At 68.8% G+C, this 56,009-nt stretch carries 53 protein-coding genes and 1 pseudogene (2 of these 54 running past the window's edge); 39 read left to right on the forward strand and 15 right to left on the reverse strand.

Translation table 11 applies throughout. From position 1 onward, the window contains the following. From bcsG to HWX55_RS04490, 4 genes are all read left to right on the forward strand, one after another. A protein-coding gene (bcsG, locus tag HWX55_RS04475) for a cellulose biosynthesis protein BcsG (RefSeq protein ID WP_050018049.1) crosses the window boundary here: on the forward strand, positions 1–1,417 show its 3' portion. Its footprint begins 140 nt before the window's first position; 1,417 of the gene's 1,557 nt are visible here — the last part of the coding sequence; its start codon lies beyond the left edge, outside the window; it ends in the stop codon at positions 1,415–1,417. Next, positions 1,399–1,596: a hypothetical protein gene (locus HWX55_RS04480; protein ID WP_050018050.1), complete on the forward strand. Its 198-nt coding sequence runs from the start codon at positions 1,399–1,401 to the stop codon at positions 1,594–1,596. Before bcsG ends, HWX55_RS04480 begins: the two co-directional genes overlap by 19 nt. A 196-nt stretch (positions 1,597–1,792) precedes the next feature. Then, the gene (locus HWX55_RS04485; RefSeq protein ID WP_050018051.1) at positions 1,793–2,113 is read left to right on the forward strand and encodes a hypothetical protein; all 321 of its coding nucleotides are present in this window, start codon (positions 1,793–1,795) and stop codon (positions 2,111–2,113) included. Positions 2,114–2,294: 181 nt separating this feature from the next. After that, positions 2,295–2,999, forward strand: coding sequence for a hypothetical protein (locus HWX55_RS04490; RefSeq protein WP_244140486.1), 705 nt, complete (start codon positions 2,295–2,297; stop codon positions 2,997–2,999). Positions 3,000–3,042: 43 nt separating this feature from the next. On the opposite strand, the gene HWX55_RS04495 is transcribed toward HWX55_RS04490, so the two are convergent. The 4 genes and pseudogenes from HWX55_RS04495 to HWX55_RS04510 all read right to left on the reverse strand — a co-directional run bounded on the left by HWX55_RS04495 (position 3,043) and on the right by HWX55_RS04510 (position 6,263). Then, the gene (locus tag HWX55_RS04495; protein WP_175974306.1) at positions 3,043–3,924 is read right to left on the reverse strand and encodes a pirin family protein; all 882 of its coding nucleotides are present in this window, start codon (positions 3,922–3,924) and stop codon (positions 3,043–3,045) included. 31 nt (positions 3,925–3,955) lie between these two features. After that, positions 3,956–4,348, reverse strand: a pseudogene (locus HWX55_RS04500) (OsmC family protein). 48 nt (positions 4,349–4,396) lie between these two features. After that, complete coding sequence (locus HWX55_RS04505; protein WP_175974307.1) at positions 4,397–5,977, reverse strand: sodium:proton antiporter; 1,581 nt, start codon at positions 5,975–5,977, stop codon at positions 4,397–4,399. A 25-nt stretch (positions 5,978–6,002) separates the two neighbouring features. After that, a complete protein-coding gene (locus HWX55_RS04510; protein WP_175974309.1) occupies positions 6,003–6,263 on the reverse strand; it encodes a XapX domain-containing protein in 261 nt (86 codons plus the stop codon). 284 nt (positions 6,264–6,547) lie between these two features. Between HWX55_RS04510 and HWX55_RS04515 the strand changes: the two genes are divergently transcribed. Beyond that, complete coding sequence (locus tag HWX55_RS04515; RefSeq protein WP_175974311.1) at positions 6,548–7,234, forward strand: hydrolase; 687 nt, start codon at positions 6,548–6,550, stop codon at positions 7,232–7,234. Between the two features lie 63 nt (positions 7,235–7,297). On the opposite strand, the gene HWX55_RS04520 is transcribed toward HWX55_RS04515, so the two are convergent. After that, positions 7,298–8,221, reverse strand: coding sequence for a LysR family transcriptional regulator (locus HWX55_RS04520; RefSeq protein ID WP_175974313.1), 924 nt, complete (start codon positions 8,219–8,221; stop codon positions 7,298–7,300). A 99-nt stretch (positions 8,222–8,320) separates the two neighbouring features. Here HWX55_RS04520 and HWX55_RS04525 point away from each other — a divergent pair, with 99 nt between their 5' ends. From HWX55_RS04525 to HWX55_RS04550, 6 genes are read left to right on the forward strand one after another with little or no spacing between them, the layout of a single operon-like run. Next, a complete protein-coding gene (locus HWX55_RS04525; protein WP_124482527.1) occupies positions 8,321–8,488 on the forward strand; it encodes a DUF1427 family protein in 168 nt (55 codons plus the stop codon). A gap of 19 nt (positions 8,489–8,507) precedes the next feature. Beyond that, on the forward strand, positions 8,508–10,397 hold the full coding sequence (locus HWX55_RS04530) for an amidohydrolase (RefSeq protein WP_175974316.1): 1,890 nt from the start codon (positions 8,508–8,510) through the stop codon (positions 10,395–10,397). A 1-nt stretch (position 10,398) separates the two neighbouring features. Then, positions 10,399–10,851, forward strand: coding sequence for a DoxX family protein (locus tag HWX55_RS04535; protein ID WP_175974318.1), 453 nt, complete (start codon positions 10,399–10,401; stop codon positions 10,849–10,851). Between the two features lie 26 nt (positions 10,852–10,877). Continuing rightward, positions 10,878–11,792 carry a glyoxalase gene (locus HWX55_RS04540; RefSeq protein ID WP_175974320.1) on the forward strand — a complete coding sequence of 305 codons (915 nt, stop codon included), beginning with the start codon at positions 10,878–10,880 and terminating at the stop codon, positions 11,790–11,792. Beyond that, entirely contained in the window at positions 11,789–12,487 is a 699-nt protein-coding gene (locus tag HWX55_RS04545; protein ID WP_175974322.1) for a YoaK family protein, read from the forward strand. Before HWX55_RS04540 ends, HWX55_RS04545 begins: the two co-directional genes overlap by 4 nt. Further along, positions 12,484–13,992, forward strand: coding sequence for an alginate export family protein (locus tag HWX55_RS04550; RefSeq protein WP_175974324.1), 1,509 nt, complete (start codon positions 12,484–12,486; stop codon positions 13,990–13,992). Before HWX55_RS04545 ends, HWX55_RS04550 begins: the two co-directional genes overlap by 4 nt. Positions 13,993–14,113: 121 nt before the next feature. On the opposite strand, the gene HWX55_RS04555 is transcribed toward HWX55_RS04550, so the two are convergent. Beyond that, the gene (locus HWX55_RS04555; protein ID WP_050017611.1) at positions 14,114–15,700 is read right to left on the reverse strand and encodes an acid phosphatase; all 1,587 of its coding nucleotides are present in this window, start codon (positions 15,698–15,700) and stop codon (positions 14,114–14,116) included. Positions 15,701–15,922: 222 nt separating this feature from the next. Here HWX55_RS04555 and HWX55_RS04560 point away from each other — a divergent pair, with 222 nt between their 5' ends. From HWX55_RS04560 to HWX55_RS04570, 3 genes are all read left to right on the forward strand, one after another. Continuing rightward, positions 15,923–17,272, forward strand: coding sequence for a cytochrome c peroxidase (locus HWX55_RS04560; RefSeq protein WP_175974326.1), 1,350 nt, complete (start codon positions 15,923–15,925; stop codon positions 17,270–17,272). 124 nt (positions 17,273–17,396) lie between these two features. Beyond that, on the forward strand, positions 17,397–17,783 hold the full coding sequence (locus tag HWX55_RS04565) for a hypothetical protein (RefSeq protein WP_175974328.1): 387 nt from the start codon (positions 17,397–17,399) through the stop codon (positions 17,781–17,783). A gap of 8 nt (positions 17,784–17,791) precedes the next feature. Further along, complete coding sequence (locus HWX55_RS04570) at positions 17,792–18,265, forward strand: NUDIX hydrolase (RefSeq protein ID WP_175974737.1); 474 nt, start codon at positions 17,792–17,794, stop codon at positions 18,263–18,265. 133 nt (positions 18,266–18,398) lie between these two features. Here HWX55_RS04570 and HWX55_RS04575 read toward each other — a convergent pair whose 3' ends face one another. Further along, on the reverse strand, positions 18,399–20,108 hold the full coding sequence (locus HWX55_RS04575; RefSeq protein ID WP_050017607.1) for a glutamine--tRNA ligase/YqeY domain fusion protein: 1,710 nt from the start codon (positions 20,106–20,108) through the stop codon (positions 18,399–18,401). A 253-nt stretch (positions 20,109–20,361) separates the two neighbouring features. Here HWX55_RS04575 and HWX55_RS04580 point away from each other — a divergent pair, with 253 nt between their 5' ends. Both HWX55_RS04580 and HWX55_RS04585 read left to right on the forward strand, forming a co-directional pair. Beyond that, on the forward strand, positions 20,362–20,571 hold the full coding sequence (locus HWX55_RS04580; protein WP_006497729.1) for an ornithine acetyltransferase: 210 nt from the start codon (positions 20,362–20,364) through the stop codon (positions 20,569–20,571). Between the two features lie 195 nt (positions 20,572–20,766). Continuing rightward, positions 20,767–21,315, forward strand: coding sequence for an alpha/beta hydrolase (locus HWX55_RS04585; RefSeq protein WP_175974330.1), 549 nt, complete (start codon positions 20,767–20,769; stop codon positions 21,313–21,315). Positions 21,316–21,441: 126 nt separating this feature from the next. Here HWX55_RS04585 and HWX55_RS04590 read toward each other — a convergent pair whose 3' ends face one another. Continuing rightward, a complete protein-coding gene (locus HWX55_RS04590) occupies positions 21,442–22,662 on the reverse strand; it encodes a CaiB/BaiF CoA-transferase family protein (RefSeq protein WP_175974332.1) in 1,221 nt (406 codons plus the stop codon). 254 nt (positions 22,663–22,916) lie between these two features. On the opposite strand from HWX55_RS04590, the gene alaS reads away from it, so the two are divergent. Further along, positions 22,917–25,541 carry an alanine--tRNA ligase gene (gene alaS / locus HWX55_RS04595; RefSeq protein WP_175974334.1) on the forward strand — a complete coding sequence of 875 codons (2,625 nt, stop codon included), beginning with the start codon at positions 22,917–22,919 and terminating at the stop codon, positions 25,539–25,541. A gap of 149 nt (positions 25,542–25,690) precedes the next feature. On the opposite strand, the gene HWX55_RS04600 is transcribed toward alaS, so the two are convergent. Continuing rightward, positions 25,691–26,605: a LysR family transcriptional regulator gene (locus HWX55_RS04600; protein WP_175974336.1), complete on the reverse strand. Its 915-nt coding sequence runs from the start codon at positions 26,603–26,605 to the stop codon at positions 25,691–25,693. A 125-nt stretch (positions 26,606–26,730) separates the two neighbouring features. Between HWX55_RS04600 and HWX55_RS04605 the strand changes: the two genes are divergently transcribed. From HWX55_RS04605 to HWX55_RS04690, 18 genes are all read left to right on the forward strand, one after another. Beyond that, a complete protein-coding gene (locus HWX55_RS04605; RefSeq protein ID WP_175974338.1) occupies positions 26,731–28,005 on the forward strand; it encodes a YbfB/YjiJ family MFS transporter in 1,275 nt (424 codons plus the stop codon). Positions 28,006–28,127: 122 nt separating this feature from the next. Then, entirely contained in the window at positions 28,128–28,664 is a 537-nt protein-coding gene (locus tag HWX55_RS04610; RefSeq protein WP_175974340.1) for an NUDIX domain-containing protein, read from the forward strand. A 160-nt stretch (positions 28,665–28,824) separates the two neighbouring features. Then, a complete protein-coding gene (locus tag HWX55_RS04615) occupies positions 28,825–29,262 on the forward strand; it encodes a thioesterase family protein (RefSeq protein WP_175974343.1) in 438 nt (145 codons plus the stop codon). A gap of 9 nt (positions 29,263–29,271) precedes the next feature. Then, positions 29,272–30,207: a branched-chain amino acid ABC transporter permease gene (locus HWX55_RS04620; protein ID WP_175974345.1), complete on the forward strand. Its 936-nt coding sequence runs from the start codon at positions 29,272–29,274 to the stop codon at positions 30,205–30,207. Continuing rightward, positions 30,200–31,429: a branched-chain amino acid ABC transporter permease gene (locus HWX55_RS04625; protein ID WP_175974347.1), complete on the forward strand. Its 1,230-nt coding sequence runs from the start codon at positions 30,200–30,202 to the stop codon at positions 31,427–31,429. The genes HWX55_RS04620 and HWX55_RS04625 overlap by 8 nt, the downstream gene beginning before the upstream one ends. Next, entirely contained in the window at positions 31,426–32,178 is a 753-nt protein-coding gene (locus HWX55_RS04630) for an ABC transporter ATP-binding protein (protein WP_175974349.1), read from the forward strand. The genes HWX55_RS04625 and HWX55_RS04630 overlap by 4 nt, the downstream gene beginning before the upstream one ends. Beyond that, positions 32,175–32,879 carry an ABC transporter ATP-binding protein gene (locus HWX55_RS04635; protein WP_175974351.1) on the forward strand — a complete coding sequence of 235 codons (705 nt, stop codon included), beginning with the start codon at positions 32,175–32,177 and terminating at the stop codon, positions 32,877–32,879. The genes HWX55_RS04630 and HWX55_RS04635 overlap by 4 nt, the downstream gene beginning before the upstream one ends. Before the next feature lie 166 nt (positions 32,880–33,045). Next, entirely contained in the window at positions 33,046–33,792 is a 747-nt protein-coding gene (locus HWX55_RS04640) for a glucose 1-dehydrogenase (protein WP_050017591.1), read from the forward strand. Positions 33,793–34,063: 271 nt separating this feature from the next. Beyond that, entirely contained in the window at positions 34,064–35,290 is a 1,227-nt protein-coding gene (locus HWX55_RS04645) for a beta-ketoacyl synthase N-terminal-like domain-containing protein (RefSeq protein ID WP_175974353.1), read from the forward strand. A 53-nt stretch (positions 35,291–35,343) separates the two neighbouring features. Continuing rightward, on the forward strand, positions 35,344–35,751 hold the full coding sequence (locus tag HWX55_RS04650) for a YbgC/FadM family acyl-CoA thioesterase (protein WP_175974355.1): 408 nt from the start codon (positions 35,344–35,346) through the stop codon (positions 35,749–35,751). 413 nt (positions 35,752–36,164) lie between these two features. Then, on the forward strand, positions 36,165–37,664 hold the full coding sequence (locus tag HWX55_RS04655) for an MFS transporter (RefSeq protein WP_175974357.1): 1,500 nt from the start codon (positions 36,165–36,167) through the stop codon (positions 37,662–37,664). Between the two features lie 9 nt (positions 37,665–37,673). Then, complete coding sequence (locus HWX55_RS04660; RefSeq protein ID WP_175974359.1) at positions 37,674–38,261, forward strand: hydrolase; 588 nt, start codon at positions 37,674–37,676, stop codon at positions 38,259–38,261. A gap of 58 nt (positions 38,262–38,319) precedes the next feature. After that, the gene (locus HWX55_RS04665; protein WP_175974361.1) at positions 38,320–39,483 is read left to right on the forward strand and encodes a zinc-binding alcohol dehydrogenase family protein; all 1,164 of its coding nucleotides are present in this window, start codon (positions 38,320–38,322) and stop codon (positions 39,481–39,483) included. Positions 39,484–39,585: 102 nt separating this feature from the next. Further along, positions 39,586–40,824, forward strand: a complete 1,239-nt coding sequence (locus HWX55_RS04670; RefSeq protein WP_175974363.1) for a CoA transferase — start codon at positions 39,586–39,588, stop codon at positions 40,822–40,824. Then, entirely contained in the window at positions 40,821–41,684 is an 864-nt protein-coding gene (locus HWX55_RS04675) for a CoA ester lyase (RefSeq protein WP_175974365.1), read from the forward strand. The genes HWX55_RS04670 and HWX55_RS04675 overlap by 4 nt, the downstream gene beginning before the upstream one ends. Beyond that, on the forward strand, positions 41,681–43,168 hold the full coding sequence (locus tag HWX55_RS04680; RefSeq protein WP_175974367.1) for an MmgE/PrpD family protein: 1,488 nt from the start codon (positions 41,681–41,683) through the stop codon (positions 43,166–43,168). The genes HWX55_RS04675 and HWX55_RS04680 overlap by 4 nt, the downstream gene beginning before the upstream one ends. After that, positions 43,165–44,184 carry a cyclase family protein gene (locus HWX55_RS04685; protein ID WP_175974369.1) on the forward strand — a complete coding sequence of 340 codons (1,020 nt, stop codon included), beginning with the start codon at positions 43,165–43,167 and terminating at the stop codon, positions 44,182–44,184. The genes HWX55_RS04680 and HWX55_RS04685 overlap by 4 nt, the downstream gene beginning before the upstream one ends. Positions 44,185–44,458: 274 nt before the next feature. After that, positions 44,459–45,397, forward strand: coding sequence for a LysR family transcriptional regulator (locus tag HWX55_RS04690; protein WP_175974371.1), 939 nt, complete (start codon positions 44,459–44,461; stop codon positions 45,395–45,397). Positions 45,398–45,430: 33 nt separating this feature from the next. Here the strand turns inward: HWX55_RS04690 and HWX55_RS04695 are convergent, their stop codons facing one another. The 3 genes from HWX55_RS04695 to HWX55_RS04705 form a co-directional block, all read right to left on the reverse strand. After that, positions 45,431–46,906, reverse strand: a complete 1,476-nt coding sequence (locus HWX55_RS04695; protein WP_175974372.1) for an MmgE/PrpD family protein — start codon at positions 46,904–46,906, stop codon at positions 45,431–45,433. A gap of 45 nt (positions 46,907–46,951) precedes the next feature. Beyond that, positions 46,952–48,034 (reverse strand): porin, encoded by a 1,083-nt coding sequence (locus HWX55_RS04700; protein WP_175974374.1) that lies wholly within the window; start codon positions 48,032–48,034, stop codon positions 46,952–46,954. 197 nt (positions 48,035–48,231) lie between these two features. Beyond that, complete coding sequence (locus tag HWX55_RS04705) at positions 48,232–49,122, reverse strand: CoA ester lyase (RefSeq protein WP_175974376.1); 891 nt, start codon at positions 49,120–49,122, stop codon at positions 48,232–48,234. Between the two features lie 229 nt (positions 49,123–49,351). Here HWX55_RS04705 and HWX55_RS04710 point away from each other — a divergent pair, with 229 nt between their 5' ends. The 4 genes from HWX55_RS04710 to HWX55_RS04725 all read left to right on the forward strand — a co-directional run bounded on the left by HWX55_RS04710 (position 49,352) and on the right by HWX55_RS04725 (position 54,048). Next, positions 49,352–50,116, forward strand: coding sequence for an IclR family transcriptional regulator (locus HWX55_RS04710; protein WP_175974379.1), 765 nt, complete (start codon positions 49,352–49,354; stop codon positions 50,114–50,116). A 47-nt stretch (positions 50,117–50,163) separates the two neighbouring features. Then, complete coding sequence (locus tag HWX55_RS04715) at positions 50,164–51,444, forward strand: CoA transferase (protein ID WP_175974381.1); 1,281 nt, start codon at positions 50,164–50,166, stop codon at positions 51,442–51,444. A gap of 56 nt (positions 51,445–51,500) precedes the next feature. Continuing rightward, entirely contained in the window at positions 51,501–52,520 is a 1,020-nt protein-coding gene (locus tag HWX55_RS04720) for a cyclase family protein (protein ID WP_175974383.1), read from the forward strand. Positions 52,521–52,596: 76 nt separating this feature from the next. After that, positions 52,597–54,048, forward strand: coding sequence for an MFS transporter (locus HWX55_RS04725; RefSeq protein ID WP_175974385.1), 1,452 nt, complete (start codon positions 52,597–52,599; stop codon positions 54,046–54,048). Between the two features lie 28 nt (positions 54,049–54,076). Here the strand turns inward: HWX55_RS04725 and HWX55_RS04730 are convergent, their stop codons facing one another. The 3 genes from HWX55_RS04730 to iolE form a co-directional block, all read right to left on the reverse strand. Continuing rightward, positions 54,077–54,571 (reverse strand): heme-degrading domain-containing protein, encoded by a 495-nt coding sequence (locus tag HWX55_RS04730; protein WP_175974387.1) that lies wholly within the window; start codon positions 54,569–54,571, stop codon positions 54,077–54,079. Between the two features lie 106 nt (positions 54,572–54,677). Continuing rightward, positions 54,678–55,496: a 5-deoxy-glucuronate isomerase gene (iolB, locus tag HWX55_RS04735; RefSeq protein WP_175974389.1), complete on the reverse strand. Its 819-nt coding sequence runs from the start codon at positions 55,494–55,496 to the stop codon at positions 54,678–54,680. 56 nt (positions 55,497–55,552) lie between these two features. Next, positions 55,553–56,009, reverse strand: the final stretch of a protein-coding gene (gene iolE / locus HWX55_RS04740; RefSeq protein WP_175974390.1) for a myo-inosose-2 dehydratase. The gene runs 473 nt beyond the window's last position; only the last 457 of its 930 coding nucleotides appear in the window; its start codon lies off the right edge, out of view; the stop codon is at positions 55,553–55,555.

Here is a 56,009-nt window from a genome sequence, read left to right on the forward strand (position 1 = left end):
CGTCCGGCAGGTCGTGGCGATCGCGATCGCGGTGCCGCTGCTCGCGCGCGAGCTGCATGCGCCGCCGCTCGCCCGTCTCGCCGAGGCCGCGCGCGAGGTCAGCACGTTCCGTCTCGACTACTGGATGGAGCTGTTGCCGCGGCTGCTGCCGCCCGTGCTGGCGCTGACGATCGTCGGCGTGCTGATCGTCTATTTCATCGTCAATCGCTGGCTGCGCGTCGCGACGTTCGTGGTGGCCGTGCTGATCGTGATGCCGCTGTGGCAGGCCGGCAGCGGGCTGATGGCGCGCGTCGCCGCGCCGGCGCAGCCGCAGGCGAACGCGGCGGGCGCCACGCGCGTCGACCAGCCCGAGGACCACAACGCGGCGCTCGCGACGTTCCGCGCGCAGGAGTCGCAGCGGCAGGTCGCGTTCGGCCATCTCGGCAGCGATCCGGCCGCGCAGTTCGACGTGATCGTGCTGCACATCTGCTCGCTGTCGTGGGACGACCTCGATGCGGCGAAGGTGCGCAACCATCCGATGCTGAGCCACTTCGACTACCTGTTCACGAACTTCAGCACGGCCGCGAGCTACAGCGGCCCGGCGGCGATCCGCGTGCTGCGCGCGAGTTGCGGGCAGGAAGCGCACGCGGACCTGTACAAGAGCGCGCCGCAGCAGTGCCATCTGTTCTCGCAACTGGCGGGCGCCGGCTACACGGTGCAGTCGCTGCTGAACCACGACGGCCATTTCGACAATTTCCTGCAGGTGATCCACGACAACATCGGCGTGGCCGATGCGCCGATGATCTCGAACGCGGCTGCGCCGGTCGCGATGCATGCGTTCGACGGCTCGGCGATCAAGGACGACTACTCGACGCTCGCGAACTGGTACGCGCAGCGCGCGGCGGTGCCGGGGCCCGTCGCGCTGTACTACAACACGATCAGCCTGCACGACGGCAACCGGGTGGTCGGCAGCGCGCTGACGAGCATCGACTCGTACCCGCAGCGCGCGACGAAAATGATGACCGACTTCGACCGTCTCGCCGACCTGATCGCGCAATCGGGCCGCCGTGCGGTGATCGTGTTCGTGCCCGAGCACGGCGCCGCGTTGCGCGGCGACAAGAACCAGGTCGCGGGGCTGCGCGAGATTCCGACGCCGCGCATCGTGCACGGGCCGGTCGGCGTGCGGCTCGTCGGCTTCACGGGTAACCACGGCGCGACGACCGTGATCGACCAGCCGACCAGTTTCCTCGCGCTCGCGCAGTTGCTGTCCAATCTCGTGTCGAACAGCCCGTTCAAGCCGGGCGCGACGCTCGCGCAATACGCGGCCGATTTGCCGCGCACGCGGATGATCGGCGAGAACGAGGGCACGGTGACGATGCAGACGGCCGCGGGTTACGCGGTGAAAACTCCGGACGGCGTATGGATCGACGAACAGTGACGATTTCCGGCGAAGGCGACGACGATCGCCTGTCGCAACCGAACGACGTGATCGGCCTCGCGCGGCATCTGCCCGCGCTCGATCCCGAGCGCTACGTCGACGAACAGGCGCGTCGCGCGTTCGACGCGTCGCTCGATCGCTGGCCGACGCTCGCGAAGCTGATGGGATTGAAGGCCTGAAGGAACGGCGGCCGGGCAGGGGATCCCCGATTTTAATCAGGCGTGGTTGACACGAAACTAGACCGGTCTATATCATTTGGCGCAGTCCATCGGGCGTACGTCCCAGGCTGTTGCGGCTATTCCGTTGAATAGCCGCGCGAGCCGCGCGTATGTTTATTCGGTAAATGGGCGATAAAAGTCAAATAATGGAGGGTTTATGCGTTCGGCAAGCGCTATTCTCGTGGGGCTGACGGTATTGCTGGTGTCCGGCTGCGCGGGTATCGCCGGCAGCACCAACATGCTGACCGACGACAAGATCAAGTCCAGTACCGCCGGCACGCTGGGGTACTCGCCCGATGAACTCGTCATCGTCAATCGCCGCACCGAAGGGACGAATACCTACGTCAACCTGAAAGCCAGGGACGGCAAGGAGTTCGCGTGCACGATCAACGGCGGCAATCTGCTGTCTTTCGGCATGACGAACCCGCCGGTTTGCAACCGCAAGGGGCAGCCGCGCCAGGGCGGCCCGTTCTCTTGAACGTAAAGGTCGTACGGTCGGCCCTCTGACCGGCGCCGTCGCCAGGGCGGTCCGGCGATCCGCGTCGCAACTGCCGGTGCCGGTCACCGCAGATTCATTGGGTGTTTGTCTCGTATCGGTTGGGGCTGCCATGTCGTATCACATTCGGATCGCGTTTCGAACGGCAGGGCTGTGCGCGGCCATGGTCGCCGCGCTGTCGGGGTGCGCAGGGATGTTGAACGTATCGTCCGGCCCGCAGCCGGAACGCGTGGCGGCGCAGAAGGAAGACGGCGCACGCTATACCCGGACGCTGACGTCGTTCATCGCGCTGGTGTCGAGCGCCCAGTCCTCCACGCCCGACAGTCGCGCCAGCATACTCGACGCTTACCAGCGCGTCCTGTATCAATACTCGGTGGCTGCCGTGAGCTGGGTGCGGCTCGTCCATCCGGCGCTGCAGCCGCTGCCGCCGTCGCTGCAGCCGCTTCCCGCGCCGACGGGCACGCCGACGACGGCCGAGGTCGATCGCGGCTATGAACACGCGCTCGAGATGCGGGTGGCGATGTGGGATATCGGCGAGGCGGCAATCTGGGGGAAGACCTCGAAGATGTCGATCCCCCGCTACCGCGGCACCGCGCCTGCCGTGCCGGTGCCGCCGCCGCTGCCGCCATTCCAGGACGCGCGCGATCCCCGGTATGCGAGGCTGGTTGCGCTGACGAAGCAGGCGGACGACGCGCAGCGCGCGTCGATCGAGCAACAGCGGCAGGTAGAGTCCAAAGCGTTGGCCAACGCGCTTGCCATGGCGAGGGCCGTGCCGTACTCGCCGCCGCAAGCGCAGGCGCAGCCTCAGCAGGAACAGCGCTGGTGTACGCAGTCGGGTGGCGGAGTCGTGGGCCGCGTGCCGTGCTGAGCGCGCATCGCCGGGCGGCCGCGGCCGCCCGTTGCGCGTGGCGTCATGCCTTGCGTTCCGGCTGGCGCGTCCATTCGTTTTCTTCGCCCGGCACCTTGCCGAACGTCTGATCGGCCCACGCGGCACGCGCCGCATCGATCTTCGCGCGTTCGCTCGACACGAAATTCCATTCGATGAAACGCTCGCCCGGCAGGTGCGCGCCGCCGAGCAGCATCACGCGTGCGCCGTTCGTGCTGGCCAGCGCGACGGTCGCGCCCGGTTCGAGCACGGCCATCGTCGCGGGGGCGAGCGGCGTGCCGTCGATGCCGAGGTCGCCGTCGACGAGATATACGCCGCGTTCGTCGTGCTCCGCATCGAGCGCGAGCTGCCCGCCCGGCGCGAATTCCGCATACGCATAGAGCGTCGGCGAGAACACGGCGACCGGCGACGCGCGCCCGAACGCGGTGCCCGCGATCACGCGCACGGTCACGCCGTCGCGCGTGAACGACGGCAGCGTGTCGGCCGCATGGTGAACGAACGCGGGCGCGGTGTCTTCGTGCTCGACCGGCAGCGCGACCCAGGTCTGGATCCCGTGCACCGGCTGCTCGCGCGGCCGATCCTCGTCGGGCGAGCGCTCCGAATGCACGATGCCGCGGCCGGCCGTCATCCAGTTCACGTCGCCCGGCACGATCTTCTGCCGGAAGCCGAGGCTGTCGTGATGCATCAGCGAGCCGTCGAACAGGTAGGTGACGGTCGCGAGCCCGATGTGCGGATGCGGCAGCACGTCGATGCCGCGGCCGGCCGGCAGCACCGCCGGGCCCATCTCGTCGAAGAAGATGAACGGGCCGACGAGGCGTGCGGCGCGCGCGGGCAGCACGCGGCGCACGACGAGGTTGCCGATGTCGCTTTCGCGCGGCGTGAGCAGGGTCTTGATCGAGGCGGACATGACGGGAATCTCGTGACGGGGGCGGGAATACTTAAGCGATCGCCGTGTCGATCGCGATCGGGTGCGTGAGGATCTTGTGCACCGGGCATGCGTTCGCGATCTGCAGCAGGCGTTCGCGCTGCTCGTCGGTCAGGTCGCCGTCGAGCGTGATGCGGCGCACGATCGTGCTGCCCGCGCTGCCCTATTCGTGCGCGAGCTTCACGTGCACTTCGTCGAGCGGCCAGCCTTTTCGTTGCGCAACCATCTTCAGCGTGATCGCGGTGCACGCGCCGAGACTCGACAGCAGCAGCGCGACGGGCGTCGGCGCCGTATCGCCGCCGCCGAGCGACGCGGGTTCGTCGGCGCGCCACTGGTGGACGCCGTCGGTGAAGTGGACGAGGTAATCGACCGGGCCGATGCTCGCTTCGACGGTGAGTTCGCTCATTGAAATTCCAGGTGGGGAAAGGGGGCGGGCCTGCCGGCAGGCCGGACGTCAGGGTTCGAGCAGGCGCTGCAGCCGCAGCTCCTCGAAATCCAGTTCGGATTCTATGCGGTGCAGCACCGCGTCGTCGACCCGGCCGTCGCGATGCAGGCCGAGCAGCGCGTCGCGCGACACGCCGACGAGTTCGAGCTCGACGCGCAGCATCCGCGCGCGCACGTCCGCGGGCTCCGCGCCGTCGCGGTGCGCGCGTTCGTTGAACGCGACGCGGCTGCGGTATTCGGTCAGCAGCCGGTCGAGCGATGCGCGTTCGAGGCCGGCGCCGCGCTGCTCGCGCGCGTCGAGCTCGGCAAGCGCCGCGCCGAACGTGTGCGCGCGCACCGCGTGTTCGGACATCGTGCGGCGCGCGGCCGGGCGCAGTTTCAGCACGCGGATCAGCGGCGCGAGCGTGCCGCCCTGCACGACGAGCGTCGCGATGATCAAGAGGAACGTGCTGAACAGGATCAGGTCGCGGCCCGGGAAATTGGCCGGCAGCGCGATCGCGGCCGCGAGGCTCACGACGCCGCGCATGCCCGACCAGCCGAGCACGACGGCTTCGCGCCACGACCATGCCGCGTGGCCCGCGCGCCGCGCGCGCAGGCGGCCCGGCAGCCACATCGCGACGAACACCCACACGATGCGCGCGCCGATCGCGGCGGCCGTCGCCGGCAGCGCGACCCGCAGGCCGGCCATCAGCACCGCGCCTTCGTGGTTCACGCCCGCGAGGATCGCGTGCAGCGCGAGGCCGATCAGGATGAACACGAGCGCGTCGAGCACGAACACGATCGCTTCCCACGTCGCCTTCGCCTTGATCCGCATGTCGGCGCCGAACACGCGATGCTGGCGCACGCCGAGCACGAGGCCGCAGGTGACGACCGACAGCACGCCGGAACCGTGGACGGCTTCCGCGATCCCGTAGCTGCCCCATGCCATCGCGAACGTCACGACGATGCCGAGCATCGGCTCGCGCAGGCGTTGCAGCACCCAGCACATCGCATGGCCGCACGCGAGGCCGACCGCGATGCCGATCAGCGTGAGCGAGAAGAACAGGCCGGTCGCGCTCGCCGTCGTGATCGACACGGCGAGCGCGGCCGACACGGCCATCTGGTACAGCAGCAGGCCCGACGCATCGTTGACGAGGCTTTCGCCTTCGAGCACCGCGACGAGCCGCGCGGGCAGCGGGTGGCGCTGCAGGATCGCCTTCGCGGCGACCGCGTCGGGCGGCGACACGATCGCGCCGAGCGTGAAGCATGCGGCCCACGGCAACGATGGATTCGCCGCATGCACGGCGAGCGCGACCGCGACGGTCGTGAACGCCACGGCCCCGAGCGCGAGCGACGCGATCGATGCGAGCTCCTGCCGGAATTCCTTCCACGCGGTGTAGAACCCGCTCGACATCAGCAGCGGCGGCAGCACGGCCGCGAGCAGCAGTGCAGGGTCCATGTCGGGTACGCGCTTGCCGGCGACGGCGACCACGCAGCCGCCGAGCAGCAGCACGACGGCCGGCGGAATCGAGATTCGCTCGGCGAGCCAGGTGAGGGCGCCCGCGCCGCAGATCAACAGCAACAGGTAATGGAACAGCTCGACGTTGGTCATGCGTGGCCGGCGGCGATGGGGTAGATCAAGAAGGTTTGCGGTCGTTCGCGGCGCCGCCCGGCAGCGCGCCGAACATGTGCTGGCTGCACTTCGCTTCGCGCCATGCGGCGTTCAGCCGATGGCCGGACAGCATGCGCCGCGCGACGGGCAGGATCTGTTCGCCGGCCAGCATGCCGAGCAGGCCGACGAGCGCGATGACCGGCGGCGCGGGCGAGTTCACGCCGATCGCGCCGTAGATGACGCCGGCAAGGATGCCGGCGAGCAGCGAGAAGACATGGGCTTTCATGATGGGCGTCTCGTGGTCTCGTGATCGGAAAATTGACGGCGACGCGTGCATCGCCGAGGTCCTGGAAGCGTATCGGGTTTACGTGAGGAAAAAAAGGGCGGATTGCCCTTGGTCGACCATCTATTCTGGAATCCGAGTGATTCCATTTTTTGGATGTTCGCGCCAGAGGATTGCGGTTTTAATCAATCGAGACAGACGACGCGGATTCGGCGTCGTACCGACTCGACGCCTCCCGCGTGCGCGGCGAGGCAAGACTCCCTTTCCGTTCAAAGGATGATCACGCCATGAGCAACCCGAAACTTGAAGTACTGACGCCGCAGAACAGCCAGTTGATCTTCATCGATCAGCAGCCGCAGATGGCGTTCGGCGTACAGTCGATCGATCGGCAGACGCTGAAGAACAACGTCGTCGGGCTCGCGAAGGCCGCGAAGGTCTTCAACATTCCGACCACGATCACGACGGTCGAAAGCGACAGCTTCTCGGGCCACACCTATCCCGAACTGCTCGACGTGTTCCCGAACCAGAAGACGCTCGAACGCACGTCGATGAATTCGTGGGATGACCAGAAGGTGCGCGACGCGCTCGCCGCGAACGGCCGCAAGAAGGTGGTCGTGTCGGGCCTGTGGACCGAGGTGTGCAATACGACGTTCGCGCTCTGCGCGATGCTCGAAGGCGACTACGAGATCTACATGGTTGCCGACGCATCGGGCGGCACGTCGCAGGCCGCGCACGATTTCGCGATGCAGCGGATGGTGCAGGCCGGCGTGGTGCCGGTCACGTGGCAGCAGGTCCTGCTCGAATGGCAGCGCGACTGGGCGCGCCGCGACTCGTACGACGCGGTGATGGCAATCGCGAAAGAGCATTCGGGCGCATACGGGATGGGCGTCGACTACGCGTACACGATGGTCCACAAGGCAGCGCAGCGTACCGCGACGCCGCACGAGTCGATTCCGGCCGTGCCGGCGAAGTAACGGGCTGCCGGCCGCGATCGCCGCGCGGGATGCTGTGATCGCGTGCCATCGGCCGTCGCGCGTTCAGGCGGCGGGCAGCGCCCACGGCGCGCGCGAGAAATGTTCGGCGAGGAATTCGAGCAGCACCGTCACGCGCGCGGCGCGCAGCATGCCGGGCGGCGTGACGAGGTTCACGTTGATGTCCGCGATCTTCCAGTCGCTCATCACTTCCTCGAGTTCGCCGCGCTGCAGTTCGTCCCACACCAGGAACTCGGGCTGAAGCGCGAGGCCGTGCCCCTCGATGAGCGCGGGCACGATCACGTCGGCGTTGTTGGAGCGGATGCGTCCGTGCACGTTCACGCCGAAGTCGTCGCCCGATGCCGGGTGACGAAAGCGCCAGTACTCGGGCGTCGGCAGGTTCGTGTAGGTGAGGCACACGTGCTGTTCGATGTCGCGCGGATGCGCGGGCCGGCCGTGCCGGTCGAGGTACGCGGGCGACGCGACGAGCGGCCGGCGCACCGCGCACAGCCGGCGCGAGCGCAGCGACGAATCGCTCAACTCGGCGATCCGGATCGCGACGTCGAAGCCGCCGGACACGATGTCGACGATGTGGTCGGTGAGCACGAGATCGACGTCGACGCGCGGATAGCGCTCGAGAAACGCGGGCAGTACCGGCGACAGATGGCGCAGCCCGAACGACATCGGCGCGTTCACGCGCACGAGGCCGTGCGGTTCCAGCGCTTGCGCGGTGGCCTCGCTCTCGATCAGTTCCGCATCGGCGAGCAGGCGGATCGCGCGGTCGCGCAGCAGTTCGCCGGTCGGCGTGAGCGACAGCTTGCGCGACGTGCGGTACAGCAGCATCGCGCCGAGACGCTTTTCGAGGCGCGCGATCGCCTTCGACACGGTGGGTTGCGATATGCCGAGCAGGTCGGCCGCTTTCGCGAACGAACCCGTCTCCGCGACGCGCGCGAAGATGGCCCAGGCCTCGAGATCAGGAAGGTATTGCATGGTCGGAGCGGATGGCAGGGAAGCGAAACGGATGCGTTGCGCCGCGCAGGCGGCGTCGCGATGCCGATGATTCTAATCCGGCCGGGAGAAAAAATCGTTATGGAATCTTATCTAATTTCATTGGGCGCCGGCCTGCTGATCGGCGTCGTGTACAGCGTGATCAAGGTCCGCTCGCCCGCGCCGCCGCTGATCGCGCTGATAGGCCTCGCCGGCATGCTGATCGGCGCGCAGGCCATCGGCGCCATCCGCCACTGGCTCGGCTTCTGACCGCATCGAGGAGATGTCAATGAGCGCAACCGATACTCAACCCGATCTGATCCTGCACAACGGGCACATCACGACGCTCGACCGCGCGAACCCGGTCGCGACCGCCGTCGCGATCAAGGACGGCCGCTTCGTCGCCGTCGGCAGCGAAGCGGACGTGATGCCGCTCGCGGGCCGCGCGACGAAGGTGGTCGATCTCGGCGGCCGCGGCGTGCTGCCGGGTCTGATCGACAACCACTGCCACGTGATTCGTGGCGGACTGAACTACAACATGGAACTGCGTTGGGACGGCGTGCCGTCGCTTGCGCTCGCGATGGAGATGCTCAAGCAGCAGGTCGCCGTGACGCCCGCGCCGCAGTGGGTGCGCGTGGTCGGCGGCTTCACCGAACACCAGTTCGTGGAGAAGCGGCTGCCGACGATCGAAGAACTCAATGCGGTCGCGCCGGACACGCCGGTGTTCATCCTGCACCTGTACGATCGCGCGTTGCTGAACGCGGCCGCGCTGCGTGTCGTCGGCTATACGAAGGACACGCCGGAGCCGCCGGGTGGCACGATCCTGCGCGATGCCGCGGGCAACCCGACCGGCCTGCTGCTCGCGAACCCGAACGCGACGATCCTCTACGCGACGCTCGCGAAGGGGCCGAAGCTGCCGTTCGAGTATCAGTACAACTCGACGCGCCATTTCATGCGAGAGCTGAACCGGCTGGGCGTGACGGGCGTGATCGACGCGGGCGGCGGGTCGCAGAATTACCCCGACGATTACGAAGTGATCCGCAAGCTGCACGACGCGGGCGAGATGACGATCCGGATCGCGTACAACCTGTTCACGCAGAAGCCGAACGCGGAGAAGGAAGACTTCGTGAACTGGACGAAGAGCGTCAAGTACCACGACGGCACCGACTACTTCCGCCATAACGGCGCCGGCGAGATGCTGGCGTTTTCCGCGGCCGACTTCGAGGATTTTCGCGTCGCGCGTCCGGACCTGCCCGCGCAGATGGAGGACGATCTCGAAGGCGTCGTGCGCGTGCTCGCGGAAAACCGCTGGCCGTGGCGCATGCACGCGACCTATGACGAAACGATCAGCCGCGCGCTCGACGTGTTCGAGAAGGTCAACGAGGACATTCCGCTCGAAGGGCTGAACTGGTTCTTCGATCACGCGGAAACGATCACCGAGCAATCGATGGACCGGATCGCCGCGCTCGGCGGCGGGATCGCGGTGCAGCACCGGATGGCGTACCAGGGCGAATACTTCGTCGAGCGCTACGGCGCGCAAGCCGCGGAGGCGACGCCGCCGGTCGCGAAGATGCTCGCGAAGGGGCTCAAGGTGTCGGCCGGCACCGACGCGACGCGCGTCGCGTCGTACAACCCGTGGGTGTCGCTTGCGTGGCTCGTGACGGGCAAGACGGTGGGCGGCATGCGCATGTATCCGCAGCGCAACCTGCTCGATCGCGAAACCGCGCTGCGGATGTGGACCGAGTACGTGACGTGGTTCTCGAACGAGGAAGGCAAGAAAGGGCGCATCGCGGTCGGGCAGCTTGCCGACCTGGTGGTCCCGGATCGCGATTTCTTCGGGTGCGCGGAGGACGATATCGCCGCCACGACCGCGTTGCTGACGGTGGTCGACGGGAAGATCGTGTGGGGCGCGGGGCCGTTCGCGTCGCACGACGCGCCGATCCCGCCGGCGATGCCGGACTGGTCGCCGGTGCGCGAGTTCGGCGGCTATGGCGGCTGGGGCGCGACGCAGCGCAACGGCGCGCCGCTGCAACGCGCGGCGGCCGCCGCGATGTGCGCCTGCGCGAACGAATGCAACGTTCACCAGCATGCGCACGCGAGCGCATGGGCCAGCACGTTGCCGACCTCGGATGCGAAGGGCTTCTGGGGCGCGTTCGGCTGTTCGTGCTGGGCGATCTGACATGGCGACGCGCACCGTCTACCGCACCCCCGCGTGGATCCGCGCGCTGCTCGCGCAACCATGGGTCCTGCCGCTCGCGCGCGTCGCGCTGGTGTCCGCCTATCTGCTCGGCGGCGTCGCGAAGGCGCTGGACTTCCCCGCCGCGGTCGCGGAGCAGGCGCATTTCGGCCTGCAGCCGGCCGCGCTGTGGGCGGCGCTCGCGATCGCGGTCGAGATCGCCGGCTCGCTGTGCGTGGTGTTTCGCCGTTTCACGTGGCTGGGCGCCGGCAGTCTCGGTATGCTGACGCTCGTCGCGATGTGCGTGGCGAACGATTTCTGGAACCGTTCGGGCGCCGAACACTTCATCGCGCTCAACAGCTTTTTCGAGCATCTCGGGCTGATCGCGGCACTCGTGCTCGCGACCGTGCTCGACGATGCGCGGCAATCGGCCGATGATGGCCGTTCCATTCGATGACGATGCAACAACCAGGAAACCCTGCGATGAAATTTGTTCGTTCCGTGCTGCTCGCCGCGATGTTCGCGGGCGGCCTCGCCGTCGCGCCCGTGACGTTCGCGAAACCGCCGGCGCCGCCCGCGGTCGTGCCGACGGTGGCGGTCGGTCCGCAGTACGACACGACGCACGTGTGCGTCGCACCGGAAGACTTCGATCGCTTCACCGACAGCTTCGTCGCGACGTTCGGCGGCAAGAAGTCGAAGCAGGGCGTGTTCCAGGTCACGCCCACGCCGAGCCAGACGATGTCGCAACTCGTGCTGACGCCGGTCGGCACGATCTCGGTGTTCGGCTTCAAGACGCCGATCCCGTATCCGTTCTGCGCGGAACGCACCGGCTATCTTGTGACCGACATGGACGTCGCGGTGAAGTCCGCGCGCGAGCACGGCGCCGACGTGATCGTCGACACGTTCCCCGATCCGATCGGTCGCGACGCGATCGTCACATGGCCGGGCGGCGTGAACATGCAGCTGTACTGGCATACGCAGGCGCCGAATTACGACGCGCTGCAGACCATCCCCGAGAATCGCGCGTACGTGTCGCCGCAAAGCGTCCGCAAGTTCGTGCACGACTTCGTCAAGTTCTCGAAAGGCAAGGTGGTGTCCGACAACCTGAAGGCGCCGGGCATCGAGATCGGCCGGCCCGACGATACGTACCGCCGCATTCGGATCGAATCCGGCTTCGGCAAGATGACCGTGCTGGTGACCGACGGCCATCTGCCTTACCCGTTCGGGCGCGAGATGACCGGCTACGAGGTGCCCGATCTCGCCGCGACGCTGAAGCAGGCCGAAGCCGCGGGCGTGACCGTGCTCGTGCCGCCGTTCAAGTCGGACGGCCGCGACGCGGCGCTCGTGCAGTTCCCCGGCGGCTACGTCGCCGAGATCCACGCGAGCGCGGCGCGATGAAGCACGAGGACACGATTCTCGCCGCGGTGGCCGGCTTCGTCGATACGCTGAGCTTCGTCGCGCTGTTCGGGCTGTTCACCGCGCACGTGACCGGCAACTTCGTGCTGATCGGCGCGGGCCTCGCGGGCTTCGGGCAGGGCGTCATACTGAAGCTCAGCGTGTTTCCGGCGTTCGTGTGCGGCGTGATCGCGAGCAGCCTGATCGCGCGGTCGATGGCCGCGCGGCCCGCGTGGCAGGGCACGCGCGTGCTGCACACGGTGCAGGCCGTGCTGCTCCTCGGCTTCTGCGCGGCCGGCGTGTGGGCGACGCCCGTCACGCAGCCCGACAGCGTGGCGGCGCTCGTGGCCGGCATCGTCGGCACGTTCGCGATGGGCGTGCAGAATGCGCATCCGCGCGTGATCGCCCGCGCGGGCGGCGTGCCGAACACGGTGATGACCGGCAACGTCACGCAGGCGATTCTCGACGCGGTCGACATGCTGTCGCCCGGCACGGCGGACAGCGTGCGCGCCACCGCACGCGCACGCTTCGCGAAGATGCTGCCGGCGATCGTCGCGTTCGCGCTCGGCGCGGCGGGCGGTGCGCTCGGGTTCCGCTACGTCGGGTTCCTGGCGCTGCTGGTGCCCGTCGGCGCACTCGCGACGCTTGCGCTGTGCGCCGCGCAAGCGGCCGGTACCCCGACGCAGGAGCGTGCATGATCGAGCGGCGCAGGCGACGCCACGGCCGCCGCTTCGAGCGGGCCGCCCGCGCGTCGATCGTCGCGGGCCTGCTGTGCGCGGGCGCCAACGCGGCGTTCGCGGAAACGGTGGCTGCGTCGACTTCGACCTCGACGTCGACGCAAGAACCGGTACCGGCCTCGACGTCCGCGGCGACCACCGCATCGACGTGCACCGCCAAACGCCCGACCGTCCTGTTCAACCGCTGGCAGGAAGACTGGTCGGTGCTCGCGAGTCCCTGCGTGCCGCACGAGCCGCTCGACGGGCTCAAATACATCCCGCTCGGCCACGATCCGCAATCCTATCTGTCGCTCGGCGTGAACCTGCGCGAGCGGCTCGAGACCAACGACGCGCCGCTGTTCGGCATCGGCGCCGCGCAATCGGATACGTACGTGATCCAGCGTGTCGAAGTGCATGCCGACGCGCATCTCGGCCCGCACTGGCAGTTCTTCGCGCAATTGCAGGACGCACGCGCGTTCGGCAAGAACACGGTGTCTCCGGTCGATAAAAACCCGCTCGATCTCGAACAGGCGTTCGCGACCTACACGGGCGCGCTCGGCGGCGGCACGGTCAAGTTCCGCGTCGGCCGGCAGGAGATGGCGTTCGATTTGCAGCGCTTCATCGCCGCGCGCGACGGCCCGAACGTGCGGCTGGCGTTCGATGCGGTGTGGGCCGATTACGAACACGGCAAGTGGCGCTTCATCGGCTATGCGACGCAGCCGGTGCAGAACCGCAACGCGTCCGATTTCGACGACGTGTCGAATCGCGACCTCACGTTCAGCGGCGTGCGCTTCGAGCGACAGTCGGTCGGGCCGGGCGACCTGTCCGGCTACTGGTCGCGCTACAACCGCAGCAGCGCGCGTTTCCTCGATGCGAGCGGCCCCGAGCATCGCGACGTATGGGACGTTCGCTACACGGGCACGCACGGGCGCTTCGACTGGGATCTCGAGACGATGCTGCAGACCGGCACGGTCGGCAACGCCACGATCGGCGCGTGGGCCGTCGGTTCGATCGCCGGCTACAGGCTCGACGCGCCGTGGTCGCCGCGCATCGCGCTGCAGGTCGACGCGGCGTCGGGCGACCGGCATCCGCACGACGGCCGCGTCGGCACCTTCAATCCGCTGTTTCCGAACGGCTATTACTTCACGCTGGCCGGCTATACGAGCTACGCGAACCTGATTCACGTGAAGCCGTCCGTGACGCTGAAACCGTCGGCGAGCCTGTCGCTGCTCGGCGCACTGGGCTTCCAGTGGCGCGAGACGACCGGCGACGCCGTCTATCAGCAGCCGAGCATCCCGGTGCCGGGCACCGCGGGCAAGGGCGGCCTGTGGACGGGCATGTACGTGCAGTTGCGCGCGGACTGGACGATCGCCGCGAACCTGATCGGCGCGGTGGAGGCCGTGCACTTCCAGGTCGGCGACGCGATCCGGCAGGCGGGCGGGCACAACGCGGATTACGTGGGCGTCGAGCTGAAGTACGGCTGGTGACGGCGGCGCGCGGCCACCCGCGCGCGGCATGAAAAAGGGCAGCCCCGCGAACGGCGGGGCTGCCCTTCGTTCGTCCGGGCCGGCAGCATGGGCCGGCCCGTTCGCGGTGACGGCGATGCCGTTACAGGTTCGGCGACAGCGCGAGCGCGTTCGTCAGGTCGCCCATCGGCTGCGCGCCGTTCGCCTTCAGCGCGTCGTCGCGCTGCTGCAGGCCCGCGAGGCGCGGCAGCGAGAAGCGGCGCGTGATGAAGCGCAGGATCGAGCCCGTGTCGTACTGCGTGTGGTCGACGAAGCCCTTCTTCGCATACGGCGACACGATCAGCGCCGGAATGCGCGTGCCCGGGCCCCAGCGATCGGCATTCGGCGGCGTCGCATGATCCCAGAAGCCGCCGTTTTCGTCGTACGTGACGACCACGACCATGTTCTTCCACTGCGGGCTGGCCTGCAGGTGCGCGATCACGTCGGCGATGTGCTGATCGCCGGACGTGACGTCCGTGTAGCCCGGGTGCTCGTTCAGGTTGCCTTGCGGCTTGTAGAACGTGACCTGCGGCAGCGCGCCCGCATCGATCGCCTTGATGAACTCGGCGCCGTTCGCGCCGCCGTCGAGCAGATGCTGCGCACGGCTCGCGGTGCCCGGCGCCTGGTTCGCGAAGTAGTTGAACGGCTGGTGGTGCGGCTGGAAGTTCGGCGTCGACAGGTCGGCGCCGTAGATCACGTTCGACGTGCCGTTCTGGCTCGCCTGCAGCGCCTGGCCCCACGCGCCGGAATACCACGCCCACGACACGCCCGCGTTGGTCATCAGGTCGCCGATGTTGGTCGCCGTCTGCGGCGGCATCGTCGACGGATTGGCCGGGTCGGCGAGCAGCGGGTCGCCGCCCGCGGCCGCCTTGTTGCCGCTTGGCTGATACGCCGGCTGCATCGTGTTGATGCCGTAGAAGTCGGGCGTCAGCGCGCCGTCGTTGACGAACTTCGGCGGGCCGCTCAGCGCGGAAGCCGGCGAGTTCGTCGCGACCTTCAGCGACTTGCCGTCAGCATTCAGGACTGCGATCTTGCCGGCCGCCGGGCTCTTGTCGGCGTTCGGGTAGTACGGCGCGCACGCGCAGACCAGGTACTGGTGGTTCAGGAACGAACCGCCGAACGCGCCCATGAAGAAGTTGTCGGCGAGCACGTACTGCTGCGCGATCTTCCACAGCGGCAGCTTCGACGGATCGGCCGTGTAGTGACCCATCGTCAGGCCGCCGGCATCGGTCCACGCGGCGTACATGTCGTTCTTGCCGCCGTTGATCTGCATCTGGTCCTGGTAGAAGCGGTGCACGATGTCGCGCGTCGCGATGCTCATCGACTGGTTGAAGCCTTTCGGATCGTCGATCGCGAACGGCGCGTTCGGCAGGTTCGCCGTCATCGCCTCGGTCACCGCCGGCGTGATGCCGGTCGCGGTCAGGCCGCCCCAGATCTTCGGCAGCGTCGCCATCGTCGAGCCGTCGCGGTCCTTCTGCACCGAGTTCGCGGCCGTCGCGTTCTGCAGACCGTTCGCGCCCGGGAAGTTGCCGTACAGGTTGTCGAAGCTGCGGTTTTCCGCGTAGATCACGACGACGTTCTTGACGGCCGACAGGCCCTGCTGCGTGACGTCGTCGCCGCCGCAGGCGGTGAGGCTGAGCGCGGCCGCGAGGGCGATCGGCGTGTAGCGAATCCAGGCGTGCTTCTTCATGCGATGTTCTCTCTCATTCGTCGTTGGTCGCGTGTGGGAACCGGGGTGGCGGGAGGGCCGGCGCACGAACCTCGCGGTACCGCCCGGCTGCGCGCATTATCTGGAACCGATTTGACAGCCGGGTGTAGGGGCGCTTTCAATTGACTGTCGGTGGAACGTCATTGAACGGTCACGGAACTGACATAAGCTCCGGCCGATTGCCCACCGCTACCCGAACAACGAATGCACACCCTGCTGAAATCCTTCGCGTTCGCGCGATCGCTGATCCCTGCCGCGGCGACGCTCGCGGTGGCCGGCGCGCTCGCGGCGCTCGCCGGTTGCGATGCGCAGCCCGGCACGACTGCGTCGGCCGCGTCCGTCGTACCGGCGGCCCAGGCCGCGCCGGTCACCCCGGCGGTCGCGCCGGCCGGCCAGCCGCAGACGCGCGCGCAGGTATTCGAGGGCGTGAAGCAGATGACGGCGCTCGGCAAGCAATTGTTCTTCGATCCGTCGCTGTCCGGGTCCGGCAAGCTCGCTTGCGCGTCGTGCCACAGCGCCGAGCATGCGTTCGGGCCGCCGAACGCGCTGTCGGTGCAGCTCGGCGGCGACGACATGCACCGTACCGGCTTTCGCGCGGTGCCGTCGCTGAAGTACCTGCGCGGCATCCCGCCGTTCAGCGAGCACTTCCACGATTCGCCGGACGAAGGCGACGAAAGCATCGACGCCGGTCCGACCGGCGGGCTGACCTGGGACGGTCGCGTCGATACGCGCGATGCGCAGGCGCGCATTCCGCTCACGTCGCCGTTCGAGATGAGCAGTTCGCCCGCACGGGTCGCGAAGGCGGTTCGCGCCGCGTCGTATGTCGATGCATTCCGCAAGGCGTTCGGCGACACGGTGCTCGGCGACGACCAGGCGACGTTCAATGCGGTGCTGCGCGCGCTCGACGCATTCCAGCAGCAGCCGGCGCTGTTCGATCCGTACACGAGCAAATACGACGCGTATCTGGCCGGCCACGCGCAACTCACGCCCGCGGAGCTGCACGGGCTGCAGCTGTTCAACGACGAGAAGAAGGGCAACTGCGCGAGCTGTCACATCAGCCAGCGCACGCTCGAAGGCGGCCCGCCGCAGTTCAGCGATTTCGGGCTGATCGCGATCGCGGTGCCGCGCAACCGCGCGCTGCCCGTCAATCGCGACCCGCGCTTCCACGATCTCGGCGCATGCGGCCCCGAACGCACCGACCTGAAGGGGCGCGACGAATTCTGCGGGCTGTTCCGCACGCCGTCGCTGCGCAACGTCGCGCTGCGCAAGACGTTCTTCCACAACGGCGTCTATCACTCGCTCGAGGACGTGATGCGCTTCTACGTCGAGCGCGACATCCATCCGGAGAAGTTCTACCCGGTCGTGCACGGCAAGGTGCAGATCTACGACGATTTGCCGAAGCGCTACTGGCCGAACATCAACCGCGAGCCGCCGTTCGACCGCAAGCGCGGCGACCCGCCGGCGCTGAACGCAGCCGAGATCAAGGACGTGATCGCGTTCCTCGGCACGCTGACTGACGGATATCAGCAAACGGGTGCGTTAGCCAAGCCGTAGAAGGCGTTCACTGCAGCACGCATGCTATGCTCGCTCGCTGACGGGCGTGGCGCATGCCGGAGGGCCGGCCCCCGGTTCGCCGGCATGCGCCACGCCGTTCGATCGAACATCCAAGGAGAAAAACATGTCGATGCGTGCATCCCTTTCCGTCGTCACGCGCGTGCTGGCCGGCGCCGCGTGCGCAGCCGCGATGCTGCCTGCCCATGCACAGAACAACCTGAACTTCCTGAACGACACGCCGATCAGCTATTTCAGCAAGACCGATCGCGCGTCGCTGTCCAAGGCGGTCGTGCAGGCGCGCGACGAAGGCAAGGACGGCGAAACCACGGCATGGCAGAGCAGCGGCCGCGGCACGCAGATCGACGCGAAGCTCACGCCGAGCACGACCGAGACGGACGGCAAGACCTGCCGCGAAATCGCGACCGAAATCACCGCGAAGGGCCAGACGATGACGCTCAAGCCCGTCTACTGCAAGACGGCCGCGGGCAAGTGGCAGCTGCAGAAGCGCTGAGCACGCACGTGACGAAGCGGGGCGGCGCGCCGCGCACGGTGTCGTGCGGCGTCGTGATCCTCGATGCGGATGGCCGCGTGTTCCTCGCGCACGCGACGGACACCACGCACTGGGACATCCCGAAGGGGCAGGGCGAACCGGGCGAGACGCCGGCCGACGCCGCGCTGCGCGAACTGCTCGAGGAAACCGGCATCGAGCTCGCGCCGGCGCGCTTGCTCGATCTGGGCCGCTTCGCGTACCGGCACGACAAGGATCTGCACCTGTTCGCGGTGCAGGTGGCCGACGGCGAGATCGATCCCGCGCAGTGCACGTGTACGTCGCTGTTTCCGAGCCGTCGCGACGGCTCGATGATTCCCGAGATGGACGCGTACCGCTGGACCGTGCCGGGCGACGTCGACACCTATGCGAGCCGCAGTCTCGCGCGGCTGTTTCGTACGAAGCTGTCGCTGGTGGAGTTGCATCGGCGATTGTCGGGTGCGTGAACGGGCGCCGCGGCTTCCACGCCTGCCGTCCTTCGGCGCACGCCCATGAAAAAACCGGCCCTGGAGCCGGTTTTTTCATGGGCGGGCAGCGGGGCGGCTTGCGAAGCCGCCCGCCGCCGCGCGGAGCAGGCCGTCAGGCCGGCTTGCCCCAGCTGTCGCGCAGCCCGACGATCCGGTTGAACACCGGCTTGCCCGGCTTCGAATCGACACGGTCTGCAACAAAGTAGCCGTGGCGCTCGAACTGCAGGCGCGTTTCCGGCGCGACATCGCCGTTGCCCGGCTCGACGTACGCCTGCACGATCTTCTTCGAATCGGGGTTCAGCGCCTCGAGGAAGTTCGCGCCGCCCGCGTCCGGGTGCGGCTCCTTGAACAGGCGGTCGTAGATCCGCACTTCGGCCGGCTGCGCGTGCTTCGCGCTGACCCAGTGGATGTTGCCCTTGACCTTGTACGTGTTCGCGCCTTCGGTGCCCGACTTGCTGTCCGGGAAGTAGTTGCAGTGCACGGCCGTCACGTTGCCGTCGGCGTCCTTGTCGAAGCCCGTGCATTCGATCACGTAGCCGTAGCGCAGGCGCACCTTGTTGCCCGGGAACAGCCGGAAATAGCCCTTCGGCGGATTCTCGACGAAATCCTCGCGCTCGATCCACAGCTCGCGCGAGATCGGGAACGTGCGCACGCCGCGGTCCGGATGGTGCGGATGCACGGGCGCCGTGCACGCTTCCTCGAGGTCTTCCGGATAGTTGTCGATCACGAGCTTCAGCGGATCGAGCACCGCGACCGTACGCGCGGCCTTGTCGTCGAGGTCGTCGCGCAGCGCGCCTTCGAAGATGCTCATGTCGATCCACGAATCGATCTTCGTCACGCCGATCCGCTCACAGAACAGGTGGATGCTCTCCGGCGTGAAGCCGCGGCGGCGCACGCCGACGATCGTCGGCATCCGCGGGTCGTCCCAGCCGTCGACGTGGCCTTCGGTGACGAGCTGCAGCAGCTTGCGCTTGCTGGTGATCGCGTACGTGAGATTCAGCCGCGAGAATTCGATCTGTTGCGGCAGCGGACGCGCGAACACGCCGGCTTCCGCGAGTTCGTTCAGCACCCAGTCGTACAGCGGGCGGTGATCCTCGAATTCGAGCGTGCACAGCGAGTGCGTGATGCCTTCGAGCGCATCCGAGATGCAGTGCGTGTAGTCGTACATCGGATACACGCACCAGGCGTCGCCGGTGCGGTAGTGGTGCGCGTAGCGGATCCGGTAGATCACCGGGTCGCGCATGTTCATGTTCGGCGACGCCATGTCGATCTTTGCGCGCAGCACGTGCTCGCCTTCCTTGAACTCGCCGGCCTTCATGCGGCGGAACAGGTCGAGGTTTTCCTCGGGCGAGCGGTCCCGGAACGGCGACGGCTTGCCGCCTTCGGTCAGCGAGCCGCGATTCGCGCGCATTTCGTCGGCGCTCTGGCTGTCGACGTACGCCTTGCCGCGCTGGATCAGCAGCTCGGCGAACTCGTACAGCTTGTCGTAGTAGTCGCTCGCGAAATACTGGTGATCGACCGCGTCCTTGCGCCAGTCGAAACCGAGCCAGCGCACCGCGTCGACGATCGAGTCGACGTATTCGACGCTTTCCTTTTCCGGGTTCGTGTCGTCGAAGCGCAGGTGGCACACGCCGCCGTAGTCGCGCGCGACGCTGAAGTTCAGGCAGATGCTCTTCGCGTGGCCGATGTGCAGATAGCCGTTCGGCTCGGGCGGGAAGCGCGTCTCGACGCGGCCGCCCCATTTGCCGGTGCGGTTGTCGTCGTCGATGATGTTGCGAATGAAATTGGAAGCCGCGGGGGCGTCGTTGCGTTCGGTGCTCATGCGGTTGGCGTCAGGGTTGTGTCGGCGCGTCGCGCCGGTTTAATCCTGTAATTCTACCTGACCGGGGTCCCTCCCGCGCGGGCTGCCGGTCGGGCGTCGTCCGCTCGCGATGTGTATCGCAATATATCGAGTGTGTGTCGGCTGTAACACGACGTAAATCGGATTGCCGCCGCCGTTCGGCTTTTCCTATGATGCCTTCACCGAATCAATGCCGCCATTCGCGATTTTTGCGGGCGGGAGGAAGCCAATAATCATGATGAAGAAGACCACTTTTCTGGTTCGTACCGCGGTGATCGTCGCGGCCCTGTCGCAACTCGGCGCCTGCGCGATGACGCATACGCAGCGTAACGCCGGGATCGGCGCGGCCGCGGGCGGCGCGCTCGGCTACCTGATCACCGGCGGCCCGGTCGGCACGGTGGCCGGCGCGGCGGCAGGCGGCCTGGTCGGCGCCGGCGTACGCTGATTCACGCCGGCGGGGCGCTCGCGACGCGGGCGCATCCGACCGCCGGCCCCGGTCGTGACACTTGCCTCACCGCGTCACGACCCGCTCGAAGGTCACGCACATCCCCCGGATTTTGACAGGCACCATCAGGGAGAGGCGGGTGTGCGACACTGCGTCGACGCTACAACACGATTCCATTCGTCGACGAACCTTTCCATGACCGACCCCGTCGTTTTCGTCTTGCCGGGCTACGCCAATTCGGGCCCGCTTCACTGGCAGAGCCGCTGGGAGCGCACCGATCCGCGTTTCGTGCGGATTGCGATGCCGGACTGGAACCACGCGTTTCGCAACGGCTGGTGTCGCGCGCTCGACCGCGCGGTCGAAGCCGCGCGCGGGCCCGTGCTGATCGCCGGCCACAGCCTCGGTACGCTGACCGCCGCGTGGTGGGCGACGCGCTACGCGCGGCCGGCCGCGCTCGCGAAAGTGCGCGGCGCGCTGCTCGTTGCATTGCCCGATCCGGCCGGGCCGGTGTTTCCGGCTGACGCGCACGGCTTCGGCCCGGTGCCGCACGAGCGGTTGCCGTTTCCGACCTGCGTGGTCGCGAGCAGCGACGATCCGTACGGTTCGCTCGCGTTCGCGCGCGGCTGCGCGCATGCGTGGGGCAGTGCGTTCCGCGACATCGGCCCGCGCGGCCACATCAACGCGGACAGCGGACTCGGCGACTGGCCGCAAGCGCGTGGCTGGCTCGATGCGATGGCGCGCTAACCTGTCGACTCCGTAGATCCCATTGGTTCGAGTGGCGCGTTCGATCGGCGTATCCGTCGCAGGCGATCGCCGGGCATGCCACCGCGTGCGAACGCAGCCATCGCGACGCCGTCACCCGAACCGCGCTCAGATCGCCTGCTTCGCCTTCAACGCGGCGATCCGCACGTCGTCGTAGCCGAGCATGTCGCGCAGCACGGCTTCCGTCTGCGCGCCGAGCAGCGGCGGGGCCGTGCGCGCGTCGGGCGGCGTCGCGCTCATCCGGATCGGGTTGCGCACGAGCTTCACGTCCGCGCCGCACGGATGCGGCAGCGAGACCTGCATCCCGCGCGCGATCACCTGTTCGTTGTCGAACACCTCGTCGAGATCGTTGATCGGCCCGCACGGCACGCCGGCCGCTTCGAGCGCCCCGATCCAGTCGGCCTTGTCGCGCGCCTTCACCATCTCCGCGAGAATCGGCACCAGCGTGTCGCGGTGACGCACGCGCGACGGGTTCGTCGCGAAGCGCTCGTCGTCGGCCAGCCCGGGCCGCCCGCCCGCTTCGACGAACTTGCGGAACTGCCCGTCGTTGCCGACCGCGACGATGATCCAGCCGTCGCGCGTCTGGAACGTCTGGTACGGCACGATGTTCGGGTGCGCGTTGCCCCAGCGCACCGGCGGCTTGCCGCTCGCGAGGAAGTTGGTGTTCATGTTCGCGAGCAGCGCGACCTGCACGTCGAGCAGCGCCATGTCGATGTACTGGCCTTCGCCCGTGCGGTCGCGGTGCGCGAGCGCGGCGAGCACGGCGATCGTCGAATAGAGGCCGGTCGCGAGATCGGCGATCGCGACGCCGGCCTTCTGCGGGCCGCCGCCCGGCTCGCCGTCGCGTTCGCCGGTGATGCTCATGAAGCCGCCGATCCCCTGCACGATGAAGTCGTAGCCCGCGCGATGCGCGTACGGGCCGGTCTGGCCGAAGCCGGTGACCGAGCAGTAGACGAGATCGGCCTTCACCGCCCGCAGCGAGTCGTAATCGAGCCCGTACTTCTTCAATTGCCCGACCTTGTAGTTCTCGAGCACGACGTCGCTTTGCGCGGCAAGCTCGCGCACGATCTGCTGGCCTTCCGGCGTCGCGATATCGACCGTCACCGAGCGTTTGTTGCGGTTCGCCGCGAGGTAGTACGCGGCTTCGGCGGTATCCGCGCCGTCCGCGTCCTTCAGGTACGGCGGCCCCCAGTGGCGCGTGTCGTCGCCGGCGCCCGGGCGCTCGACCTTGATCACATCCGCGCCGAAATCGGCGAGGGTCTGCGCGCACCACGGGCCCGCGAGCACGCGGGTCAGGTCCAGCACGCGGATATGGCTCAGGGCACCCATCGTCGAATCGTCTCCTTTCATGGCGGGCCTGCGTTGACGGGCAAGGCCGATTGGCATGTCGAGCATCTTAAGGCGAATCGGCCGCGCGGGTGGCCCAGGCCCATTGCCCGGAGGGCCGGGCCGCCTTGCCGGCGCTTTGCCCGGAAGCCGGCCCCGATCCCGTATAATCGATCGTTTCCGAATCCATGCCGCCGCGCGCCCCGCCTGGGGCGCCGGCGTTTGAAGCCGTCTTTGCCAGACTGTCCCCGCACGCCATGAAAGCTGCCGAAATCCGCGAGAAATTCCTCAAATTCTTCGAATCGAAGGGCCACACGATCGTCCGCTCGTCGAGCCTCGTGCCCGGTAACGACCCCACGCTGATGTTCACGAACTCGGGCATGGTCCAGTTCAAGGACGTCTTCCTCGGCACGGACCCGCGCCCGTACTCGCGCGCCACGACGGCGCAGCGCAGCGTGCGCGCGGGCGGCAAGCACAACGACCTCGAGAACGTCGGCTACACGGCGCGCCACCACACGTTCTTCGAGATGCTCGGCAACTTCTCGTTCGGCGACTACTTCAAGCACGACGCGATCAAGTTCGCGTGGGAGCTGCTGACCACGGTCTACCAGCTGCCGAAGGACAAGCTGTGGGTCACCGTCTACCAGGAAGACGACGAGGCGTACGACATCTGGGCGAAGGAAGTCGGCGTGCCGACCGAGCGGATCATCCGGATCGGCGACAACAAGGGCGCGCGCTACGCGTCGGACAACTTCTGGACGATGGGCGACACCGGCCCGTGCGGCCCGTGCACCGAAATCTTCTACGACCACGGCCCGGACGTGTGGGGCGGCCCGCCGGGGTCGCCTGAAGAAGACGGCGACCGCTACATCGAGATCTGGAACCTCGTGTTCATGCAGTTCAACCGCGACGCGCAGGGCAACATGACGCGCCTGCCGAAGCAGTCGGTCGACACCGGCATGGGCCTCGAGCGTCTCGCCGCGGTGCTGCAGCACGTGCACAGCAACTACGAGATCGACCTGTTCCAGAACCTGATCAAGGCCGCCGCGCGCGTGACCGACATCAGCGACCTCACGAACAACTCGCTGAAGGTGATCGCCGATCACATCCGCGCGTGCTCGTTCCTGATCGTCGACGGCGTGATCCCCGGCAACGAAGGCCGCGGCTACGTGCTGCGCCGGATCGTGCGCCGCGCGATCCGCCACGGCTACAAGCTTGGCCGCAAGGGCGCGTTCTTCCACAAGCTGGTGGCCGACCTCGTCGCCGAGATGGGCACCGCCTATCCGGAGCTGAAGGAAGCCGAGCAGCGCGTGACCGACGTGCTGCGCCAGGAAGAAGAACGCTTCTTCGAGACGATCGAGCACGGGATGTCGATCCTCGAAGCCGCGCTGGCGGATGTCGAAGCGAAGGGCGGCAAGGTGCTCGACGGCGAACTCGCGTTCAAGCTGCACGATACCTACGGCTTCCCGCTGGACCTGACGGCCGACGTGTGCCGCGAGCGCGGGATGACGGTCGACGAGCCGGCCTTCGACGACGCGATGGCGCGCCAGCGCGAGCAGGCCCGTGCGGCCGGCAAGTTCAAGGCCACGCAGGGCCTCGAATACTCGGGCGCGAAGACCACCTTCCACGGTTACGAGGAAATCGCGTTCGACGACGCGAAGGTCGTCGCGCTGTACGTCGACGGCTCGGCCGTCAACGAAGTGAAGGCTGGCCAGGATGCGGTCGTCGTGCTTGACCACACGCCGTTCTACGCGGAATCGGGCGGCCAGGTCGGCGACCAGGGCGTGCTCGCGAACGCCGCGACGCGCTTCGCGGTGGCCGACACGCTGAAGGTGCAGGCCGACGTGATCGGCCATCACGGCACGCTCGAGCAGGGCACGCTTAAGGTCGGCGACGTGCTGCGCGCGGAAATCGACGCGCATCGCCGTGCGCGCACGCAGCGCAACCACTCGGCCACCCACCTGATGCACAAGGCGCTGCGCGAAGTGCTCGGCGCGCACGTGCAGCAGAAGGGTTCGCTCGTCGACGCGGAAAAGACCCGTTTCGACTTCGCGCACAACGCACCGATGACCGACGACGAAATCCGTCGCGTCGAGCAGATCGTCAACAACGAGATCCTGGCCAACGCGCCGGGCATCGTGCGCGTGATGCCGTACGACGAAGCGGTGAAGGGCGGCGCGATGGCGCTGTTCGGCGAGAAGTATGGCGACGAAGTGCGTGTGCTCGACCTCGGCTTCTCGCGCGAACTCTGCGGCGGCACGCACGTGCACCGCACCGGCGACATCGGCCTGTTCAAGATCGTCGTCGAAGGCGGCGTCGCGGCCGGTATCCGCCGCGTCGAGGCGATCACCGGCGACAACGCGGTGCGCTACGTGCAGGAGCTCGACGCACGCGTGAATGAAGCGGCAGCGGCGCTGAAGGCCCAGCCGTCGGAACTCACGCAGCGGATCGCGCAGGTGCAGGAGCAGGTGAAGTCGCTCGAGAAGGAGCTGGGCGCGCTGAAGTCGAAGCTCGCGTCGAGCCAGGGCGATGAGCTCGCGCAGCAGGCCGTCGAAGTCGGCGGCGTGTACGTGCTGGCCGCGACGCTCGACGGCGCCGACGCGAAGACGCTGCGCGAAACGGTCGACAAGCTGAAGGACAAGCTGAAGAGCGCGGCGATCGTGCTGGCGGCCGTCGAAGGCGGCAAGGTCAGCCTGATCGCGGGCGTCACACCGGACGCGAGCAAGAAGGTCAAGGCCGGCGAACTCGTGAACTTCGTCGCGCAGCAGGTCGGCGGCAAGGGCGGCGGTCGTCCGGACATGGCGCAGGCGGGCGGCACCGAGCCGGCGAACCTGCCGGGCGCGCTGGCCGGCGTGAAGGGCTGGGTCGAAGAACGGCTCTGATCGTTGCACGACCGATGCGATGCCGCCGCACCGACGGCATCGCGTGAATCGAAAAACGACCCGATCGGCAGATGCCGGTCGGGTCGTTTTGTTTGTGCAGGCCGTGCAGGTTGCGCGCGTCGATTGCCACGGCGGCGCGCGAATCCAGGTCAGGCCGGCACGGTCGCGGCCGGCTTCGCCGCGTCGCCAGGCTGCCGCGCGGCCTCGGTGAGCGCATCGCGCAATGCGGCGAGCGCCGCCGACGCATAACCGCGCCGCCACCCGAGCAGCGTGTCGATGCCTGCGAGTTCGGGAATCGTGTGCGCGGCGACGTTGCCGGTTTCAGGCTGCAGATCGAGCACCGAGCGCGGCGCGGCCGCGACGCCCGCGCCGGCCGCGACGCACGCGACGATCGCGTGATACGAGCCGAGTTCGAGCACGCGCGCCGGCTTCACGCCGTGCGCCGCATACCACTGCTCGACGTACTTGCGATATGCGCAGCCACGCTCGAACGCGATCAGCGTCGGCAGGATCACGTCGCGCGGCGTGCGTACCGGCGGATGGCCGCGCGGCGTGAGCAGCACGAGATCCTCACGAAAGATCGGCACCGTCTCGAACGTGTCGGGCAGCGCGTCCGGCTCGGGCGGGCGCGCGAACAGCGCGGCGTCGATCTCGAAGTCGCGCACGCGGTCGATCAGGCAGCCGGTCGTGCCCGTCAGCAGTTCGAGCGACACGTCGGGCCATGCATGGTGGTAGCGCGCGAGGAGGGCCGGCAGGCGGCTCGCGGCCGTGCTTTCCATCGTGCCGAGCCGCAGCCGGCCGCGCGGCGTGTCCTCGCGCACCGCGTCGCGCGCCTCGTCGGCGAGCGCGAGCAGGCGCTCCGCATACGGCAGCAGCGTATGCCCGGCCGGCGTCAGCACGAGCCGGCGGCCGTCGCGCACGAACAGCGCCGCGCCGAGTTCTTCCTCGAGCTGCTTGATGCGCGTCGTGACGTTCGATTGCACGCGATTGAGCTTGGCCGCCGCGCGCGTCACGCCGTTCTCGCGCACGACCGCCCGGAAGATCGCCAGCGCCGCCAGGTCCATGATTCTCTCCGAGGGATGGGTTGATTCTTAATTATTCATTTTTCGAGAACGGTCGGTCAAGCTAGGATGAACCCATTCCGATTTCCGATCCGGCCGGCGTGCGCGAAGCGCCGGCCTTTGCCGCCATGTCCCGCTTCGATGCCCTGACCGCCGCCGCCCGCGTCCTTTCGTCCGACCAGGCCGACCGCCGTGCCCGCGCGGCCGCGCTCGCCTGCATGGTCGGCCTGGCCGTCGTGCTCGGCGTCGGCCGTTTCGCGTTCACGCCGCTGTTGCCGCTGATGCTCGCGGACGGCTCGATCGGTCTGAAAGCCGGCAGCTGGCTCGCATCGGCGAACTATGCGGGGTACTTCGCCGGCGCGGTCAGTTGCGCGGCGCTGCGCGTCGCGCCGGCGCGAATGGTGCGCTTCGGGCTCGCGGCGACCGTGCTGCTGACCGCCGCGATGGGCGTCGGTCACGCGCTGCCGGTGTGGCTCGTCGTGCGTTTCGTCGCGGGCATCGTCAGCGCATGGACGTTCGTGTTCGTGTCGCAATGGGGGCTGCGGCGGCTGGCCGAGCTGCATGCGCCCGAATGGAGCGGGGTGATCTATGCGGGGCCGGGCGTCGGCATCGTGGTGACGGGGCTGATCGGCAGCGCGCTGGCCGGCCGACACGCGGCGGTGGGCTGGCTCGGTTTCGCGGCGTTGTCGGCCGTGCTGTCGTTCGCGATCTGGCGCACGTTCGGTGCGGTGCCGGCCGCGGCGCAGGCGCACGCGCACGCGCAGGCGACGCCACCGGCCGCCGCGCCGCATACGGTCACGGGAGCGTCGGCCACCCCGGCAGCACGGGCCGGCACGCGAAGCCGCCGCGCGGACGCCGTGTGGCTCGTCGTGCTGTACGGCGCACCGGGCTTCGGCTACATCATCACCGCGACGTTCCTGCCGGTGATCGCGCGCGCCGCGCTGCCGGCCGGCTCGCCTTGGCCCGACCTGTTCTGGCCGATGTTCGGTGCAGCGCTGATCGTCGGCGCGGTCACCGCTGCGCGGCTGCCCGGGCACTGGGACAACCGGCTGCTGCTGGCGGCCGGCTGCGCGACGCAGGCGCTCGGTATCGCGGCCGGAATCGTGTGGCCGAACGCGGCCGGCTTCTCGATCGGCAGCGCGCTGCTCGGGTTGCCGTTCACCGCGATCACGCTGTTCGCGATGCGCGAGGCGCGGCGCCTGCACGGCGAGCGTGCGGCCGGACTGATGGGCTATGCGACCGCATCGTACGGCGTCGGGCAGATCCTCGGGCCGCTCGTCGCGGCGCCGCTGGCCGCGCGCTTCGGGTCGTTTACGCCGGCGCTGTGGGTCGCGGCGGCGGCGCTGCTGATCGGCGCCGCCGGCTTCGCGGCGACCGCCGCACGCGGGCGCCGCTCATCCTGACGTCGGTGGGGCCGGATCGTCTCGGGCGCGGGCAAACTCGCTAGAATGAAGCCTTTTCCGCGCCGAGCGGACGCGCGACGCGGCCTTCAGGCCGAGGCCGGGCGCTCGCCAGATCCCCATCGATGACCATCGCCGACTACCGCTTTTGCCCGCGCTGCGCGAGCCCGCTGACCGAGCGTGCCGATCCCGACCATGAGGGCGGCCGCATCCGCCAGGCCTGTCCCGACGACACCTGCGGCTACGTGCACTGGAACAACCCGCTGCCCGTCGTCGCCGCGATCGTCGAACTCGACGGCAAGATCCTGCTCGCGCGCAACGCCGCGTGGCCCGAAGGGATGTTCGCGCTGATCACCGGCTTTCTCGAAAACGGCGAAACGCCCGAGGACGGCATCGCGCGCGAGGTGTTCGAGGAAACCGCGCTGAAGGCCGAGCAGGTGTCGCTCGTCGGCGTGTACGAATTCATCCGCAAGAACGAACTGATCATCGCGTACCACGTGCGGGCGTCGGGCACGGTGTCGCTGTCGCCGGAACTGCTCGAATACAAGCTCGTCGATCCGCCGCTGCTGCGCCCGTGGCGCGCCGGCACGGGCGTCGCGCTCGCCGACTGGATGCGCGCGCGCGGCCTCGATTTCGAATTCGTCGACCGGCCGGGGCAGTGACGGGCCGGCCCGCCCGCGAGGTGGTGTCGTCCGCCGTGCCGCGCGCGATCGCGGCGCGGTGCTTCGCTGCCGGCCGGCGCGTCGCTGCATGCGGCCGCCGCGCGTCGTCCCCATCGTCTCTTTCGTTCCCTTCGCCTCCCTCGTCCTGAGCGCCATCGCCATGTCCGACAAGCCGCAGCCGCGTCCGCGCGACGCCTATCGCCACTTCCTGCCGATCACGACCCGCTGGATGGACAACGACGTCTACGGGCACGTGAACAACGTCGTCTACTACAGCTACTTCGATACCGTGGTGAACGAGTACCTGATCCGCACGGGCGTGCTCGACGTCGAGCACGGGCAGACGATCGGGCTCGTCGTCGAGACGCAGTGCAACTACTTCGCGCCGCTCGTGTTTCCGCAATCGGTCGACGCGGGGCTGCGCGTCGTGAAGCTCGGCACGTCGAGCGTGCGCTACGAAGTCGGGCTGTTCGCGCAAGGCGATGCGTCGCCCGCCGCGCAGGGGCATTTCGTGCACGTGTACGTCGATCGCGGCACGCGCCGCCCGGTGCCGCTGCCCGACGCGCTGCGCGCCGCGCTCGAACCGCTCGCCGCCTGACGCAACGCGGTGCACGCGTTCGCGCTCCAGGCCTTCAACGGCCTCAGCTATGGCTTGCTGCTGTTCATGCTGTCGGCCGGCCTCACGCTGATCTTCAGCGTGCAGGGCGTGCTCAACTTCGCGCATGCGAGCTTCTACATGCTCGGGGCTTATGTCGGCTACAGCATCGCGGCTCATGCGGGCTTCGGGCCCGCGCTCGTGCTCGCGCCGCTCGCGGTCGGGCTGCTCGGCGCCGGCTGCGAACGTGTGCTGCTGCGCCGCGTGCAGGCGCGCGGCCATACGAGCGAACTGCTGCTGACCTTCGGGCTCGCGTATCTGATCGGCGAGGGCGCGAAGCTCGTGTGGGGTCTCGCGCCGCTGCCGGCGCCCGTGCCGCCGCTGTTCGACGGCGCGCCCGCGATCGTGTTCGGTCTTGCGTTGCCGCGTTACCGGCTGTTCATGATGGCGATGTCCGCGACGATGCTGGTCGCGCTCGGCGTGCTGCTGCGTGCGTCGCGCATCGGGCTCGTCGTGCGCGCGGCGCTCACGCATCGTGCGGCGGTCGAGGTGCTCGGCTACGACGTGCCGCGCGTGATGACGGCGCTGTTCGGTGCGGGCACCGCGCTCGCGGCGCTGGCCGGCGTGATCGGCGCGCCGCTTGCGGTGATCGAGCCCGCGCTGGCCGAGACCGTTGGGTCGGTCGTGTTCGCGGTCGTCGTGATCGGTGGCCTGGGTTCGCTCGGCGGCGCATTCATCGCGTCGCTCGCGGTCGGCTTCGCACAGACCTTCGCGGCCGCGAGCGACACGTCGCTGCGCGATCTCGCGCAATGGACGGGCATCGCGCTGCCCGACAGCGTGGCCGCGGTGTCGATCGCGCAACTGGCGCCGCTGGTGCCGTACCTGCTGCTCGTCGCGGTGCTGGTCGCGCGGCCGCGCGGGTTGTTCGGCGAGCGTGTCGATGCATAGCCGCGCACTGGCCGGAGGCGCGCGCTGGGCGCTGTTCGCCGCATGCTTCGCGCTGCCCGCGTGGCTGTGGCCGCATGGCGCGGTGCTCGGCTATCTGGCGCAGACGGCCGCGCTCGTCGTGCTCGCGCTGTCGTACAACCTTCAACTCGGCACGACCGGGCTGCTGTCGTTCGGGCATGCGGCGTTCGCGGGCCTCGGCGCGTTCGCGGCCGCGCACTGGTTCAACCGCATCGGCGGCCCGCTGCCGCTGTTGCCGCTCGTCGGCGGCGTGGCCGGCGCGGGCTTCGGGTGCGTCGCCGGGCTGCTGGCGACGCGCCGTTCCGGCACCGCGTTCGCGATGATCACGCTCGGGCTCGGCGAGTGTGTCGCGGCGGCCGCGTGGAGCGTGCCCGCGTGGTTCGGCGGGATCGGCGGCGTGCCGATCGACCGCGCGAGCGGCGCGCCGTGGGGCAACGCGCATTTCGGCGCGCCGGCGCACGCGTATGCGCTGATCGCCGCGTGGTGCGTCGTGTCGGCATGGGCGATGCATACGCTGACCCGCACGCCGCTCGCGCGGCTCGCGAACGCGGTGCGCGACAACCCGGCGCGCGTCGCGGCGCTCGGCACCGATCCGCGCCGCGTGCGGCTCGCGATGGTCGCCTGCGCGTCGTTTTTCGCCGGCGTCGCCGGCACGCTGACGCTGATCGACGTCGAGATCGCGACGCCCGACAGCGTATCGATGGCGCGCTCGGCGACCGTGCTGATCGCCGCGGTGATCGGCGGCACCGGCGCATTCTTCGGGCCGGCGGCCGGCGCGGCCGTGCTGACCGCGCTGAGCATCGTCGTCGCGGGCGTGTCGCGCGCGTGGGCGCTGTATCTCGGCGTGCTGTTCGTCGCGATCGTCGTCGCCGCGCCGGGCGGGATCGCGGGCATCGCGCAGGCATTCGCGCATGCGCTGCGGCGCGAGGCCCCGGCGACCGAGCGGTGGCGGCTGCTGTGCGCCATCGGCGCGTGTGCGTTCTGGGGCGTCGCGATCGTCTGCGCGGCCGAGCTCGGCTATGCGTGGCGCTTCGCGCAGGACGACGGCACGGGCGTCGCGTTCGGCGCATGGGGCATCGACGCCGATACGCCGATCGGCTGGGCCGTCGCGGGTTCGGCGGCCGGCATCGGCATCCTGCTGTGGGGCTGGCGCGCGCGGCTCGGGCACGGCGCGGCGGCCGCCACGCGGGAGGACGCGCGATGAACGGCAACGCGATCGCGCTGCACGGCATCGTGCAGCGCTTCGGTGCGCAGACCGTGCTCGACGGTGTCGATCTGAGCATCGCAGCCGGCGAGCGCCACGCGCTGATCGGGCCGAACGGCGCGGGCAAGTCGACGCTGTTCAGCGTGATCGCCGGCGCGACGCGGCCGACGCGCGGGCGCGTCATGTTGCACGGCGTCGCGCTGCGCGGGCGCGGGCCCGTCGTCGCGAGCCGCCTCGGCATCGGCCGCAGTTTCCAGCAGACGAGCGCGTTCGCGCGCCTGAGCGTATTCGACAACCTGCGCTGCGCGGCGCTGCATGCGCCGGCCGAACGGCGGCGCTGGTGGAACCGGCTGCGCGAATCCGCGTCAGTCGATCTCGCGGCCGCGCGCGTGCTGCACGACATCGGCCTCGACGCGCGGCGCGACACGCCGGCCGGCGAACTCGGCTATGCGGAGCAGCGCGCGCTCGATCTCGGCATCGCGCTCGCGAGCGGCGCACGGACGCTGCTGCTCGACGAGCCGACGGCCGGCATGAGCCGCGCGCAGGCCGCGCGGATGATCGCGTTGATCCGCGCGACGACGCAGGGCCGCACGGTCCTGATGATCGAGCACGACATGGACGCGGTGTTCGGTTTCGCCGAACGCATCACGGTGCTCGTGCGCGGCACGGTGGTCGCGACCGGCGCGCCGGACGCGATCCGCGCCGATCCGCGCGTGCGTGCCGCGTATCTGGGCGAGGGTGCGGCATGAGCGCGGTGCTCGACATTCGCGGGCTGCGCGCGTGGTACGGGATGCAGCCCGTACTCGACGGCGTCGATGTCGCGCTCGCGCCGGGCGAGACGCTCGCGCTGCTCGGCCGCAACGGCTCCGGGCGCTCGACGCTCGCGAAGGCCGTGATGGGGCTCGTGCGCACGGCCGGCTCGGTGCGCATCGCGGGCGCCGAATGCGCAGGGGCGCGCACGTTCGAGATCGCGCGGTGCGGCGTCGCTTACGTCGCCGAAAGCCGCGACGTGTTCCCGCTGCTGACCGTGCGCGAGAACCTGCGGCTCGGTTTGCGCGGCGTGAGCGGCGCAGCCGAACGCACGGCGCTCGACCGCCTGTTCGACCGTTTTCCGCTGCTGGCCGCGCGCGCGGACGTGAAAGCCGGGCGGCTGTCGGGCGGGGAGCAGCAGGTGCTCGCGCTGGTGCGCGCACTCGCGGGGCGCCCGCGCGTGCTGATCGTCGACGAACCGGCCGAGGGGCTCGCGCCGCTCGCGGTCGACGAAGTCGGCGCGTGCCTCGCCGCGCTGCAGGCCGACGGCGTCGCGATCGTGCTGATCGAGCAGCGGCTGCAGCTTGCGCCGCGGCTCGCGCGGCGCGTCGCGGTCATGGGGCGGGGACGGATCGTCTACGACGGCGGGCTCGACGGGCTGCACGGCGAGGTTGCCGACGCGTGGCTGAGCGCCGGCTGACCGCGCCCGGTCGATTGTTCGGCAAACTCCGCCAGTCAATTCGCGTCGAGCCGCTTTATCGCTGCGGTGCCGCAACGTAAATTTCCAGTCAGGCCGATTGCCGCGGCAACATCGTCGCGGCAACCGGCGCCATCCATCGAAGGTCTTCTGACTGAGGAATGAAATCATGAGCAAGCTGGCAGGCAAGGTAGCGGTCGTCACGGGCGCCTCGAAGGGCATCGGCGCGGCGATCGCGAAGGCACTGGCCGACGAAGGCGCAGCGGTCGTCGTCAACTACGCGAGCAGCAAGGCGGGCGCGGATGCGGTCGTGAGCGCGATCACCGAAGCGGGCGGCCGCGCGGTCGCGGTCGGCGGCGACGTGTCGAAGGCTGCCGACGCGCAGCGCATCATCGATACCGCGGTCGACACGTACGGCCGTCTCGACGTGCTCGTCAACAACTCCGGCGTGTACGAATTCGCGCCGATCGAAGCGATCACCGAAGAACACTACCGCCGGCAGTTCGACACGAACGTGTTCGGCGTGCTGCTGACCACGCAGGCGGCCGCCAAGCATCTCGGCGAAGGCGCGAGCATCATCAACATCAGCTCGGTCGTGACCAGCATCACGCCGCCGGCCAGCGCCGTGTACAGCGGCACGAAGGGCGCGGTCGACGCGATCACCGGCGTGCTCGCGCTCGAGCTCGCACCGCGCAAGATCCGCGTGAATGCGATCAACCCGGGGATGGTCGTGACCGAAGGCACGCACAGCGCGGGCATCATCGGCTCCGATCTCGAAGCGCAAGTGCTCGGCCAGACGCCGCTCGGCCGCCTCGGCGAGCCGAACGACATCGCGTCGGTCGCCGTGTTCCTCGCATCGGACGATGCACGCTGGCTGACCGGGGAGCGCCTCGTCGCGAGCGGCGGGCTGCGCTGAGTCGGCATGAGCGGGGCCTGCGCGGGGCAACGTGCCCCGCGATCATCGCGTCGCAGGCCCCGCCGTCGCGGCATCCCCGCAGTGCAGCGTCGGTCGGGTTTGCGAAAACGCGAATTTCGATATTTAATTCCTCTGAAGTGATCCGGCAGGTTTGAACGGTTTGCGTCCGGATGCAAACGGCGCACGTCGCTGGCCGGTCGAGCGAACATCGGCGGTGCGGCGCTCGACATGCGGCCGACGCCGACATGGTTCGTTTTCGGGGAAGCGGGACATGAGACGTGCGGTCATCACGGGGATCGGCATTGCGTCCAGCATCGGCAGCGATGTCCCGACCGTGCGCGACGCGCTGCGCGCGGGCCGCAGCGCCATCGTGTTTTCCGAATCATTCAGGGACGCGGGACTGCGCAGCCACGTCTGGGCGCCCGTCGAGGCGCCTGCGGCGGATCGCGTCGATCGCCGGCATCTCCGATGGATGACTCCTGCCGCGCTGCAAGCATTCGCATGCATGCAACAAGCGATCGACGACGCGCGGCTGCCCCCGCGCCTCGTGTCGAACGAGCGCACCGGCGTGATCGTCGGCAACGCGTGCGGGGTGTCGCTCGGTTACGTCCATGCGGTCGATGCCATGCGCACGCGTGGATTGCGCGGCGTCGGCGCGTACGACATCGTGCATTCGATGCCGTCTGTCCATGCCGCGTGCCTTGCCGTCGCGTTCGGCGTGCGCGGCGTGAGCTACGCAATCTGCGGCGCGTGCGCCGCATCGGCGCAGTGCATCGGCCATGCCGTCGAATTGATCAGGGCCGGCACGCAGGACATCGTGTTCGCCGGCGGCGCCGAAGAACTGGGCTGGGAAGTCGCGTGCCAGTACGATGCGATCGGCGCGCTGTCGACCCGCTTCAACGGTACGCCGGTGCGGGCCTCGCGCACCTACGATGCGGACCGCGACGGCTTCGTGATTTCAGGCGGCGCAGGGATCGTCGTGGTCGAGGAAATGAATCATGCAATCGAGCGCGGTGCGCCCGTCTATGCGGAAGTGATCGGCTACGGCACGACGACCGACGGTATCGACATGGTCGTGCCGTCCGGCGAAGGCGCCGAGCGCAGCATGAGGCTGGCATTGCGCGGTATCGATTTGCCGATCGACTATCTGAACACGCACGGCACGTCTACGCCCGTCGGCGATATCCGCGAATTACGCGCGATCCGCAACGTGTTCGGCGAGGCCGCGCCGCCGGTGTCGTCGACCAAGTCGACGACCGGCCACGCGCAGGGCGCGGCCGGCGTGCACGAGTTCATCTATGCGGTGCTCATGATGAACGGCGGATTCATTGCGCCGAGCATGAACATCGAGCAGCTCGACGACGGCGCGTGCGGCTTCGACATCGTCACGGCGACCACGCAGCGGAAACTGACGACCGTGATGACGAACAGTTTCGGTTTCGGCGGCGTCAATGCGACGCTCGTCATGACGAACGCCTATCGCGCGCAGATGCAATAGCGCGCCGCCGCATGCCTTTTCCCGAACTGCCGATTTCTCCCGGAGGTCTCGACATGCATGTTGCTCCCAGCCATCGCAGCCATCATCTTGCATTGCGCGTGCCGTTCGTGGATGTCGATCTCGGCGGCGTCGTCTATCACGCGAACTACCTGCGCTGGTTCGATCAGGCCAGGATGGAGTGGTATCGCGCCAACGGCGTCGATCTCGCGCACATGATGGCCGAACTGCGAACCGGACTCATCGTCTGCCGCATCGAGACGGAGTTCCTGTCGCCGGCGCGTCACGACGAACCGTTGACGATCCGCACGACGCTGACCGAGCTCACGCGCGTGCGTATCGCGTTCCACCAAGAGGTCTATCGCGACGATACGCTGCTGGCAAAAGGGCGAACGGGGCTCGCCGGCGTGAATCTCGACACGCTGCGACCGGTTCGGATTCCGTTTGCGTTTCGCGTCGAATGAAAGTCGCATGCCGTGGTGCAGCGTGTCGTCCATTGCCACGCAGCCTTCGACGTTCGCTGCACGCGTGCGGCACTGATGCGATTTCGGTAGAGGCTACCCTCTGATCCCGTGTCGCGGCGCGACATAAAGCCGTCGTGCCGCGCGCACGAGGACGGTGCGCGCAGCGTGCCGCGCTGACCGAAGTCATCCTTCCGAATCCTGCGCATACGCCTGTCACGCAAGGCTGGCGGACGCATCCCGCTTTGCGGGGCCGTGCCGGCGTATACCGCTCGCATGCGTGCCGCGCACATTCCCCATTCAAGTTGCGAATGTGTGCATCGCAACAATCCATTTCATCCGCGGCGATCGGAGCGGTAAGGTGAACGCACGTTCGATATTCATCGACCGATGCCTATCCATCACGCGAAGACGCCATGAAAACGACTCATGATCGATCCCGGCACACCGCACGTGCGACCGCCGGCGGCGCGCCCGAAGACGGCTGCCGACGCGACACAGGTCTGCGCCTGCCGGCGAAGCTGGTGGGCCCGATCGTGCTCGGCACGCTGCTCAACGCGCTGAACTCGTCGATGATCGCGGTCGCGCTCGTCAGCATCCAGCAGGCATTCGCGCCGCACGGCGCCGCGCCCACGCGCATCGATACGTTGTGGCTCGTGTCGGGCCTTTATCTCGCGACGGCCGCCGGCCAGCCGACGATGGGGCGACTCGCCGATCGCTTCGGTGCGAAGCGGATCTTCTGCATCGGCCTCGCGATCGTGCTGGTCGCGTCGTCGCTCGCGCCATTCGCGCCGACGCTCGGTTGGCTGGTTGCGTCGCGCGTCGCACTCGGCATCGGCACGTCCGCCGCGTATCCGGCCGGCATGGCGATGATTCGCGCGTGGTCGCAGCAGCATGCGAATGGCGCGACGCCGACGGGCGGCCTCGGCGCGATTTCGATCGCGGCGCAGGTGGCCGTCGCGTTCGGCCCGCCGCTCGGCGGCGCGCTCGTGCAGTTCGCCGGCTGGCGCGCGATCTTCTGGATCAACGTGCCGATCGTGCTGGCCGCGTTCCTGTTCGCCTGGCTGTGGATTCCGGCCGACCCGGCCTATCGCGGCGCGCAGGCGCGCAGTACGCTGCGCGGCACGCTGACGGAACTGGATCTGCCGGGCGTCGCGTTGTTCGTGCTGACGCTCGCGAGCCTGCTGCTGTTCCTGCAATCGGTGTCGCGCGAACCCGATTGGCTGCTGCTGGCCGCGACGCTCGTACTCGCGCCGCTGTTGATCGGTCGCGAGCGGCAGGCTGCTGCGCCGTTGATCGACATCCGGATGCTGGCCGACAACCGTCCGCTGCTCGGCACGTACCTGCGCTGCGTCGGCACCTATGCGGTGTTCTACGCAATCTTCTATGCGTTGCCGATGTGGCTGCAGGAGGCCAGGGGGCTGTCGGCGGCCGACGCCGGTCTCGTGATGCTGCCGGTCGCCGGCATCGGCATCGTCACGACGATGCTCGCGACCCGCATCGTGCATCGCCACGGCGCACGCCCGGTGCTGGTCATCGGTTCCGCGCTGCTCTGCATCGGCAGCGTCGTGATGAGCCGGATGACGAGCAGCCTGCCGATCGCGGCGATCGTCGTGCTGTCCATCGTGTTCGGTATTCCTAATGGTTTCAACAATCTCGGCAATCAGGCCACGCTCTACCAGAGCACGCCGCACGGCCGGATCGGTACGGCCTCCGGGCTGTACCGCACCGCGCAGTATGTTGGCGGCAGCCTGTCGTTCGCGCTCGTCGGTCTCGCGCTCGGCCATCCGGCGAGCGACCGCGGCTTGCGCGCGCTTGCCGTCGTCCTGGCGGTGATCAGCGTGCTGCTGTTGCTCAATGCGGTATCGAGCCGGCACCTCGACGCCGCCGTTTCTTCCGTTCCACAACAAAAGTGAGGGTGATACATGTCCATTCCGACGCTCAATCGCACCGCCGCACTCGTCGCCATCGATCTGCAGAACGGCATCGTCGCACTGCCGGTCAAGCCTTATACCGGCGCGCAGGTCGTCGCGAAGACGGTCGAGCTGGCGGCGGCTTTCCGCGCGCAGGGGCTGCCCGTGATCTACGTGCACACGAGCTACCTGCCGGACGGCGGCGTGGCGCTGAAGGTGAAGACGGATGCGCCGTCGCCGCCGCCGAATCTCGATCCCGAATGGAGCGCGTTCGCGCCGGCGCTCGGCGTGTCGTCGTCCGACATCGTCGTGACGAAGCATCAGTGGGGCGCGTTCACCGGCACCGACCTGGACGTGCAACTGCGTCGCCGCGGCATCACCGACATCGTGCTGACGGGCATCGCGACCAACATCGGCGTCGAATCGACGGCGCGCCAGGCATACGAAAACAACTACAACGTCGTCGTCGTGAGCGACGCGGTCAGCACGTCGTCGGCCGATGCGCAGACGTTCGCGCTGACCCAGATCTTCCCGAAGCTCGGGCAGGTCGCCGCGGCGGCGGACGTGGAGGCGGCACTGGAGCAGGCCCGGTCGCGCTGAAGCCGGCGAGTCGTTCGGCGCGCTTTTTCACATACCAGTCGTTTACCGAGGAATGACGATGATCAAGACCGATGCATGGGTTCTTTACGCAGGACCGGAACCGACCCGCCAGCAGCCGCCCGTCGCGGGCGAGCTGCGCCGCGAAACCTTCGAATTTTCCGCGCTCGAAGCCGACGAGGTGCTCGTCGAGCCGCTGTACGGATCGTGGGAAGCGAACCTCGACCATGCGCTGTCGCGCAATCCGGTCGACATCTGCCGCCAGCGCCGCGAGGACAAGATCGTGCTGGGCAACGGCGCGCTGGTGCGCGTCGTGGAGCGCGGTCGCGCGGTCCACGCGCTGAAGGATGGCGAGATCTGCATGGTGATGCCGTTCGGCAAGCGCGACGAGTACGGATTCGCCGAGCTCGTCTACGCGTACGACGCGCCCGGCACGATCGGCGTGATGGCGCAGCGTACCAAGATGCGCGCCGACAACCTGGTGCCGGTGCCGACCGACAGCCGCCACTCGCTGCTGCAATGGGCGACCTACGGCCGCTACTTCACCGCATGGGACAACTGGAAGGTCGCGTCGACGTGCTGGCGTTCGCAGTTGCCGGACGTCGATCCGGCCGACTATCTGGTGTTCGGCTGGGGCGGCGGCACGACGCTGGCCGAGCTGCAGCTCGCGAAGCGCGAAGGCTTTCGCGTCGCGATGACGGCGAGCAACGACCGCAGGCTCGAGGAACTCGCGAAGCTCGGCATCACGCCGGTCGACCGCCGCAAGTTTCCGGATCTCGCGTATGACGAGGCGCGCTACCGGGCCGATCCGGACTACCAGGCGCGCTACCGCGAGTCGGAACGCGTATTCGCCGAGACGATCGCCGAGCTGAGCGGCGGCCGCGGCGTCGCGATCTTCCTCGACAATCTCGGCGGCGCGCTGTATCGCGCGACGATGCGCGTGACGGGCCGCACCGGCATCGTCGCGACGGTCGGCTGGAAAACCGGGATGCGTCTGTGGAACCTGCGCGCGACGGAATGCATCAACCGCCGCCTGCACATCCACACGCATGCGTGGCGCTACGACGACAGCATCACGATCCGCGACTTCCAGGAATCGACCGGCTGGATCGGCCAGGAACCGACCGAGATCTTCGATTTCGACGACGTGCCGAAGCTCGCGTCCGACTACCTGAACGGGAAGATCGAGACGTATTTCCCGATCTATCGGATCAACGCGGTCTGAGTCGCGGGTCGCGCGCCGCGCCTGCATCGTCGTATGATGATTAGGCATGCAAACGATGTAGAGACGCGGCGCGCCATGCAACCTATCTGGCAGGAGAACGCCATGGCTTCTGTGGAAACCGGGGAAGTCGACGCCGGCACGGCATCGGACAGCGTCAGTCGCGCGCCGCTCGGCGGCATTCGCGTGATCGACGCCGCGACGCTGTTTGCCGGCCCGCTCGCGGCGACGATGCTCGCCGACTACGGCGCCGACGTGATCAAGGTGGAACATCCGACGGGCGATCCGGCGCGCAAGTACGGCGCGCGCCGCGACGACGTGCCGTTGTGGTGGAAGGTGGTCGCGCGCAACAAGCGGGCGGTCACGCTGAATCTCGGCACGGCCGACGGCCAGCGGCTCTTTCGCGAGCTGGCCGCGCAGGCCGACGTGGTGGTCGAGAATTTCCGGCCCGGCACGCTGGAGCGCTGGGGGCTCGGCTACGACGTGTTGTCCGCGATCAATCCGCGGCTCGTGCTGGTCCGCGTGACGGGCTTCGGCCAGTTCGGCCCGTATGCGCGCCGTCCCGGTTTCGGCACGCTCGCGGAAGCGATGAGCGGGCTGGCGGCGGCCACCGGCGAGGCCGACGGGCCGCCGCTGCTGCCGTCGTTTCCGCTCGCGGACACGGTGGCGGGGCTGACCGCCGCATTCGCGATCATGACCGCGCTGAAAGCGCGCGAGCGCACCGGACGCGGGCAGGTGGTCGATCTCGCGATCATCGAGACGATGCTCGCGGCGATGGGCGCGCAGGTCGCGAGCTACGACCAGACGGGGCGCGTGCCCGAGCGCGCCGGCAACCGCTCGCCGAACAATGCGCCGCGCGGCGTGTATCGCACGTCGGACGGCAAGTGGGTCGCGCTGTCGACGTCGGCGCACAGCATCGCGGAGCGCGTGATGCGGCTCGTCGGCCGCGCGGACCTGATCGACGAGCCGTGGTTCGCGAGCGGCGTCGAGCGCGCAAAGCATGCGGACGAACTCGACGCGGCGGTCGGCGGCTGGATCGGGCAGCGCACGCGCGACGACGTGATCGACGCGTTCGAGCGCGCGGAGGCGGCCGTCGCGCCGATCTACGACGTCGCCGACGTGCTGCGCGATCCGCAGTACGCGGCGCTCGGCTCGGTCGTCTCGGTACCCGACGCCGAACTGGGCGCATTCCGCACGCACAACGTGCCGTTCCGGCTGTCCGACACGCCCGGCGCGATCCGCTGGGGCGGGCCGTCGCGCGGCGCGCACAACGATGAAGTATTCGGCGCATTGGGACTGGAACAGCAGGACCTGGCCGACCTGACCGAACGAGGTGTGATTTGAAACAGAGCGCAACCTGCCGCAGCTACCTGTACGTGCCCGCGCACAAGACGCAGGTGGTCGAGAAGGCCTACGCGAGCGAGGCCGACGCGATCGTGCTGGATCTCGAGGACGCGGTGCCGGCGAGCCACAAGGTCGACGCCCGCCAGGCCGCCGCCGCGATTCTCGCGGGCGGCCCGCCGAAGCCGACCTACGTGCGCGTCAACCCGATCGGCAGTCCGTGGTGCCGCGACGACGTCAAGGCGATCGCGTTGCCTGCGTTGCAGGCGCTGCGTTTGCCGAAATGCGATTTCCCCGCGCACATCCAGGAGGTCGCGGGCTGGCTCGATGCGCTCGGCAGCGAAGCCGGGATCCAGATCCTGATCGAATCGGCGTATGGGGTGGAGACGGCTTACCAGCTCGCGACCGCGTCGCCGCGGCTCGAACGGATCGGGCTTGGCGAAAGCGACCTGCGCGCCGACCTGCGGATCGGCGTCGACAACTTCACGCTCGAAGTGTGCCGCGCGCGTTGCGTGGTGGCGTCGCGCGCGGCGGGGCTGAACGGGCCGATCCAGACGGTCTATCACACGCTCGGCGATCTCGACGGCCTGAAGGAATCGACGTTGCGCGCGAAATCGATGGGATTCGTCGGCCGCTTCGCGATCCATCCGTCCCAGCTTCCGGTCATCAACGCGGTGTTCACGCCGTCGGACGACGAAATCCGTGCGGCCGAGCGCGTGCTCGAGGCAGTCGATGCGGCGGACGATCAATCGTCGGTGTTCGTGCTGCCCGACGGCCGCGTGGTGGCGCCGCCGCTGATCGCGAACGCGCGCGTGACGCTCGCGTTGGCGACCCATCTGCGGCGCGACGGAGTGGCGGCATGAGCGCGCCCGATACGCTCTCCGCACCGGCCGCTGCCGCCAGGCCCGCGAGTCAGGATGGCATCGTCGGCGCGCTCGGCCGCTTCGCCGCGGCGGTGCGCGCCGACGGGCTCGCGCGCATGCTGCGCGTCGAGGCCGCCGCCCGCGTGCTCGACATGGTCGGCAACAGCCTGATCGCGCACGATGAACCCGTCGCGCAGTCCGTGCTGCAGGTCACGCGGCGCTGGGGCGGCCACGGCCGCGCGAGCGTGATCGGCGTGCCCGACCGGCTGCCGGCCGCGAGCGCCGCGCTCGTCAACGGCACGCTCGCGCATGCGATGGATTTCGACGACTCGCACATGCTGTCGGTGCTGCATCCGAGCGCGTCGGTGATTCCGGCCGCGCTCGCCGCCGCCCAGGCGAGCGGCGCGTCGGGTGCGGCGCTGCTCGATGCGATCACGGTCGGCACCGAGATCTGCATCCGGCTCGGCGTGGCCGCCTACAACGAGCGGATCGGCAATTCGGTGTTCTTCGAGCGCGGCCAGCACGCGACGTCGATCTGCGGGACGGTCGGCGCGGCCGCGGCCGCGGCGATGCTGCTCGGGCTCGATGCCGCGCAGATCGCCGCGGCGCTCGGCGTCGCCGCGAGCATGGGCGCGGGCCTGCTCGAGGCTAATCGCACCGGCGGCTCCGTGAAGCGGATCCACTGCGGCTGGGCCGCGCATGCGGGCGTGAGCGCGGCGGAGCTGGCGGGCGCCGGCGTGACCGCGCCGCCGACCGCGCTCGAAGGCCGCTTCGGCTTCTTTCACGCATGGTGCGGCGATCTGGCCGACGTCGACGCGGTGCTGCGCAACCTCGGCGAGGACTGGGAGACAAGTCGGATCATCTTCAAGCCGTACCCGTGCAACCACTTCACGCATCCGGGCATCGACGCGGCGCTGCAATTGAAGGCGCAGGGCGTGACGGCCGACGACGTGGTGTCGGCCGAGCTGCGGGTCGCGACGGCGACGCTGCGCACGATCGGCGAGCCTGCCGAGTTGAAGGCCAATCCGCCGAACGGGTATGCGGCGGCGTTCTCGGGGCCGTACACGATCGCGGCCGCGCTGCTCGGCGGCGGCGGGCTCGGCGTCTGGTTCGACGATTTCGACGATGCGCGGGTGCACGATTCCGCACGCCGGGCGCTGGCCGCGAAGGTGCGCTGCGTCGCCGATCCGTGGTGCGACGCGCGATTTCCGCAATGCCTGCCTGCCGTGCTGACGGTGACGTTGCGCGACGGGCAGGTGCGCGAGGCGCGCGTCGAGTCGAGCAAGGGCACCCGTACGCGGCCGCTGACCGAACAGGAACGCGTCGCGAAGTTCGTGCTCGCCGCGAGTTCGACGCTCGGCATGTCGCGCGCGCTCGAACTGCGCGACGCGGTACAGGCGCTCGTCGACGACACGCCGCTGGATGCGCTGGCCGCGCTGACGTCCAGCGTGCATTCGAACCGGAAAGGAGGAGAGCCATCTTGAACGCACCACGCTGGAACAAGCGGCCGCCCGGCTCGAACTGGGGCGATTTCGGTCCGGACGATCAGAAGGGACGGTTGAACTGGCTGACGTCGGACAAGGTACGGCAAGGCGTCGCCGAGGTGCGCGAAGGCCTGTCGTTCTCGCTGAGCCTGCCGCTCGACGTGCCGCGCGGCGGCGGGCTGAACGCGCGCCGGCGGCCGCCGGCGATCATGCCGGCGCTGCTCGGCGGCAAGCCGTACTTCGGCTATCGCGCCGACGAACAGGTGGCGAACGCAACCGATGTGGTGTGCGACGATTCGTTCTGCATGCATTCGCAGTTTTCGACGCAATGGGACGGCCTCGCGCACGTCGGCGGCGTCTTCGACGCGGACGACGACGGCGTGCCCGAAATCGTGTTCTACAACGGTTTCCGGATGGGCGAGCATCTGCGGGTGCCGCAGGAGGGCGACGCGACCGGCGGCGCGCGCGCGCTCGGCATCGAGGTGATGGCGCGCACCGGCGTGCAGGGGCGCGGCGTGCTGATCGACCTGCGGCATCACTTCGGCGACGCCCGCACGAAAATCGGCTACGCGCAGCTGATGCGCGTGATGGAAGCGGACGACGTGCACGTCGAGCAGGGCGACATCGTCTGCATCCACACCGGTTTCGCCGATCTGCTGCTGAACGACGAGAGCGGGTCGCCAGCGACCGTCGCGAGCGCCTGCGTGCTGGACAGCAGCGACGCGCGCCTGCTGCAGTGGATCGACGAGTCGCGGCTCGCGGCGCTCGTGGCCGACAACCATGCGATCGAGGAGCGGCCGCAGCATGCGCAGCCGCTCGCGCAACCGGGTGCGCTGATGCCGCTGCACGAGCTGTGCCTGTTCAAGCTCGGCATCCACCTCGGCGAGCTGTGGCATCTGACGCCGCTCGCGAACTGGCTGCGCGCGCATCGGCGAAACCGGTTCCTGCTGACCGCACCGCCGTTGCATATCCGCGGGCTGGTCGGTGCGCCGGTGAATCCGGTCGCGACAGTGTGACGCGCAGACGGCCGCTGACGGTGCGCGACGGGCCGGGGTGAACCGTCTCCATGCGTCGATCCGGAATCGTCGATTGAACCGATTATCGAAAAAATGACCGAAAACCGGCTCATTCAAATCAGAAACCGAATCAATGACGCGGGGTATATAAAAAATATTGAAACGTCAAGATTGGACTATTCTCGTTTATTGCACTAAATATCAGGGGATTTCCCCATTGCGATAATCGCGAACCGGGGATGGCGTTTAACCCGTTTAGTGGATGGTCACAATCATGAATCTACGTTCGATCGACCTGAACCTGCTGGTCATACTCGATGCGCTGCTGACGGAGAAACAGGTGACGCGGGCCGGCCTGAAGGTCGGCCTGACCCAGCCTGCCGTCAGCAATGCGCTGTCGCGCCTGCGCTATCTGTTCAAGGACGAGATCCTCGCGCGCAGCACGATCGGGATGGAATTGACGCCGCGCGCGCAGGCGCTGATCGCGCCGGTCCGGCAAATCGTGCAGCAAATCGAAGAATTATTTGAATCGGATTATCAATTCAACCCTTTTACGTCGGAGCGTCATTTTACGGTCCGAATGTCGGATCTCACCGAATTGCTGTTGCTGCCCGCGTTGCTGCGGCGCATGCGCACGACGGCGCCGAATATCAGCCTCGACGTCGTGCACCCGAGCGCGGCCAAGACGGCCGAAGCGCTCGAAGCGGGGCGGCTCGACATGGCGATCAGCGCGGGCCTCGAGCATGCCGGCACGCTGTCGTCGGAAACGGTGTTTCACGACCGGATGGTGTGCGTACTGAGCCGCAACCATCCCGATGCGGACAAGCCGCTGACGCTCGAACGGTTCCTCGCGCTCGACTTCCTCAACGTGTCGATCAACCCGGTCGACCACAGCCTGATCGACAACCTGCTCGCGAACATGGGCTGTACGCGCCGCATCGTGCTCAACGTGCCGCACTGGCTCGTCGTGCCGAACATGCTCGATGCGCTGCCGTATGCCGTGATCATGTCGGAGCGGCACGCGCTGAGCCTCGGCGATCCGCGTCTCGTGATCCGCGAGCTGCCGCTCGCGATGGAGCCGGTCACGTGGTCGCTGTACTGGCATCGTCGCTACGACGGCAGCAACGCGCATGGCTGGATGCGCCGCGCGATCCTCGCGGCCGCGGAATCCGTCGTGGACGACGTCACGGCCGATGCGTGCAGCGTGGGCTGAGCGCGATGCCGCGCGCCGCGGGCCGCGCGCGCGTCAGCCGACGACGAGCAGCGGCGGCAGCGTCGCGACGTCGGGCTGTTCATCGAGTCGCCACAGGACATCGAGTGCGGCACGCATCCGCGCCGCGCTCCAGTGCGGCCGGCAGTTCTTCACGAATTTCGCTTCGTAGTCCTCGCGCCGCATCGGTTGCGTCGGCGAGCCCGGCAGATCGTCCACCTGCTTCGTATGGATCGCGCCGTCGTCGCACACGGCCGTCACGCGATTCGGCGCATGCACGGGATAGCGGGCCGTGAGCGCCGGATCCGCGTGGACCGTGATGGTGCCGATCAGCGCGCGCAATGCCGGGTCGCGCAGTGCGTCGCCCGCATAGCTGCGGGTCGTGATGTCGCCGTCGAGCATGGCCCGCGCGACGATGTACGGCAGGCTGTGATCGGCGGTTTCGTGCGTCGACGGCGTCCATTTTTCCGGATCGCGACCGGCCGTCACGTAGCCGACTTCGGTCGTGTGGATCTCGATGCGCCGGATGCGCCGCAGGTCGCCCACCTGTGCGGCGACCGCGAGCGCGGCCGGAATCGCCGTTTGCGTGAGCCCTTGCGCCGGATAGAACTTCACGAAGCACCGGCCGATCCGGAATGCGCCGCCACGCCCGCCGAACGTGCCGGTGTCGAGCGTGAACGGCCCGGACACCTGCGCGAAGAACCCGGCCGCGCCCTCGAAGATCGGCGCGGGGCCGGTAAGGCCGGCGCCGGCGAGTTCGGTCGAAAACACCGCGTTGCGCGCCGCGTCGGCGTCGGCGAGCGCCTTCCAGTTGGTCAACTGCTGCACGCGCGTCTGGTTCAGCGCGAGATGGCTGTTGATCGACAGATTGACCGCCTGCACGAGTTGCGGCGCGGGCAGGCGCATCAGCTTGCCCGCGGCGAGCGCGACGGCCGGCAGGCTGTAGCAGGTGTGATCCCAGCCGCGCGGGCTGATCGCGGCGGCGTCCATCAGCCGGCACGCGATCTCGTACGCGATCGCGATCGACAGGATCAGGTCGCGGCCGCTGGCGTGCTGCGCTTCGGCGACCGCGAGACACGCGGCGACGTTGTCGCTCGGGTGCCCCGTTTCCTTGCCGGCATACGCGTCGTTGAAATCGAAGTAGCGCAGCGCCGTGCCGGTCGCGAATGCGGCGAGATCGGGGCGCGTGCGCCGGTCCGTGCCGATCACGGTCGACTCGCCGCCGGGCGACGCGAGCGCCGCGGTGCGCGCGATTCGCACTGGCGGCTCGTCGTGCGCGGCGATCGCGCAGCCCAATGCGTCGATCAGATGCGCCTTGATCGTTTCGACGGTCGCGGCGTCGAGGTCGCGATACTCCAGCCCGGCTGCGTAGTCGGCGAGTTGCCGGGCGAGTTCGGGCTCGCCGGCGTTCCGGGTATCGACGGTTGCGGCGGGTGCGGCCGCGCGGGCGTGAGCGAACGGCAACGCGACGGCAGCGCCGGTCAGCGCGGAAAGAAAGTGGCGGCGATTCATGGTTGGGGCTCCGAAGGTTCCAGGTGCGGGAAGAGGGCGGCGATGTCAGAACGCCTTGCGCAGGCCGAGCGCGACGCCTGCGCTGCCGGAGTGCTCGGCGGCGAGCGAATAGTGCAGAAAGTTGTAGTTGTCGTTGTCGAAATCGAGTGCGGCGCGGTGCGCGTAGCCGGCCGCCAGGTAGAGCGTCACGGTCTTCGACACGAAGTAGTTCAGCTGCAGCGTGACCTGCTGCGGACTGACGGGATGCGATGCCGGCGCTTGCGCATTCGCCGGATTCTGCGCGCGGATGTGTTCGTAATAGACGGCGCCGATCGCCTGCAGGAAATCGGTGATGCGATAACGGACGCCGGCCCACCAGAACGTGAAGTTCGTCACGACCGACGGTGTGGCGATGTCGCTGTGCGCGTGCTCGACGCCGGCCAGCAGTTGCGCGCGCCCGAGCGGGACGAGCGCGGAAGCGACGTAGCGGCGGAAATGCGCGAAGCCGCCGGGCCGCGGCGTGTGGACGTCGTCGAACGCCGCGGCGAACGAGAACGCGCTGCCCGCATAGTCGAAGCCCGCGCCGTACGCGGCGTTCGACTGGAACGCGCCGGCCGTGCCGCCGAGCGCATAGTGGGTCTCGAGCGTCAGCGCGCCGAGCTTCGTCAGGTACTTGACGACGTTGTTCTCGCGATAGTTGATGCCGACGATCGCGCCGTCCGGCTCGTACAGCGTCGAATAGGCGCCCGTCGGCGAATAGCGCTCCATGATGTCGAACAGCGTCGTGTACTGGCGGCCGAGCCGAAGTGCGCCCCAGCGCTCATGCTGCAGCGCGACCCACGCGGAGCGGTCGAAGCCGCCTGAGCCGGCCCCGGCGCCGTTGGCCAGGTTGATGCTGCTTTCCACGCGAAACGCCGCCTGCCAGCCGCCGCCGAGATCCTCGACGCCCTTCAGGCCCCAGCGCGATCCGCTCTTGCCGCCCGACGCCATCCGCACGAGCGACGCCGACGACTTGCCGTCGGGCGTGGCTTGGCCGGTGAGAAATTCGGTGTAGACGTCGGCGATACCGTACAGCGTGAGACTGGTCTGCGCGCAGGCGCCGGCCGATACGAGGCCCAGTCCGCACAATGCGAACATTCGCTTGCCCATGGGGCTGTCTCCTTGTTGGGGTTGTCGTTCGTGATGAGCGCCGCGCGGGTTGGCCCGCGCGGCGCGGCGTCGCTATCCGGGGCGGACGGCGAACGGCGCGTGCCGCGCCGGGCCGCTCGCGTGCGTCGCACGACGCACGCGGATGGCGTTGGGTGGTGAGAAGCCGCGATAGGGTGTGCGCATCGTCGGGGCGCGGGTCAGCGCGCGCGTGCGCGCACGGCCGCGTCGCGCGCGAGGACGCGCGTCGCTTGCGCGACGCCGGCCGCGTCGACCATCCGGCCGTCGATGCGCAGCGCGCCGCGGCCGTTGGCGCGCGCGTCGTCGTACGCGGCGAGCACGGCGCGCGCGTCGCGCACCGCGTCGTCGTTCGGCCGGAACGCGCGGTTCAGCGCGTCGACCTGCAGCGGATGAATGCAGGTCGCGCCCGCATAGCCGAATTCCGCTGACGCGTGCGCGATGCGCTCGAACGCATCGAGGTCGCGCAGTTCGTCGAGGCCGCCGAGCAGGCCGAGCGGCAAGATGCCGGCCGCGCGCGCGGCGATGATCAGCAACTGCTTCGGCACGCGCAGCACGTCGGCGCCGGTGCCGCTTTCGCAGTTCAGCGCGAAGTCGGCGCCGCCGAGCATCATCGCGACGACGCGCGGCGACGCGCGCGCGATCCGGTCCATCGCCTGGAATGCGCGCGGTGTTTCGATGATCGCGACGACGCGCGTGCTGCCGGGCGCGGCGCCGGCTTCCTCCTCGAGCGTGGCCAGCAGTTCGTCGATCGCCTCGACATGCGAGCCGCCGCGCACCTTCGGCAGCACGACGCCGTGCACGCCGGCCTGCACGGCCGCACGCAGATCGGGCACCAGCAGGTCGAGCGGGCCGTTGGCGCGGACCAGCACGTCGCGGCCGGCCGCGCGCAGCCTCGGCACGGCGTCGGCGAGGCCGTCGCGGGCGTCGTGCTTGCACGCGAACGGGACGCTGTCCTCCAGGTCGAGGATCAGCGCATCGGCTGCGCTGGTCGCGGCTTTCTCGACGAAACGGGGGACGTGGGCCGGGACGTAGAGGAGCGAGCGCCAGACCGGTTGGGGCGAGGAATTCATCGTTGTTCTCGTAAAATGAAAGTCACTTTTATTTTTGTGATCGATGGGCCCATTCGTCAAGATTATCGTTAACGCCTATATTTACGAGGAATTGAAAGAAGATGAACGAATGAAGCGCTGCGAATTCATGTTGATGTCACCGCCGTCCTGCGTATAATGAAAGTCACTTTCATTTTGTGGTGAACCCCGGGCGCGCCGTTCACGCCGCCCGGCACAGCGCGAGGCGGACATGAGTAAGGTGGAGACGAGCAATCAGGCAGAAGGCGGCGTGGCCGCGGTCAATCGCGCGCTGACCGCGCTGCTGGCCTTCTCCGGCGCGCCGGGCGGGCTGATGCTCGCGCAGGTCAGCGACGCGACGGGGCTCAACATGAGCACGCTGCTGCGGATGTTCGAGTCCCTCGAACAGTTCCGATTCATCAAGCGCCTGCCCGACGGGCGCTACGTGCTGGGGCCGGCCGTGTTCCAGCTCGGCGTGATGTACCGCGAGTCGTTCCAGCTGCGCGAGTACGTGATGCCGATCCTGTCGACGCTGTCGGTGCAGACCGGCGAGACCGCCGCGTTCTACGTGCGCGAAGGCGACCAGCGCGTCTGCCTGTTCCGCATCCAGGCGCAGCGCGCGGTGAGCACGCATCTGCGCGAAGGCGACCGCTTTGCGCTCGACGTCGGCGCGGCGGGGCGCGTGCTGCTCGCGTTTTCCGGCACGCGCGGCGGCGAGTACGAGAAGACGGCCGAGCAGGGCTATGCGGTGTCGATCGCCGAGCGCGATCCGGAGAGCGCGGCGATCGCGTGTCCGGCGTTCGGTGTCGGCCGCGTGCTGAGCGGCGCGATCTCGCTCGGTGTGCCGCGCTATCGCTTCAACAAGAAAGTGCTGGCCGATTACCTGCCTTATGTGCAGGCCGCCGCCGCCGAGCTCACGCACGTGCTCGGCGGCGATCTGCCCGCGACGGGCGCGGCGTTTCCCGCGACCGACCAGCTCGGCGCGCTGCTCGAGTAGCGCCGGCGCGCGCCTCCCTGACCGACCGACAACTACCAGGAGACATCATGTCCGTACCCGACCCGCAGGCCGCTCGCGCGGCCGGCGCGCATCGTCGCGCGTCCACCGGCCCGATCCATCCGAAATCGTTCGATGCAGACGCCGCCGGGCCGCTATCCGGCGTGCGCGTGGTCGATCTGTCGCGCCTGATGGCCGGCAACATGCTGAGCGTGCAGCTGGCCGACTTCGGCGCGGACGTCGTGAAGGTCGAAAGCGAGCGCGGCGATACGCTGCGCGCGGTCGGCGCGGGCGGCATCAGCACGAACTGGAAGGTGTACGGACGCAACAAGCGCAGCGTGTGCGTCGATCTGCGCACGCCGGAGGGCGTCGACATCGTGCGCCGGCTGGTGCGCGACGCGGACGTGTTCGTCGAGAGCTTCAAGCCCGGCGTCGCGGAGCGGATGGGGCTCGGCCCGGACGACCTGCTCGCGATCCGCCCGGAACTCGTGATCGCGCGAATCTCCGGCTGGGGGCAGACCGGGCCGTATCGCCACAAGCCGGGCTTCGGCACGCTCGCCGAAGGTTATGCGGGCTTCGCGGCGATCAACGGGTTCGCCGATCGCGAGCCGGTGCTTCCGCCGATGTTTCTCGCCGACATGACGGCCGGGATGTCCGGCGCGCTCGCCGTGCTGGTCGCGCTGCATGCGCGCGGCGCGCAGCGGGCGGCCGGGCAGGTGATCGACGTGTCGCTGTTCGAGCCGCTGCTGTCGATCCTCGGGCCGGCCGCGGCGAACTACGTGATGACCGGCGAGATCAAGCCGCGTACCGGCAGCCGCTCGACGAACACCGCGCCGCGCAATGCGTATCGCACGCGCGACGGCAAATGGCTGTGCCTGTCGAGTTCGACGCAGGCGATGGCCGAGCGGCTGTTCCGCGCGATCGGCCGCGCGGACCTGATCGACGATCCGCGCTACGCGACCAACGTGCTGCGCGTGCGGCACGCGCATGAGCTCGACGCGATCGTCGGCGAGTTCATCGCCGCGCGCGATCTCGACGCCAATCTCGCGTTCTTCGAGGAAGCGGGCGTCACGGTCGGGCCGATCCAGGACATCGCGCAGATCGTCGCGGATCGCTACGTGATCGAGCGCGAGGCGCTGGTCGAGCTGCCCGACGACGACGTCGGCAGCCTGCCGATGCACAACGTCACGCCGCGTCTTTCCGGCACGCCCGGCGCGTTCCGTCGGCCCGCGCCCGCGCTCGGCGAACACAACCGCGAGATCCTGCAGCCGCTGCTCGGCGAACATGAATACGCGCGACTCGCCGCGCTGGGCGTGATTCGTTCGCAGTGAGCGGGCCGCGCACCGGCGGAGACCGGATGCGGCAGACCTTGGAAGAAGGAGACATCATGAATCCGCGTTGGACCCATCGACCGCCCGGCTCGAACTGGGGCGATTTCGGCCCGGACGACCAGAAGGGGCGCCTGAACTGGCTGACGCCGGACGCCGTGCTGCGCGGTGTCGCGGAAGTGCGCGAAGGCCGCGTGTTTTCGCTGAGCCTGCCGCTCGACGTGCCGCGCGGCGGCGGACTGAATGCACGGCGGCGGCCGCCTGCGATCATGCCGGCGCTGGTGGGCGACAAGCCGTACTTCGGCTATCGCGCCGACGAACAGGTGGCGAACGCAACGGATGTCGTCTGCGACGACGCGTTCTGCCTGCATTCGCAGTTCTCGACGCAATGGGACGCGCTGTCGCACGTCGGCTCGCTGTTCGATCCGGCCGGCGACGGCGAAAAGGCTCGCGTGTTCTACAACGGCTACCGGATGGACGAGCATATCAGCGTGCCGGAGGCGGGCGCCGCGCAGGGCGGCGCGCACGCGCTCGGCATCGAGGTGATGGCGCGCACCGGCGTGCAGGGGCGCGGCGTGATGGTCGACCTGCGCCGCCACTTCGGCGACGCGCGACGCAAGATCGGCTTCGACGACTGGATGGCGGTGCTGCGCGCGGACGGCGTGACGGTCGAGCGCGGCGACATCGTCTGCGTGCACACGGGTTTCGCCGAGCTGCTGCTGGCCGCCGCCGAGCGCGGCGAGACCGGTGCACCGCCAGCATGCTGCGTGCTGGACGGCGCCGACGAACGTCTGCTGAACTGGATCGATGCGTCGGGGCTCGCCGCGCTGGCGGCCGACAACCACGCGGTCGAGGAACGCCCGCGCGATGCGCCGCCGCGTGCGCGGCCCGGCGCGCTGATGCCGCTGCACGAGCTATGCCTGTTCAAGCTCGGCATCCATCTCGGCGAGCTGTGGCACCTGACGCCGCTCGCGGACTGGCTGTACGCACACCGCCGCCACCGCTTCCTGCTGACCGCGCCGCCGCTGCATCTGCGCGGGCTCGTCGGCTCGCCGGTCAATCCGGTCGCCACCGTGTGATTGCCTGCCGCGCGGCCCGGGCCGCGCGCCGATCGACGTCCCGCGCGCCGCGCGGGCGGACTACCGAGGACACGCCATGTCAGACTCTGTTGCGGCATCGCTCGCCGCGCGCATCGACCGCCTGCCCGCGACGGCCGGCATCTGGAAGCTCGTGCTGTTCCTGAGCGTGGGCGGCTTTTTCGAGGTCTACGATCTGTTCCAGATGACCTATCTGCCGCCCGGGCTGATTCGCGACGGCATCTTTCACACCGGCGCACGCGGCGTGCTCGGCATGTCGGACCAGGGCGCGCTCGGCGCGGCGACGTTCATCGGACTGTTCGTCGGCGAGATGTTCGTGTCGCGCCTGGCGGACCGCTATGGGCGCCGCGCGCTGTTTACCGGCGCGCTGCTGCTCTATACCGTCGCGAGCCTGGCGATGTGCGTGCAGTGGAGCGCGATCGGCGTGCTCGTGTGCCGCTTCGTCGCGGGCTGCGGCGTCGGCGCGGAGCTGATCACGATCGGCGCGTTCCTGACCGAGCTGGTGCCGAAGGCGGTGCGTGGCCGCGCGTTCGCCGTCTGCTTCGCGGTCGGGTATCTGGCCATGCCGGTGCTCGCGTTCGTATCGTGGCTGTGGGTGCCGCACGATCCGTTCGGCTGGTCCGGATGGCGCTGGGTCGTGCTGCTCGGCGGAAGCGGCGCGGTGGCCGTCTGGTGGCTGCAGGCGCGCCTGCCGGAGTCGCCGCGCTGGCTCGTCGGCGTGGGCCGCGAAGCCGAGGCCGAGCGCATCGTCGCGCAACTCGAACGGATCGTGGCGCGCGAATCGGGGCGGCCGCTGCCGGCGGTTCGGCTACCGGCCGCCGCCGTGCCGCCCGCGCAGCGCGCGCCGTCGATGTGGGATGCGCGGCACCGCGGCCGCACCGCGATGCTGATCGCGTTCAACGGATTCCTGAGCATCGGCTTCTTCGGTTTCAGCCAATGGCTGCCGACGCTGCTCGCCGCGCAGGGCGCGACCGTCGCGAAGAGCCTCGGCTATGCGTTCGTGATCGCGTTCGCGTATCCGGTGTCGCCGCTCGTCGCGGGCCTGCTCGCGGATCGCATCGAGCGCAAGTGGTTGATCGTCGCGTCGGCGTTCGGCGTCGCGCTGTTTGGCAGCGCGTTCGCGATCTCGGCGCAGGCGCCGTTCGTGATCGCGTTCGGCCTGCTCGTCACGCTGGCGAGCACGGTGCTCGCGAGCAACGGCACCGCGTACCAGTCGGAACTGTTTCCGACCGCGATCCGCGGGCGGGCGCTCGGCTTCGTGCATTCGATCGGCCGCCTGACCGGCGCGGCCAGCAGTTTCATCGTCGCGCTGCTGCTCGAGCGCGCGGGGGTGTCCGCGGTATTCGCGCTGATCGGCGGCAGCATGCTGATCGTGATGCTGGCGATCGGCGCGTTCGGGCCGCGCACCAACAACCGGTCGCTCGACGATATCCCGGACGAGGAAGCCGATGCGGCCGCGGCGAAACGGCCGGCCAGCACGCTCGACGTGCTGCCGACGCGCCGTTCGTGACGGCGCGCATGCGATCGCGCAACGGCGGCTACGCGCTCATCGCCAGCGCATTCGCGCCGACGTGCCACCGCAGGCATTCGACGACGAGCGCGTGATTGTCTTCGGAGCCGAGCCCCGCGATCGTCATCGCGCCGACGATGCCGGCGCCGGCGAGCCGCAGCGGCACGCCGCCGCCATCGAGCGCGTAGTCGTCGTCCGACAGGCCGTGCGCGCGCAGCGACCAGCCGGCACGCCGGAAGCACGCGCCGACCGCGAGCGAACTCTGGCCGAAACGCAGCACCGTGTTCTGTCGGCGGCGGATCGCATCGCTGTCGTGCGCGTCGCTGCCGTCGAGCGCGCAGTAGAACAGCGGCGCCTGCCCGCCGACGATGCCGACCGCGATCGGCAGCCCGCGGCGCGACGCGAGATTGACCGCGATTTCTCCGATGCGGCGTGCGACGGCTGCATTGAAGTGCGGCAGCGCCGGGTTCGACGCATCGTCGTCGAAGGCGTGGGGGTCGAGGCGAAAGGGGGGCGTCACCATGGCGGCTCCGTCGCGTTGCCGGCACTGTACGCGCGTGCCGGGCGTCGCATCGTCACGGGCCGCGCGCGAGCCCGTCTTTCGTTCAGTGCTTCGGCGTGTCAGCGCTTCAACGTTTGGGCGCCGCGTCGAGCATCCACTCGTGCGCGGGATCGTTCTTGAACGCCCACGCGCGGCTCGGGCCCGCCATCACGTTCAGGTAGTACAGGTTGTAGCCGTGCGGCGCGACGACCGGGTGATAGCCGCGCGGCACCATCACGACGTCGTGGTTCTCGACCGCGCACGCCTCGTCGAGGCTGCGGTCGTCGGTGTACACGCGCTGGAACGCGAAGCCCTGCGGCGGATCGATCCGGTGGTAATAGGTTTCCTCGAGCGACGTCTCGTCGGGCGCCGCGTCGCGGTCATGCTTGTGCGGCGGATAGCTGCTCGAATGGCTGGCCGGCGTGACGACTTCGACGACGAGCAAGCGGTCGGCGGCCGGGTTGTCGCCCATCAGGATGTCGCACACGTAGCGCGTGTTGGTGCCTTGCCCGCGCACCGAGCGGCGCATCCGTTCGCCGTCGAGGCGCTGAACCCGCTTGTCGCCGCTCGCGTACGGCGCGGTGCACAGCGCGACTTCCGCATCGCGCGTCGCGACCAGCGTGACGGTCTTGCCGCCCGGCACGTACAGCGCGTCCGGCGACACGTCCTCGAACACGCTGTCGCGCTTGCCGAGCGTGTCGTACGTCTCGCCGTCGACTTCGGCGCGCACCGTGCCCGTCAGCACGACCACACACAATTCGCGCGTGCCGGTGTCGAGCGTTTCGGTGTCGCCGGCCTTCAGGCGCAGCGCGCGAAAGCCGACGTGCTTCCAGCCGGCCGATTCGGGCGTCACGTTGCAGATCTCGCGGTCGGCGGATGCCTTGACCAGCAGGGGAGAAATCGTCATGAAATAAGTCTCCGCAATAGGGTGGGGCGCGAACGCTCAGGCGCTTGCGTGCGAACTCACGCGCTCAACCGGTCGACGATCGCGCGCAGCGATTCGTAGCCCTTCTTCGCATACGCATAGCTCGGCGCGACGGCCGGGTCCTGCTCGGCCTCGACGACGAGCCAGCCTTCGTAGCCGGCGTCCTTCAGCGTGCGCAGCGTCGCGTCGTAGTCGAGCGCGCCGTCGCCCGGCACCGTGAAGGTGCCGTTGATCACGCCGTTCAAAAAGCTCCAGCCGTCGTTGCGTGCCTTGCTGACGACCTGCGGCCGCACGTCCTTGCAATGCACGTGCGCGACGCGCGACACGTGCTTCTGCAGTAGCGCCACCGGGTCGGCCGCGCCGCCGAAATACGCGTGGCCGGTGTCGAACAGCAGGAACACCTTCGCGGGATCGGTCAGCGCCATCAGCCGGTCGACGTCGTCCGGCGACTCGACGTACGCGCCCATGTGGTGATGGTAGGCAAGCTTGATGCCG

The sequence above is a fragment of the Burkholderia sp. BCC1047 genome (assembly GCF_902833155.1).
In the GTDB taxonomy this organism is placed as follows: domain Bacteria; phylum Pseudomonadota; class Gammaproteobacteria; order Burkholderiales; family Burkholderiaceae; genus Burkholderia; species Burkholderia sola.

Bases quoted from the DNA above. Each gene is read 5' to 3' on its own strand.
- HWX55_RS04520 (WP_175974313.1), bottom strand. From the start codon at position 8,221: ATGCAATACCTTCCTGATCTCGAGGCCTGGGCCATCTTCGCGCGCGTC.
- HWX55_RS04545 (WP_175974322.1), top strand. From the start codon at position 11,789: ATGAAGCACGAGGACACGATTCTCGCCGCGGTGGCCGGCTTCGTCGAT.
- HWX55_RS04680 (WP_175974367.1), top strand. From the start codon at position 41,681: ATGAGCGCGCCCGATACGCTCTCCGCACCGGCCGCTGCCGCCAGGCCC.
- HWX55_RS04600 (WP_175974336.1), bottom strand. From the start codon at position 26,605: ATGGACCTGGCGGCGCTGGCGATCTTCCGGGCGGTCGTGCGCGAGAAC.
- HWX55_RS04525 (WP_124482527.1), top strand. From the start codon at position 8,321: ATGGAATCTTATCTAATTTCATTGGGCGCCGGCCTGCTGATCGGCGTC.
- HWX55_RS04720 (WP_175974383.1), top strand. From the start codon at position 51,501: ATGAATCCGCGTTGGACCCATCGACCGCCCGGCTCGAACTGGGGCGAT.
- HWX55_RS04550 (WP_175974324.1), top strand. From the start codon at position 12,484: ATGATCGAGCGGCGCAGGCGACGCCACGGCCGCCGCTTCGAGCGGGCC.
- alaS (WP_175974334.1), top strand. From the start codon at position 22,917: ATGAAAGCTGCCGAAATCCGCGAGAAATTCCTCAAATTCTTCGAATCG.
- HWX55_RS04700 (WP_175974374.1), bottom strand. From the start codon at position 48,034: ATGGGCAAGCGAATGTTCGCATTGTGCGGACTGGGCCTCGTATCGGCC.
- HWX55_RS04575 (WP_050017607.1), bottom strand. From the start codon at position 20,108: ATGAGCACCGAACGCAACGACGCCCCCGCGGCTTCCAATTTCATTCGC.
- HWX55_RS04625 (WP_175974347.1), top strand. From the start codon at position 30,200: ATGCATAGCCGCGCACTGGCCGGAGGCGCGCGCTGGGCGCTGTTCGCC.
- HWX55_RS04565 (WP_175974328.1), top strand. From the start codon at position 17,397: ATGTCGATGCGTGCATCCCTTTCCGTCGTCACGCGCGTGCTGGCCGGC.
- HWX55_RS04730 (WP_175974387.1), bottom strand. From the start codon at position 54,571: ATGGTGACGCCCCCCTTTCGCCTCGACCCCCACGCCTTCGACGACGAT.
- HWX55_RS04490 (WP_244140486.1), top strand. From the start codon at position 2,295: ATGGTCGCCGCGCTGTCGGGGTGCGCAGGGATGTTGAACGTATCGTCC.
- HWX55_RS04540 (WP_175974320.1), top strand. From the start codon at position 10,878: ATGAAATTTGTTCGTTCCGTGCTGCTCGCCGCGATGTTCGCGGGCGGC.
- HWX55_RS04635 (WP_175974351.1), top strand. From the start codon at position 32,175: ATGAGCGCGGTGCTCGACATTCGCGGGCTGCGCGCGTGGTACGGGATG.
- HWX55_RS04660 (WP_175974359.1), top strand. From the start codon at position 37,674: ATGTCCATTCCGACGCTCAATCGCACCGCCGCACTCGTCGCCATCGAT.
- HWX55_RS04480 (WP_050018050.1), top strand. From the start codon at position 1,399: ATGGATCGACGAACAGTGACGATTTCCGGCGAAGGCGACGACGATCGC.
- HWX55_RS04690 (WP_175974371.1), top strand. From the start codon at position 44,459: ATGAATCTACGTTCGATCGACCTGAACCTGCTGGTCATACTCGATGCG.
- HWX55_RS04715 (WP_175974381.1), top strand. From the start codon at position 50,164: ATGTCCGTACCCGACCCGCAGGCCGCTCGCGCGGCCGGCGCGCATCGT.
- HWX55_RS04515 (WP_175974311.1), top strand. From the start codon at position 6,548: ATGAGCAACCCGAAACTTGAAGTACTGACGCCGCAGAACAGCCAGTTG.
- HWX55_RS04655 (WP_175974357.1), top strand. From the start codon at position 36,165: ATGAAAACGACTCATGATCGATCCCGGCACACCGCACGTGCGACCGCC.
- HWX55_RS04495 (WP_175974306.1), bottom strand. From the start codon at position 3,924: ATGTCCGCCTCGATCAAGACCCTGCTCACGCCGCGCGAAAGCGACATC.
- HWX55_RS04670 (WP_175974363.1), top strand. From the start codon at position 39,586: ATGGCTTCTGTGGAAACCGGGGAAGTCGACGCCGGCACGGCATCGGAC.
- HWX55_RS04615 (WP_175974343.1), top strand. From the start codon at position 28,825: ATGTCCGACAAGCCGCAGCCGCGTCCGCGCGACGCCTATCGCCACTTC.
- HWX55_RS04695 (WP_175974372.1), bottom strand. From the start codon at position 46,906: ATGAATCGCCGCCACTTTCTTTCCGCGCTGACCGGCGCTGCCGTCGCG.
- HWX55_RS04590 (WP_175974332.1), bottom strand. From the start codon at position 22,662: ATGGGTGCCCTGAGCCATATCCGCGTGCTGGACCTGACCCGCGTGCTC.
- HWX55_RS04585 (WP_175974330.1), top strand. From the start codon at position 20,767: ATGACCGACCCCGTCGTTTTCGTCTTGCCGGGCTACGCCAATTCGGGC.
- HWX55_RS04485 (WP_050018051.1), top strand. From the start codon at position 1,793: ATGCGTTCGGCAAGCGCTATTCTCGTGGGGCTGACGGTATTGCTGGTG.
- iolB (WP_175974389.1), bottom strand. From the start codon at position 55,496: ATGACGATTTCTCCCCTGCTGGTCAAGGCATCCGCCGACCGCGAGATC.
- HWX55_RS04640 (WP_050017591.1), top strand. From the start codon at position 33,046: ATGAGCAAGCTGGCAGGCAAGGTAGCGGTCGTCACGGGCGCCTCGAAG.
- HWX55_RS04665 (WP_175974361.1), top strand. From the start codon at position 38,320: ATGATCAAGACCGATGCATGGGTTCTTTACGCAGGACCGGAACCGACC.
- HWX55_RS04645 (WP_175974353.1), top strand. From the start codon at position 34,064: ATGAGACGTGCGGTCATCACGGGGATCGGCATTGCGTCCAGCATCGGC.
- HWX55_RS04605 (WP_175974338.1), top strand. From the start codon at position 26,731: ATGTCCCGCTTCGATGCCCTGACCGCCGCCGCCCGCGTCCTTTCGTCC.
- HWX55_RS04630 (WP_175974349.1), top strand. From the start codon at position 31,426: ATGAACGGCAACGCGATCGCGCTGCACGGCATCGTGCAGCGCTTCGGT.
- HWX55_RS04580 (WP_006497729.1), top strand. From the start codon at position 20,362: ATGATGAAGAAGACCACTTTTCTGGTTCGTACCGCGGTGATCGTCGCG.
- HWX55_RS04510 (WP_175974309.1), bottom strand. From the start codon at position 6,263: ATGAAAGCCCATGTCTTCTCGCTGCTCGCCGGCATCCTTGCCGGCGTC.
- HWX55_RS04535 (WP_175974318.1), top strand. From the start codon at position 10,399: ATGGCGACGCGCACCGTCTACCGCACCCCCGCGTGGATCCGCGCGCTG.
- HWX55_RS04650 (WP_175974355.1), top strand. From the start codon at position 35,344: ATGCATGTTGCTCCCAGCCATCGCAGCCATCATCTTGCATTGCGCGTG.
- HWX55_RS04505 (WP_175974307.1), bottom strand. From the start codon at position 5,977: ATGACCAACGTCGAGCTGTTCCATTACCTGTTGCTGTTGATCTGCGGC.
- HWX55_RS04705 (WP_175974376.1), bottom strand. From the start codon at position 49,122: ATGAATTCCTCGCCCCAACCGGTCTGGCGCTCGCTCCTCTACGTCCCG.
- HWX55_RS04555 (WP_050017611.1), bottom strand. From the start codon at position 15,700: ATGAAGAAGCACGCCTGGATTCGCTACACGCCGATCGCCCTCGCGGCC.
- HWX55_RS04610 (WP_175974340.1), top strand. From the start codon at position 28,128: ATGACCATCGCCGACTACCGCTTTTGCCCGCGCTGCGCGAGCCCGCTG.
- HWX55_RS04725 (WP_175974385.1), top strand. From the start codon at position 52,597: ATGTCAGACTCTGTTGCGGCATCGCTCGCCGCGCGCATCGACCGCCTG.
- HWX55_RS04710 (WP_175974379.1), top strand. From the start codon at position 49,352: ATGAGTAAGGTGGAGACGAGCAATCAGGCAGAAGGCGGCGTGGCCGCG.
- HWX55_RS04530 (WP_175974316.1), top strand. From the start codon at position 8,508: ATGAGCGCAACCGATACTCAACCCGATCTGATCCTGCACAACGGGCAC.
- HWX55_RS04560 (WP_175974326.1), top strand. From the start codon at position 15,923: ATGCACACCCTGCTGAAATCCTTCGCGTTCGCGCGATCGCTGATCCCT.